This window comes from Pseudomonas sp. PI1, assembly GCF_000812405.1.
In the GTDB taxonomy this organism is placed as follows: domain Bacteria; phylum Pseudomonadota; class Gammaproteobacteria; order Pseudomonadales; family Pseudomonadaceae; genus Pseudomonas; species Pseudomonas citronellolis.
In genome coordinates this window covers 1-57,193 of record NZ_JWMC01000049.1, presented here as the reverse complement: position 1 = coordinate 57,193, position 57,193 = coordinate 1, and the positions used below count along the sequence as shown (strand labels likewise).

Below are 57,193 nucleotides of genomic sequence, written 5' to 3'. Positions count from 1 at the left end.
AGCCTGCGAAAACTCGAGCAACAGGACGCACTGGGCTGCTCTGTCATAGTGGTTTCAAGGGTTCGATTTTCTACACATGAAAGGTTTGCTTCCGGCTGTGGATTCAACCGGTGGCTCGGCTACTGCGTGGTGACCTGGTACCCCAAGAAGACGAGTCAGGGGACCTTGGCAGGATCAATTCAACGACGTTGTGCCGCAGGCAGGGCAGGGGCTGAAATGATGAAACCCCAGCTAGTAGCTGGGGTTCCATCATCGGTGAATCGTTGTGGTAGTCGGGGCTCGTGGTCGTTGGCTTGATTCAACGGCTTTGCATCGAAGGCCGGGATCTATGCCTCGGGGCTAGTCAACCGCCGCAGCCATGTCCGCATTGGCAGCCATCTTTCTTGCGCAGAATTTCGTAGAGATCGTCCTTGAGCTGCAGCTTCTGCTTCTTCAGCGACTCGATGGTGTCGTGGGTTGCGGGAGTGATGCCCGCTTCCATGTTCTTGATCTCCTGGTCGAGCTCGTTGTGGCTATGGAAGAGCTTTGCAAAATGCGGATCCTCGGTCTTGAGGCGAGAAATCTTTTCGCGGAACTCGGGAAACATGAGGGTTCTCCAGGGGAGTGAAAAAGGCACTTTGCGGGATTCGAACCTGGCCAGTGTTGAGGTAGATCACTGAAGACGCCACACGAAAGGGCTTGTCCGCTCCTGGCGGATAACCACCGTCCCCTTACGGCAATCTTCAGCCCACCGCTACCGCCGAAAAGCTCACCCTCATACTGACCGGCGACTGGAACCGCCTGACCCTGGGCGGCGGCGCCAGCTGGAACTCCAGCAACTCGCTGTACTTCAGCCGCTACAACAGCCGAGTGGGGCAGGACGACTACACCGTGGTCAACCTGATGGCGCGCTACCGGCTCACCGTCCAGCTTCTGGTCTTCCTGGTTTGGGAGGTTGGTACACAAGCTGGTGCAGTAATGCGGCTTTTTCTACGCGCCCGGGATTCGCGCGCAGGGCGCGCTCCTACAAGAGGCTCGGTGTGTGGCTGCCCGTAGGAGTGGATCTCATCCGCGAATCGCGCCGGTGAGCCCGGCTATCGCGGACAAGGTCCGCTCGGTCTCAGGACGCACGGCTTCTCGTAGGAGCGAGCTTCAGCAAACACTGGACCTCGTAGGATGGGTTGAGCGAAGCGATACCCATCGCCATGACCGCATGGGTTTCGCAAGCTCAACCCATCCTACGAAGAGCGCCTCGGCGCAGTCGGCATTACGGGATGGGTATGGAGCGACGCGGCATCCTCCGGCGGCGGATAACCGCGAACGGTTATCCGCCCTACGCCCGGCCGCGTTCCTCAGCGGCGGCATACAACCGCTCGGCATCGGCCGCCAGGTACTCCAGCGCGCAGAAGGCGCTGTCCAGCACATCCTCGGCGGGCGAACCCAGGTCCGGCGCGCCGGCCAGCAGGCGCAGCAGATTGACCAGGGCCGATTGGCGGGATTGGGCAGCGTCGTAAAGCTCCGACGGGGCGGTGTTCTTGAGAGGGTGGGGTAGAACAGCGGATGCGATATGCATGGGAAAATCTCCGAGTAGGCTGGTTTTCCGCGCCCTGACGCCAATCAGGGTGGGCGGACCGTGCAGGTTGGCGTACCGGACTCGGACCGGCGCATCCGAAGATGCCCCACACGGCCCTCCCATAACGCGGGTGCAGCCGTGCTAGACGCAGGACAAAGTCCTCCTGCGCCTACCGAGTACGGGACGCCAATCCCGTACCGCCCAGGTTGGGCGGCGAGGCAACGTTAGGGAGTTGCCGCGGGGCTGTCAATCGGACGGAACAGGGCGGCGGCTGGGGCGAGAATTTTGGATAGGCAATCTGCTCCTGGCCAATAGCTACCGGCCACCGACCTGTTCGCTCTGCCGATCTCCTCAGGATCAGGCCCCATTGGCCTCGAAGCTGTCACTGCGCGCCATGCGCCACATGCGCTCGTAGAACTCCCCTTCGATATTGCCGCTGAGCAGTTCGCCCGGCTTGAGGAAGTAGTGCAGGTGGGCGAACAGGCGGATTTCGCTGGAGGACACGCGGCGCACCAGGTGCTTGGCTTCCACTTCCGAGGGGTGGCGCAGGCCGGCGGCGGCGAGCATTTCGGCCAGGGCTTTCAGGGTGTTGCGGTGGAAGTTGTAGACGCGTTCGGCCTTGTCCGGCACCACCAGGGCGCGTTGCCGCAGTGGGTCCTGGGTGGCTACGCCGGTGGGGCATTTGTTGGTGTGGCAGCTCTGGCTCTGGATGCAGCCGATGGCGAACATGAAGCCGCGGGCGGAGTTGGCCCAGTCGGCGCCCATGGCCAGTACGCTGGCGATGTCGAAGGCGCTGACCACCTTGCCGCTGGCGCCGATGCGGATCTTGTCGCGCAGGTTCAGGCCGACCAGGGTGTTGTGCACGAACAGCAGGCCTTCGCGCATCGGCAGGCCCATGTGGTCGACGAATTCCACCGGGGCGGCGCCGGTGCCGCCTTCCTTGCCGTCGACCACGATGAAGTCGGGGAGGATGCCGGTTTCGTGCATGGCCTTGGCGATGCCCATGAATTCCCAGGGGTGGCCGATGCACAGCTTGAAGCCCACCGGTTTGCCGCCGGAGAGTTCGCGCAGGCGGACGATGAAGTCGAGCAGTTCCTTGGGCGTGCTGAATTCGCTGTGGCTGGACGGCGACACGCAGTCCTGACCCATGGGCACGCCGCGGGTGGCGGCGATTTCGGCGGTGAGCTTCTCCTTCGGCAGGATGCCGCCGTGGCCCGGCTTGGCGCCCTGGCTGAGCTTGATTTCGATCATCTTCACCTGCGGGCTGGCGGCCTGGGCGGCGAAGCGTTCGGCGTCGAAGCGGCCGTCGTCGCCGCGGCAGCCGAAGTAGCCGCTGCCCAGTTCCCAGGTCAGGTCGCCGCCGTACTCGCGGTGGTAGGGGCTGATGCTGCCTTCGCCGGTGTCGTGGATGAAGTTGCCCATGCGCGCGCCCTTGTTCAGCGCGCGGATGGCGTTGGCGCTGAGGGCGCCGAAGCTCATGGCGGAGATGTTGAACACCGAGATGGAGTAGGGCTGCTTGCACTCGGGCCCGCCGACCATCACGCGGAAGGTGCTGGGGTCGGCCAGCGGCGCCGGGCGGATGGAGTGGGCGATGAATTCGAAGCCGGACTCGTAGACGTCGATGAGGGTGCCGAAGGGTTTGTCGGCGGTTTCCTGCTTGGCGCGGGCGTACACCAGGCCGCGCTGGGCGCGGGAGAAGGGCAGGGCCTCGCGGTCGCCTTCGAGCAGGTACTGGCGGATTTCCGGGCGGATGCCTTCGACCAGGTAGCGGATGTTGCCGAGGATGGGGTAGTTGCGCCTTACGGCGTGGGGCGCCTGCAGCAGGTCGAACACGCCCAGCAGGCTGAGGGCGAGTGTCACCAGGGTGAAGGGCCAGACCCAGTCGTGCCCGAGGAAGGGCAGGCTGAACAGGGTAAAGAGCACACAAGCGGCGAAGAAGGCGTAACGGCTTAGCAGCGACAGGTTCATGGAATCTCCAGTCGTCGGGCTTGATCACGGGGTGGGCTGCCGGCATGGCGCAGCGGACCGCCATTGAGCATGGCAGGCGTTGCGCCGCTGCGCTCGGGCGGAGGTCAATGGGCTGGGCGTTGCGGGCGGATTCTTATGCTGTGGAAGGCTTGCGAGGCCGAACTTAGCCCGAAGCGGGGAAAAAAGAAAGCAAGCTAACGATATTTTCTGTCGCTGAGAAAGCTTGTGGCGCGAACTGCAATATTGGCGCGCCGGCCGCCGGCCGCCGCCCGCTGGCGGCCGGCGGCGGGGATCAGAGCGTGGCCTTGACCTGCAGGCCGAAGACCAGGGCGTTGTCGATGCTCTGCCCGGAGAAGGCGCCCGGCTCGATCACGTATTGCACGTCCGGGCGCAGCAGCAGCCAGGGGGTGGCCTGGAAGCCGTAGCTCAGTTCGACCAGGCGCTCGGCGTTGTCCAGCTCGGGGTAGGCCTGGCCGTTGGCCAGGGCGTTGTCTTCCTGCACTTCGCGGCTGCGCGGGTTGGGCACGGCGCGGCCGAAGCCCAGGGCGAGGGTGTCGCGCGGGCGGCTGGCGAAGGGCTGGTAGAGCACCACGCCTGCGCTGTACCACTTGCTGAAGGGCGAGGCCGCCGAGCTGGCCACCGAGGCCTGGCCGAAGAGGTGCAGGCTCTGCCCCGGGTGACCCGGCGCGTGCCACACGGCCTGGTCGGCGAGCAGATAGTGGCCGCCGCGCCCGGCGACCTTCTCGTCGCTGCCGATGCGCTGGGCGTCGGAGCTGTCGTAGTACCAGCCCAGCTTGTATTCGCCGGGCAGCTCGTCGAGGCGTTTGTAGACCAGTTCGATGGGCACCACGGTGCCGGTGCTGTGCTTGGGCGTGAGGTGCCAGGCGCGGCTGGAGTTGCCGTTGCTCTCGGGGTCGACGTTGAAGGCCGCCACGCGCAACTGCCAGGCCGGCGAGAAGCTGTATTTCAGGCGCACGCCCAGGTGGGCGTTGGGGTAGTTGCTCCAGCCGCTGCCTCCGGACATGTTCAGCGGGTGGCCGCAGAAGCCGGCGTTCATGAAGTTGCAGAGGATGCCGCTGTCCAGGCCGCCGAGGTCGTTGCCCATGGCCATGTAGCCGAGCTTTACGTCCAGCGCCGGGGTGAACAGGCTGCGCTCGTAGCTCAGTTCGGTGAGGCGGGTGTAGAGGCCGCCGTAGTTTTCCTGCACCGGCAGGCGGTTGCCGACCAGGTCGCCGGAGCCGTCGTTGCCGCGGCGGTCGTTCACGGTCAGTTGCACCAGGCCGCCGTTGTCCAGGCCGTAGAGCTTGCCCAGGTCGAAGCGCACGCCGAGCTTGAGGTTCTGCGAGTAGCGCGCCGAGCGCTTGAGGCCGCCGTCGGCGTTGTACACGGTCTCGCCGCTGTATTCGCCGGTGAAGCGGATGCCCTGGTCGTCCAGCTCGTGGCGCAGGCCGCCCCAGTCGCCGCTGAGGGTCGAGCGTTCGAGCGGGTCGTCGGCCAGGGCCAGGGACGGGGTGAGGCAGGCGGCGCCCAGCAGCAGGCGCAGGGAGGTGGAGGGGAATCGCATGACGGAACACTTACCGGATGAGGGGAGGCGCGGCCCTGGGCCGCGCCGGAAGAAGGCGCCCGCCGGGATGGCGGGCGCGGGGTTCAGGGCAGGGCGTAGGCCAGCACGTAGTCGCCGCGGTCCGGCGACTGGCGGGCGCCGCCGGCGGTGACCACGATGTACTGCTTGCCGGTCCTGGGCGAGACGTAGGTCATCGGGCCGCCCTGGCTGCCCACGGGCAGGCGGGCCTTCCAGATTTCCTTGCCGTTGCCGCTGTCGTAGGCGCGCAGGTAGAAGTCCTGGGTGCCGGCGATGAACACCAGGCCGCCCTGGGTGGACAGGGTGCCGCCGAGGGTCGGCAGGCCGATGGGGATCGGCAGGTGCATGCGGATGCCCAGCGGGCCGGTGTCCTCGACCGTGCCCACCGGCACCTGCCAGGCGACCTTGCGGGTCTTCAGGTCGATGGCGCTGAGGGTGCCGAAGGGCGGCGCCTGGCAGGGGATGCCGGCCACCGAGAGGAAGCGGTTCTTGTTCACCGCGTAGGGCGTGCCCTTGAGCGGCACCGCGCCCATGCCGGTGTTCAGCGCCTCGCCGCCGGAAGCGGCCTGGCCCTTGTTGGCCGAGGGGACCATCTGCACCCACAGGCCCAGGCGCATGTCGTTGACGAAGATGAAGCCGTGCACCGGGTCGGTGGAGATGCTGCCCCAGTTCATGCCGCCCAGGGAGCCGGGGAAGCTCAGCGAGAGGTCGGTGCCCGGCGCGGTGTAGAGGCCATCGTAGCGCATCTTCTTGAAGTCGATGCGGCACAGCAGCTGGTCATAAGGCGTGGCGCCCCACATGTCCGACTCGGTGAGGGTCTGCGCGCCTATCTGCGGCATGCCCACCGACTTCGGCTGCGTCGGCGAGTAGGGCTCGTTGGGGATGTTGGCGGCTTTCACCGGCACTTCGTCGACCTGGGTCAGCGGCTTGCCGGTGGCGCGGTCGAGCACGTAGATCTGCCCGGCCTTGGTGCCGATCACCACGGCCGGCACGCGCTTGCCGTCGGCTACGGGGAAGTCCACCAGGCTCGGCTGCATGGGCAGGTCGAAGTCCCAGAGGTCGTTGTGCACGGTCTGGAACACCCACTTCTCGGCGCCGGTGGTGGCGTCCACGGCGAGGATCGAGGCGCCGTAGGTGTGGTCGAGCTTGGTGCGCTCCACGCCGTAGATGTCGGTGGAGGAACTGCCCATGGGCAGGAACACGGTGTTCATCGCCGCGTCGTAGGACATCGGCGCCCAGCTGTTGGGGGTGCTGCGCACGTAGGTGCTGCCCGGCGCCGGGGCCTGCTTGTCCTGCGGGTTGCCCGGGTCGAAGGCCCAGCGCATCTGCCCGCTGATGACGTCGAAGCCGCGGATCACGCCGCCGGGCATGTCGGTCTGGACGTTGTCCGCCACGCGCCCGCCGACCACTACGGTGGTGCCGGCCATCAGCGGTGCGGAGCTGAGCTGGTAGTAGGAGTCGGGCACGTCGCCCAGGCCGGCCTTGAGGTCCACCTGGCCGTTGTTGCCGAAGCCCTGGCAGAAGGCGCCGGTGTCGGCGTCCACGGCGATCAGGCGGGCGTCGATGGTGTTGGTCAGCACACGGCGCTGGCAGTTGGCGCCGGCCGGCACGCTGACGATGGTGACCGGCGTGCTGTTGGGCTGGGTGGGCTGGGCGACGGTCTTGGTCGCGTCGAAGTAGGCCAGGCCGCGGCAGCGCTGCCAGACCTTGGACTGCGCGTTGATCTGGTTCTTCCACAGCTGCTTGCCGGTGTCGGCGTCCAGCGCGATCAGGTTGTTGTGCGGGGTGCAGATGAACACCTTGTCGCCGACCTGCAGCGGGGTGAGCTGGTCCTCGGCGCCGTTGCCGTCGCTCTCGGCCACGTCACCGGTGTGGTAGGTCCAGGCCACCTCGAGCTTGTCGACGTTACCGCGGTTGATCTGGTCCAGCGCGGCGAAGCGGCTGCCGCCCTCGGTGTTGCCGTAGTGGGCCCAGTCCTTCTGCGCGTGGGCCGGGTCCACCGGCGTCAGCCCCGGGCCGTTGCCGCTGGGGGCGACGCTGGGGTGGGCGACGAATATGTTGCCGGCGGCCACTGCCAGCAGCACGGCGAGCACCGCGGCCACGCCATAGGCGCCGCGCCCGCCGACGCCGCCGGAGGCGCGCACCAGCATGGGGTAGACCAGCGCCACCGCCAGGCCGATGGCGGCGAACATGAACAGCCGCGAGAACAGCGGCCAGAAAGCCAGCCCGGCGTCGGCCAGGGCCCAGAGGGCGGTGCCCGCCAGGAAGGCGGCGAACAGCCAGGCGCCGGCCGGCTTGCGCAGCGCCAGCAGGACGCCGGACAGGGCCATGGCCAGGCCGCCGATGAGGAAGTACCAGGAACCGCCCAGGCTGGCCAGGCGGGCGCCGCCGGCGGCCAGGGCGAGGCCGAGGAGGGCGATGACCACCCCCAGGCCGACCAGAATGAAGGTGCTGGCGCCAGAGGCGCGCTGTGCTTGTCTCATGCCGGGAATCTCGCAGTGTGGGAGTGCGAATTATACCCTTAGCAAGCTAATTAACTAGATGGTTAATGGTGTTTTGTCCGATTTCCGACCAGGCGGTCGTGCTCAGCAGGCGATCACGTTCACCGCCAGGCCGCCCTTCGAGGTCTCCTTGTACTTGTCCATCATGTCGCGGCCGGTGTCGCGCAGGGTGTCGATGGCCTTGTCCAGCGACACCAGGTGCTGGCCGTCGCCGCGCAGGGCCAGTTGGGCGGCGTTGATGGCCTTGAGCGAGGCCATGGCGTTGCGCTCGATGCAGGGCACCTGGACCAGCCCTGCGACCGGGTCGCAGGTCAGCCCGAGGTTGTGTTCCAGGCCGATTTCGGCGGCATTCTCCACCTGTTCCAGGCTGCCGCCCAGCACTTCGGCCAGGCCCGCCGCGGCCATGGCGCAGGCCGAGCCGACCTCGCCCTGGCAGCCCACCTCGGCGCCGGAGATGGAGGCGTTGAGCTTGCACAGGATGCCGACGGCGGCGGCGGTCAGCAGGTAGCGCTCGATGGCGTCCATGGGCGCGTCGGCCTGGTAGTGGGCGTAGTAGTGCAGCACCGCCGGGACTATGCCGGCCGCGCCGTTGGTGGGGGCCGTCACCACGCGGCCGCCGGCGGCGTTTTCCTCGTTCACCGCCAGGGCCCAGAGGTCCACCCAGTCCATGGCGCCCAGGGTGCTGGCGATCAGGTTGCCGCTGCCGGCCTCGTTCAGCCGGCGGTAGAGCATGGGCGCGCGGCGGCGCACCCTGAGGCCGCCGGGCAGGGTGCCCTCGGTCTCCAGGCCGCGGCGCACGCAGGCCTGCATTTCCGCCCAGATGTGTGCAAGGCCGGCGTGGATCTGTTCCTCGCTGCGCAGGCTCAGCTCGTTGGCCCACATCAGGTCGCTGATGCGCCGGAAGCCGTGGGCATGGCACAGCCGCAGCAGTTCCTCGGCGCTGTGGAAGGGGTAGGGCATGGGGTTGTCGGGCAGGGCGCGGTCGGTGTTGAAGTCGGCCTCGTCGACCACGAAGCCGCCGCCCACCGAGTAGCAGGTGCGCTCGGCCAGTACGTTGCCGGCGGCGTCCAGGGCGCGCAGGCGCATGCCGTTGGGGTGCGCCGGCAGGCTGCCGTCGTGGAACACCAGGTCGCGGCCGGGGCTGAAGTCGATGACGTGCTCGCCGTCCAGGGCCAGGCTGTGTTCGGCGAAGATGGCGTCCACCAGCGGCGCCAGGGCGGCGGGGTCGGCGTCCGTCGGGTCGATGCCGAGCAGGCCGATCAGGCAGGCGCGGTCGGTGGCGTGGCCCTTGCCGGTGGCACTGAGCGAGCCGTAGAGGTTGACCTCGACGCGCGCCACGCGGGTCAGTTGGTTGGCTGAGCGCAGGCGCTCGACGAACTCGCGGGTGGCGCGCATCGGGCCGACGGTGTGCGAGCTGGACGGGCCGACGCCGGGCTTGAACATGTCGAAGACGCTGAGGGTCATGGTTGTGGTCCTCCTGTGTTCAAGCATGGACCTGTTTGGGGGGATGGTCGATTGGGGCTGGTTGGTGGTTTTGGTGTGTTGGGTTCAAGAGCGCCCTCTCCCCAACCCTCTCCCTGAAGGGAGAGGGGGCTGTTCGGAGCGGATGGAGAATCCGGAGTTATCCTTCCACCACGCCACTCCCGCGAACGCCGGAAGCCAGAGCCTTGCACAGGGTTTCAGGGAGCTTGGTGATTGCGCTTCACGCCGAACGGTCCCCTCTCCCGCTTGCGGGGGAGGGTTAGGGTGGGGGAGCGGAGTACGGGGCTGGCAGTGGAGTGTCGGCGAAGTCCATTGCCCTCACCCCAGCCCTCTCCCGGAGGGAGAGGGGGCTGTCCGGAGCGGATGGAGAATCCGGAGTTATCCTTCCACCACGCCACTCCCGCGAACGCCGGAAGCCAGAGCCTTGCACAGGGTTCAGGGAGCTTGGTGATTGCGCTTCACGCCGAACGGTCCCCTCTCCCGCTTGCGGGGGAGGGTTAGGGTGGGGGAGCGGAGTACGGGGCTGGCAGTGGAGTGTCGGCGAAGTCCATTGCCCTCACTCCAGCCCTCTCCCGGAGGGAGAGGGGGCCGTTCGGAGTGGATGGAGAATCCGGAGTTATCCTTCCACCACGCCACTCCCGCGAACGCCGGAAGCCAGAGCCTTGCACAGGGTTCAGGGAGCTTGGTGATTGCGCTTCACGCCGAACGGTCCCCTCTCCCGCTTGCGGGGGAGGGTTAGGGTGGGGGAGCGGAGTACGGGGCTGGCAGTGGAGTGTCGGCGAAGTCCGTTGCCCTCTCCCCAGCCCTCTCCCCAGCCCTCTCCCTGAAGGGAGAGGGGGCCGTTCGGCGTGGGTGGATAACGCAGCGTCAGCCGGCAGGTAGTAGGGCGCATAACCGTTCGCGGTTATCCGCCGCCGGCCTATGCACCAAAGCCCGGCGACGCCCTACGAACTCCCCTTACCCCTGCGCCTGCAGAAACAACGAAAACAACTCCGACTGCGACTTGATCCCCAGCTTGCTGTACATGTGCTTGCGGTGCACCTTCACCGTCTCCGCCGAGATTGCCAGCTTGCGGGCTATCTCCTTGCTGGAGCAGCCGCTGAGCATCAGCCGGCCCACTTCCAGCTCGCGTGCGGTCAGCGGGGTTTCCAGGCGTTCCACGGTTTCTTCCAGGCGGCTCTGCCAGCGCGGCGCCGGGGGCGTGGCCTGTTCCAGCAGTTCGCGTTCGAAGGCCATGCGCTGGCGCATCAGGCCGGCCACCCAGGGGCGCAGCAGGTCGAGCAGGGCGGCCTGTTCGGCGCTGAAGCGGCCCTTGCTGCCCAGGGACAGGCACAGGGTGCGCTCGGCGTCGAGCTGCACGTTGAACTGCACCTCGTCGGCCACCACGTTGAGGCGGAAGTAGCGCTGGTAGTAGTCGGTCTGCTCGAAGCATTCCGGGGCCACGTCGGCCAGGCGCAGCAGGCCGCTGCCCGGGGCCTCGCGGCTGGCGATGTAGAAGGGGTCGAGCAGGTACAGGCCCTTGAGGTAGTCCTGGAACAGCGGGTCGGGGCCGCCGTCCTCGCCCGGGCATTCGGCGAACACCTGCGGGCGGCCGTTGCTGAAGAGCAGCGCCACCCAGCTGTCGAATGGCACATACTCGTTCAGCAGGCGCACCAGGGCGAGCCAGAAGTTGGGCTTGTCCAGCGTCTCGATCAGTTGCCCGACCGAGCGGTGCCAGGCGATGTCCTGCAGCGTAAGGTTCATGCCTCTACCCCTGTTGGGTTACCACGTGGGCGTAATTACCCGGGCGCGATGGCGAACTGCATACTCGGTGAATGCCTTGCACCGGCCCGGCGCGCATTCTGACCCTTTTGCGCCGGGCGGTCATGTTTCCCGCCAGGATGGCCGATCCACCCCGCGCGGCGAACGAGCCCGCAACAAGAACGACAGGAGCTGCAATGAAGGTCGAACTCGTCCAACTGGCCGGCCGCGACGGCGACACCGCCTACAACCTCGGGCGTACCCTGGCGGCGATCCACGCCTGCGCCACGGATACCGACCTGGTGGTGTTCCCCGAGACCCAGCTGATGGGCTTCCCCACCGAGGACAACGTCGCCCGCCTGGCCGAGCCGCTGGACGGCCCCAGCGTGCGCGCCGTGCAGCAGGCCGCGCGGGAGCGCGACGTGGCCGTGGTGGTGGGCATCGCCGAGGCCGGCGACGACGGCCGCTTCTACAACACCACGCTGCTGGTCACCCCCGAGGGCATCGCCCTGAAGTACCGCAAGACCCACCTGTGGGCCTCCGACCGCGGCATCTTCACCCCCGGCGACCGCTACGCCACCGCGCTGTTCAAGGGCGTGCGGGTGGGCATCCTGATCTGCTTCGACATCGAGTTCCCGGAAAGCGCCCGCGCCCTCGGCCAGCTGGGCGCCGAGCTGATCCTGGTGACCAACGGCAACATGGACCCCTACGGCCCCACCCACCGCACCGCGATCACCGGCCGGGCCATGGAGAACCAGGCCTACGCGGTGATGGTGAACCGCGTCGGCGAAGGCGACGGCGGCCTGGTGTTCGCCGGCGGCAGTGCGGTGGTCGACCCCTTCGGCCAATTGCTCTGCGAGGCCGGCCGCGAGGAATGCCGGATGCGCGTGGAACTGGACCTGGCGCGCCTGCAGCAGGCGCGCCGCGACTACAGCTACATCGCCGAGCGCCGCTTCGTGCTGCCCGGCGAGACGCGCGAGCACGCCGACGGCCTGCGCGAGCTGCTGATTCCGGGCTGAGCCCCGGAAGGCGCAGGGCCGCGCCAACGATCCAGCCAAGAAGTACCGGCGGGAGCGCCCCTCCCGCCTGCGTCTCCCGGGTGAGGGGAGGCGCCTTTGCACGCGTCGATTTCGACTCTGCCATAACAAACACAACTCGGAGTAAGCACTCAATGGCTCGACTCAAGCGCACCCTCTCGCTGGGTTCGGTGGTGCTGTTCGGCATCGCCTACATGACCCCCATCATCGTCCTCGGCACCTTCGGCATCCTCGCCGACACCACCGGCGGCGTGGTGCCCGCGGCCTACCTCGTGGCCTCGGTGGCGATGCTCTTCACCGCCCTCAGCTACGGGCGCATGGCCGCCGCCTTCCCGGTGGCCGGCTCGGCCTACACCTACGTGCGCAAGTCCATCAGCCCCAAGCTGGGCTTCCTCGCCGGCTGGGGCGTGCTGCTGGACTACCTGTTCCTGCCCATGGCCATCTGGCTGATCGGCGCGGCCTACCTGCACTCGGCCTTCCCGGCGGTGCCCCAGGCGCTGTGGGTGCTGGCCTTCATCGGCGTGACCACCGGCATCAACGTCATCGGCCTGCGCCTGGCGAAGAACGTCAACAGCGTGCTGATGCTGGTGCAGTTCCTGGTGCTGGCGGCCTTCGTGCTGCTGGCGGTGCACTACGTGCTGGGTGACGCCAGCAAGCCGCTGTGGTCGCTGGAACCCTTCTTCAAGGAAGGCGTGCAACTGCCGCTGATCATGAGCGGCGCGGCCATCGCCTGCTATTCGTTCCTGGGCTTCGACGCGGTCAGCACCCTGACCGAGGAAACCCACGAGCCGCGCAAGAACATCCCGCGCGCCATCCTGCTGATCACCCTGATCGGCGGCTTCATCTTCATCGCCGCCAGCTACTTCGTGCAGCTCGCGCACCCGTCCACCGAGTTCCAGAACGCCGACTCGGCCGCCTACGAGATCGCCCGCAACATCGGCGGCGACCTCTTCGTCAGCCTCTTCCTCATCGGCCTGATCGTCGGCCAGTTCACCTCCGGCCTGTCGGCCCAGGCCAGCGCCTCGCGCCTGCTGTTCGCCATGGGCCGCGACGGCGTGCTGCCCAAGGCCTTCTTCGGCACCCTGAGCGAACGCTTCGGCACCCCGGTGGGCAGCATCGTGCTGTGCGGCGTGGTGGCCCTGCTGGCGCTGGAGATGGACGTGACCACCTCCACCTCGTTCATCAACTTCGGCGCCTTCCTGGCCTTCAGCCTGGTCAACCTGTCGGTGATCTTCCACTACTGGATTGCCCGCGGCGAACGCGGCCTGCGCGGCGCGGTGCTGTTCCTGGCCTTCCCGCTGATCGGCCTGGTCGCCGACCTCTGGCTGATGGCCAGCCTTGACCACCTGGCCATCTACCTGGGCCTGGCCTGGCTCACCGCCGGGGTGCTGTACCTGGCCGTGCTCACCGGCGGCTTCCGTCAGCAGCCGCCGGAGATGCACTTCGAGGAGGCCTGACTCAGGCCGGGTGCGGGCCGGCGGGCAACGGCCGGCCGCGCTCGGGTGCGTCGGGCTCCGCCGCGGCGCCCGCGGCCAGTTCGCGGGCGTCGGCGCGTTCGGCGCTGGACAGCTCGCCGGCCCGGAAGCCGGTGATGCGCAGCAGCGCCAGGGTGCAGGTCAGCGAGACCAGGGCGTAGAGCCCCGAGGCGATGGCCACGCCGACGATGCTGCCGGTGCTGTTGAGGATCCACTGCGCCAGCACCGGCGTGCCGCCGCCCACCAGCAGCGAGCACAGCTGGTAGGCCAGCGACAGCCCGGTGTAGCGCACCCGCGCGGGGAAGGCGCGGGCGAGGATGCCGCCCACCGCGCCGTAGAACATCGCATGGGGCACCGTGGCCAGGCACATGCCCACGGCGGCTATCCAGTAGACGTTGGTTTCCACGGCGAAGAACATCGCCGGCATCAGGATGAACTCCGGCAGCACCATCAGGCAGGCCGCCTTGCGCATGTCGATGCGCGAGGCCAGCAGCGCGCCGAACGGCTGGCTGAAGAACTGCACCACCAGGGCGATGACGATGATGCTGAGGAAGGTGCCCTGGCTGTAGCCGAGGGTCTTGGTGGCCCAGGACAGGGCGAAGGTACTCTTGAAGTAGGTGACGTGGATGATCGGCAGCACCCCGGCGCCGAGCAGCACGATCAGCCAGTGCTCGCGCAGCACTTCCACCAGCGGCAGCTTCACGGTCTTCTTCTGTTGCAGCAGGCGCTTCATGTCCTCGGACTCTTCCAGCTTCAGGCGGATGACCATGCCGACGATCACCAGCGCCGCGGAGATCAGGAACGGGATGCGCCAGCCCCAGAGCATGAAGTCCGGCATGGGCAGGGCGCTGAGGGCGAAGAACACCAGGGTCGCCAGCAGGTTGCCGGTGGGCGAGCCCTGCTGGGCGAAGGCCGCGTAGAGGATGCCCTTGCCCTTGGGCGCGCTTTCGCTGGCGATGAGGATGGCGCCGCCCCATTCGCCGCCCACGGCGACGCCCTGGATCACCCGCAGCACCACCAGGGCGACGGGCGCCCACACGCCGATCTGCGCGTAGACCGGCAGCAGGCCGATGCAGGTGGTGGCGATGCCCATCATGATCAGGGTGATCACCAGGGTGTTCTTGCGCCCGATCCGGTCGCCCAGGTGGCCGAAGATGATGCCACCCAGCGGGCGGGCGACGAAGCCGGACCAGAGGGTGACGAAGGACAGCAGCGTGGCCAGGCCCGGGTCCATGTCGGTGGGGAAGAACACCTTGCCGAACACCAGGGCGGCGGCCAGGCCGTAGATGTAGAAGTCGTACCACTCGATGGTGGTGCCGATGAAGGAGGCGATGCCGGCCTTGCGGGCCTTGCGGTGCAGTGCTGCGTCTGCGGAGGAGGGCGTGCTGGGCATGGGCGGGTCCTGTTTATTGTTGTTGTTCTGGTCGCCGACGCGCAGGCCTCGCGCGCGCCCTCCGGGGGAGGGCGCGGGGTGGCGACTGGCGTGCGTCGGTGTTGCCCCGGGTTGGCTCGGAGTCTATGCGGCGCCCCTGCGGATCAATAGTTTTTTTATCTTATGGTGCGATAAGCGATTGCGTATCGACGCCCTCGTCCAGGCAGGCCTTGAGCGTGGCCAGGAAGGCCTGGGCCGCATGGGGCGCGTCCTGCGCGGCGAGGATGGCGTGGATTTCCGAGCGCGCGCCGCTCTGCTCGATCTCCAGGTAGCGCACCTGGTTCTTCCAGGCCAGGCACAGCGTCTGCGGCAGCAGGGCCACGCCCATGCCCAGGCCGACCATGGCCGCGATGGTCTGCCACAGCCGCGCCTCGTGGCGGATGTGCGGGCTGAAGCCGGCGTCCACGCAGCGGGCGATGATCAGGTCGTGGTAGTGCGGCGACAGGCTGCGCGGGAAGAGGATGAAGCCCTCGTCGCGCAGCTCGGCGAGGTCGATGCGCGCCCGCCCGGCCAGGCGGTGGCCGGTCGGTACGCAGCAGAGGAAGGGGTCGGCGACCAGACATTCGGAGGCGATCCCGGCCGGCAGCCTGGCCCAGTGCACGAAGCCGATGTCGATCTGCCCGCGCTGCAGCGCCAGGGCCTGTTCCGAGGTGTTCATCTCCATCAGCAGCACCTCCATGTTCGGCTGCTCCGCCTCGAAGCGCGCCATGGCCCGCGGCAGGCCGCGGTAGAGCATGGAGTTGACGAAGCCCACGCGCAGCTGGCCCACCGCGCCCTCGGCGGAGAGCAGCGTCAGGCGCTTCACCTTCTCGGCCTGCAGCAACAGGCTGCGCGCCTCGTCGAGCAGCACCTGGCCGGCGTTGGTCAGCTTCACCGACTTGTTGTTGCGCACCAGCAGCTGGATGCCCAGTTGCTCCTCCAGCTTCTTGATGTCGAAGCTCAGCGCCGGCTGGGAGATGAACAGGCGCGCGGCGGCGCGGCCGAAATGCAGCTCCTCGGCGACGGCGATGAAGTAGCGCAGTTGCTTGAGGTCCATGGCAGGGCACCCGGGTTTCTACGATTTGTTTTTCTTATCGTGGATGATTTTTATTGTATTGGATACTTATCGTCACGCGCTCCTAGTCTCGGCGCCAGAACAAGACCCGGAGACGCGCCATGACCGCCATGCCTGAAGTCCGCCCCGAAGACGCCCTGAACATTCCCGACAGCCGCGGCATCAACCTGTATGCCTGCGACCCCTCGCTGCAGCGTCTGCTGGAGGTGTACCTGCCGCCGGAGGTGCTGGCGCAGTGGCGCGACACCCTCGAACGCCTCGGCGCCCGCGCCGGCGACGAACTGGACGTGCTGGCTCTGTCGGCGGACAGGAACCCGCCGCAGCTGGCGCCGCGCACCCGCCGCGGCGAGGACCTGCAGAGCATCCGCAAGCACCCGGACTACGTCGCCCTGGAGCGCGTGGCCTATTCGGAGCTCGGCCTGGCCTCCATGAGCCACCGCCCGGACGGCGCGCCGCCGCTGGTGAAGTACGCGCTGACCTACCTGTTCGTGCAGGCCGAGTTCGGCCTGTGCTGCCCGGTCAGCATGACCGATTCGCTGACCCGCACCCTGCGCAGGTTCGGCGCGCCGGAGCTGGTGGAGCGCTACCTGCCGTCCCTGGCCTCGCGGGACTTCGACAGGCTGTTCCAGGGCGCCATGTTCATGACCGAGCAGGCCGCCGGCTCCGATGTTGCCCGCACCCGCACCCTGGCGCGGCAAGAGGACGGGGAGTGGAAGCTGTACGGCGACAAGTGGTTCTGCTCCAACCCCGACGCCGACCTGGCCATGGTCCTGGCCCGCCCCGAAGGCGCGCCCGAGGGCATGAAGGGCGTGACTCTGTTCCTGCTGCCCAAGCACCGCCCGGACGGCTCGCGCAACGCCTACCGCATCCTGCGCCTGAAGGACAAGCTGGGCAGCCGCTCCATGGCCAGCGGCGAAATCTGCCTGGAAGGCGCCAGCGCCTACCTGATCGGCGAGGTCGGCCGCGGCTTCCAGCAGATGGCCGACATGGTCAACATGTCGCGCCTGTCCAACGGCGTGCGCGCCGCCGGCCTGATGCGCCGGGCGCTCAGCGAGGCGCTGTTCATCGCCCGCCACCGCCGTGCCTTCGGCAAGCACCTGATCGACATGCCGCTGATGCAGAAACAGCTGCTGAAGCTGATGCTGCCGGCCGAGCAGGCGCGCTCCATGTTCATGCAGATCGCCACCCTGCTGCCGCGCGCCGATGGCGGCGACGCCGCGGCGCAGAAGTGCGTGCGCATCCTCACCCCGCTGATCAAGTTCCGCGCCTGCCGCGATGCCCGGCGCGTCACCGGCGACGCCATGGAGGTGCGCGGCGGGGTGGGCTACATCGAGGAATGGAGCGACGCGCGCCTGGTCCGCGACGCCCACCTGGGCTCCATCTGGGAAGGCACCAGCAACATAGTCGCGCTGGACATCGCCCGCGCCGTCACCCGCGAACAGGCCCTGGAGCCGCTGCACCAGTACCTGCGCGGCCTGCTGGCCGAGAGCGGTCTGCCGGACGCCAGCCGCACCCGCTTCGAGGCGCTGCTGGAGCGCAGCGTGGTGCTCATGGCCGACGTGGCCGAGGCGCGCCAGGACGAGCAGGTGCGCCAGGCCGGCAGCGCGCTCTACCACATCGCCAGCGCCATCTTCATGGCCTGGGAAGCCGGCCGCCAGGCCAGAGACCGCCGGCGCCTGGCCCTGGCCCACCTGGTGTTGCAGCACAAGCTGCTGCCGCGCGACCCGCTGGGCCTGCAAGCCGGGGCGCCGCTGCTGGCCCGGCTGCTCGACGAGGGCGAGATGAGCCTGGACGAGGCCATGCAACTGCTGCCGGCCTGATTTCCCGCAACCGACAAGAATCGACAAGAGAGAGTTGCCATGAACCACGAGACCGGTGCCCTGCGTGGCCTGAAAGTCATCGACCTGAGCCGCGTGCTGGGCGGCCCCTACTGCTCCCAGGCCCTGGCCGACCACGGCGCGGAAGTGATCAAGCTGGAGCCCCTGGGCGGCGACGAGACGCGCGGCTGGGGCCCGCCCTTCGAGGGCGACACGGCTTCCTATTTCCGCGGCGTGAACCGCAACAAGAAGGGCATCGCCGTCGACCTGTCCAGGCCCGAGGGCATCGAGTTGCTGCTGCAACTGCTGGAAGGCGCCGACGTGCTGATCGAGAACTTCAAGCCCGGCACCCTGGCGCGCTGGGGCATCGGTTACGCCGAGGTGCTCAGCCCGCGCTTCCCGCAGCTGATCCACTGCGCGGTGTCCGGCTTCGGCGCCGACGGCCCGCTGGGCGGGCTGCCCGGCTACGACGCGGCGATCCAGGCCATGGCCGGGCTGATGAGCGTGAACGGCGAGGCCGAGGGCGGGCCGTTGCGCATCGGCCTGCCGATCGTCGACATGGTCACCGGGCTGAACGCCGTGGCCGGCATCCTGCTGGCGCTGCACGAGCGCGAACGCAGCGGGCGCGGGCAGTCGGTGGACATCGCCCTGTACGACTGCGGCATCTCGCTGCTGCACCCGCACCTGCCGAACCACTTCGCCTCCGGGCGCACGCCGCAGCGCACCGGCAACGCCCACCCGAACATCGCCCCCTACGACAGCTACCGCACCGGCGGCGAGCCGATCTTCCTCGCCGTGGGCAACGACCGCCAGTTCGCCAAGCTGTGCGAATACCTGGGCGCTGGCGAGCTGCTGGAAGACCCGCGCTTCGCCGACAACGGCCAGCGCTCGGTCAACCGCGAAGCGCTCAAGCAGGCGCTGGAGGGCCACCTGGCGACGCACGATGGCCGCGAGCTGGCCGAACGGCTGATCCGCCTGGGCGTGCCCTGCGGCGCCATCGCCACGGTGGACCGCGTGGTCGAGCACCCGCACACCGCGCATCGCGGCCTGGTGGTGCAACTGGGCGACTACCGCGGCATCGCCTCGCCGGTGAAGCTCTCGCGCACCCCGGCCAGCTACCGCAGCGCGCCGCCGGCCCTGGGCGGGAACACCCGCGAGGTGCTCGCGGAGCTGGGCCTGGCGCCGGAGACCATCGAGGCCCTGTACCGGCGCGGCATCGTCCGCGGCTGAGTCTTTCCGGCGGTTTTGCCCACGTGGGGGACCTGCGCCAGGCGATGGCGCCGTTCCGCTGCGAGCGGTCTATGCTTTTGGGCCGACCCGTCATCGGCAGAGGCAAGCACCATGAGCGACCGTCGCATCACCTTCTACCACTCCCCGCAAACCCGTTCCTCCGGCACCCTGGCGCTGCTGGAGGAACTGGGCGCCGACTACGACCTGCACCTGCTCAACATGCAGGCCGGCGAGCAGCGCCAGCCGGCCTACCTGGCGATCAACCCGATGGGCAAGGTCCCGGCCATCCGCCACGGCGAGGCGCTGGTGACCGAGCAGGGCGCCGTCTACATCTACCTCGCCGACCTGTACCCGGAAGCCGGACTGGCGCCGGCCATCGGCGACCCGCTGCGCGGGCCCTACCTGCGCTGGCTGGTGTTCTACGGCTCCAGCTTCGAGCCGGCGGTGACCGACCGTTCCCTGGGCCGCGAGCCGGCGCCCCAGGCGCGCAGCCCCTACGGCGATTTCGAGACGGTGATGAAGGTCATCGACGAGCAGTTGCAGAAGGGGCCCTACCTGCTCGGCGAACGCTTCACCGCGGCGGACGTGCTCTGGGGCTCGGCGCTGGCCTGGACCACGCACTTCGGCATAGTGCCGAAGACCCCGGCCATCGAGCGCTACATCGCGAAAGTCACCGCGCGGCCCTCCTTCGCCAAGATCGCCGAACGGGACGCGCAATGGCACGCGGAACACGCCAAGGCGGCGGGCAAGGCGTAGGCGCGGGGGGGGCGGCGTAGGGCGTATAACCGTTCGCGGTTATACGCCGCCTCACCTTTCCCCTCGACCCTGCCTCGGTCGATCCGGGGGAATGCGTGACCAGCGCCAAGCTCGACACCGAGCGGGCCGGTAACCAAGGTCAAACGGCGGATAACGCCATAGGCGTTATGCGCCCTACGGATTGGAATGGCGTAGGTGGGGCAGGGTAGGGATCTCATCCGCGAACCGCGCCGGGACGTCCGGCTATCGCGGACAGAGTCTCCTACGTGGCAGGAGTCGCCCCGTAGGATGGCGTTGAGCGAAGCGATACCCATCACCACGACCGCATGGGTTTCGCAAGCTCAACCCATCCTACGAAGAGCGCCCAGGCGCTGCCCGCGACTTCACCCCTTCGCCGCGCTGACCCCCTCCAGGGTGGCGAAGGAGGTGTCCTTGGCCGTCAGCAGGAAATCGCGCATGAAGGGCGCATCCAGCATGTCCGCGCGGATGGCCGCGTAGAGCGTGCAGTACAGACCCTTCTCGCCCAGGCGCTTGGCCGTCACGTAGCCGCGCGAGCTGTATTCGTGCAGCGCCCAGTTGGGCAGGCTGCACACGCCGCGGCCGGAGGCCACCAGCTGCATCATCATCACCGTCAGCTCCGAGGTGCGCACCTGGGCCGGCTCGACGTCGGCCGGCTCGAGGAAGCGGGTGAAGATGTCCAGGCGGTCGCGCTCGATGGGGTAGGTGATCAGCGTCTGGCTGGCCAGGTCTTCCGGCACTATGTAGGGCTTGCCGGCCAGCGCGTGGTGGTTGTCCACCGCCAGCAGCGCCTCGTAGGTGAACAGCGGCACGTAGGTGATGCCGGCGATGTCCACCGGGTCGGAGGTCACCACCAGGTCGAGGTCGCCGCGGGCCAGGGCCGGCAGCGGCGCGAAGGAGAAGCCCGAGGCCAGGTCCAGCTCCACCTCCGGCCAGGCGTCGCGGAACTGGTCGATGGTCGGCATCAGCCACTGGAAGCAGCTGTGGCATTCGATGGCCATGTGTAGGCGCCCGGCGGTGCCGCCGGCCAGGCGCGCCAGGTCGCGTTCGGCGGTGCGCAGCTGCGGCAGGATGGCATCGGCCAGCTGCAGCAGGCGCAGGCCGGCGCTGGTGAAACGCACCGGCTTGGTCTTGCGGATGAACAGCGACAGGCCCAGGCGGTCCTCCAGTTCCTTGAACTGGTGGGACAGGGCGGACTGGGTCAGGTGCAGGCGTTCGGCGGCTTCCACCAGGCTGTCGGCTTCACGCAGGGCGTGGAGGGTTTTCAGGTGACGAATCTCGAGCATGGCGCCGCTTCCAACATGAGTAAAACTTGATTACATCCGAAACTGGATTGAGTTTGTCTCATGCGCGGCCGGCTGTCGACCCGCCCGTGCCGCCGCCGATCTACCAACTCAGATAGAACATGCCCTTGGCCAGCAGCACTATGCCCAGGACGTGGGCGAAGACGCTGTAGTGGATGATCCGCGAGCGCCGTCCGGTCATCCCGCCGCTGTGCATCAGGTACATGGCGCAGAAGAAGTGGCAGAGCACGCTGGCGGCCAGCAGCAGCTTCAGGCTCAGCAGGGTGGCGAAGGGCGAGTCCAGCGGATGGGCCAGCAGCGGCAGGTAGCGCAGTTTCAGCATGCCCAGGCCGCTGCCGAAGAGCGTCAGGATCACCCAGGGCATCACCCGCCGCAGGCGCTGGCCGAGGGCACGTTCCACGGCGCGCAGGGCTTCTGCCGGCACATGGCGGCGCACCCGTTCGAGAATCAGCACCTCGAAGAACACGGTGCCGACGAAGGCGATGGCGGCCAGCAGATGCAGGACCAGCAGGATCGGATAGCTCATGGGCGCCCCTTGGCGAACGGCTGCTTCCCTGGAACCATGCCGGGCCGGCCGCGCCCGTGCCATGACGCCGGTCAGGCTGGCGGCGACCGCTCGGCGCCTTTCATCAAAGTGTCACGGTTGTGTGGCAGAGCGATGCACGGAAATTCATCAGAATCGGCTTTCACTGGGGTTCTGCATTCCGGATTTTCACATGCGTGCGTTTCTCTTGGCGCTGGCACTGTCGTGCCTGGCGCCCTTCACTGCCTTTGCCGGCGATCGTTGCGACCCACGGGTGCCCACCGACACCCTGGACCTGGGCGACGTGCGCCTGGCCTACCAGAGCATAGGCTCGCCGAAGGACCCGACGCTGCTGCTGATCATGGGCCTGGGCGGCCAGCTCATCCACTGGCCCGACGAAGTGGTGCAGACCCTCTGCCAGCAGGGCTTCCGCGTCATCCGCTACGACAACCGCGACGTCGGCCTGAGCGCCTGGCGCGTGCCCACGCCTGGCGCCAACCTCACCTACGAGGTGATCCGCTACCGCCTGGGCCTGCCGGTCAGCGCGCCCTACAGCCTCACCGACATGGCCTGGGATGCCCTGCGCCTGCTGGACGGGCTGCACGTCGAGCAGGCCCACGTGCTGGGCGCGAGCATGGGCGGGATGATCGCCCAGCACGTCGCCGACCTGGCGCCGCAGCGGGTGCTCAGCCTGACCCTGGTGATGACCAGCTCCGGCGCCGAGGGCCTGCCGGCGCCCAGCGACAGCCTGCTGAAACTGCTGGCCCGGCGCGAGGCCGGCAGCCGCGAACAGGCCATCGAGCAACAGGCCGACCTGCTCGCCGCCCTGGGCAGCCCGGAGGTGAAGGACGACCGCGAGCAACTGCTGCGCCAGGCGGCGCAATCCTACGACCGCGCCTTCAACCCCGAGGGGGTGCAGAGGCAGATGCTGGCGATCCTCGCCGAGCCCAGCCGGGTCGACCTGCTCAACCGTTTGAATGTGCCTACCCTGGTCATTCATGGCACCGCCGATCCGTTGTTGCCAGTGATGCATGGGGTGCATGTGGCGGCGCATATCCACGGGGCGGAGTTGAAGCTGATTCCGGGGATGGCCCATCGTTTCCAGGAGGCGTTCAAGGCACCGTTGCTGGCGGCGGTGTTGCCTTACCTGCGGGCGCATCAGACGGCGGGGCATGTGGCGCAGTTGTAGGGGCGGGGGGCTTTCGTAGGAGCGAGCTTGCTCGCGAACGGCGTTTGCCGGTGGCGTAGGTGCTGGGTTCAAGAGCGCCCTCTCCCCAGCCCTCTCCCTGAAGGGAGAGGGGGCTTGTCCGTGCCGAGAGAAGGAATGGTTTCAGCCGGAAACCCCAGGTGTTGCCGGCTGACTCAGGAATACCAAAGCGCTCCGAACGGTCCCCTCTCCCTTCAGGGAGAGGGTTAGGGAGAGGGAGCAGAGTTGGCCCCAGAAACAGTGGCTAAAGGGATACGCCCATTCGCGAGCAAGCTCGCCCCCACAGACCGCCCCACGAACCTCCTCAAACCGCCTTCGGCAAAGGCGCGAACAGCGCGTCGATATCGGCATCATCCAACTGCCAATCCGTTCCCGCGCCTTCGAGGATGCCGGCCGCCAGCGCGGCCTTCTCCCGCTGCAGCAGCTGGATCTTCTCTTCCACCGTGCCGCGGGCGATCAGTTTGTAGACGAACACCGGCTTGTCCTGGCCGATGCGGTAGGCGCGGTCGCTGGCCTGGTTCTCGGCGGCTGGGTTCCACCAGGGGTCGTAGTGGATCACCGTGTCCGCCGCGGTCAGGTTCAGGCCCACGCCGCCGGCCTTCAGGCTGATCAGGAACAGCGGCACGCGGCCCTGCTGGAAGTCTTCCACCGGCTGGCGGCGGTCGCGGCTGTCGCCGGTCAGCAGGGCGTAGTCGATGCCGCGTTGCTGCAGGGCCTCGCCGACCAGCGCGAGCATCGAGGTGAACTGCGAGAACAGCAGCACGCGGCGGCCTTCGGCGAGCAGTTCCTCGAGCATGTCCAGCAGGTATTCCAGCTTGCCCGAGGTCACTGCCTTGGCGCGGCCGCTGGGTGGCGGGGCGTCCTTTTGCACCAGGCGGATGTCGCAGCACACCTGGCGCAGCTTGAGCAGCGCTTCGAGGATGATGATGCGGCTGCGGGCCAGGCCGCGGCGGGCGATTTCGTCGCGGACCTTGCGGTCCAGGGCCAGGCGCACCGTCTCGTAGAGGTCGCGCTGGGCCTCGCTGAGCTCGATGTGCTGGATGAACTCGCTCTTGGGCGGCAGCTCCGAGGCCACCTGTTCCTTGGTGCGGCGCAGCAGGAAGGGGCGGATGCGCGCGGCCAGGTGGGCCAGGCGTGCCTGGTCGCCGTGGCGCTCGATGGGCGTGCGGTAGTGCTGGGCGAACTGCTTGGCGTCGCCCAGCCAGCCGGGCAGCAGGAAGTGGAACAGCGACCAGAGCTCGCCCAGGTGGTTCTCCAGCGGCGTGCCGGTCAGGCACAGGCGGTGCCGCGCGTTCAGCTGGCGCGCGGCCTGGGCCGCCTTGGTGCCGGCGTTCTTGATGTTCTGCGCCTCGTCGAGGATCAGCAGGTGGTAGGCGTGCTTGCCGAGCTTTTCCGCATCGCGCGGGAGCAGGGCGTAGGTGGTGAGGATGAGGTCGTGCTCCTCGATCTTCGCGAAGTCGCGCCGCCGGCCGGCGCCGTGCAGGGCCAGCACGCGCAGGCCGGGGGTGAAGCGCTCGGCCTCGTCCAGCCAGTTGGGGATCAGGCTGGTGGGCATCACCACCAGGGCCGGCGCGTTGAGGCGCCCGGCCTGCTTCTCCAGCAGCACGTGGGCCAGGGATTGCAGCGTCTTGCCCAGGCCCATGTCGTCGGCGAGGATGCCGCTGGCGCCCACCGCGCGCAGCGTCTGCATCCAGCTCAGGCCCTCGTGCTGGTAGGCGCGCAGCTCGGCGCGCAGGCCCTCGGGCAGCGGCGCCGGCTGGGCGCGGTAGTCGCGCAGGCGCATGGCGATCTCGCGCAACTCGTCGCCGCCCTGCCAGCGCAGCGGCAGTTCTTCCAGCTCGGAGAGCCGCGCGGCGTCCGGCGCGCCCATGCGCAGGCGGCGCACCGGCGCCTGGTCGCCCAGGTAGAACTCCGACAGGGTGCCCAGCAGCGGCTTGAGCTTGCCGAAGGGCAGGGCCACCCGCAGCGGCCGCTCCGAGGCGGTCTGCCAGCTGTGCACCGGGTTGCGCCCGGCGTCCAGGCGCAGCACCAGTTGCTCGTCGTCGGGGTGGCGGGCCAGGGCCTGCGGGTCGAGCAGCGCCGGCATGCGCCGGATCAGCTCGATCAGCGCCGGCAGCAGGCTGATGCGGCGGCCGTCGACCTCGATGCCCAGTTCCAGGTCGAACCACTGGCGGTCGTCGGTCTCCTCGATCTCGGCGTACCAGTTCTCGATGGGCGTCAGGTCGAAGACGAACTCCGGGCGCACGTCCACGTCCCAGCCGCGCTCGCGCAGCTGCGGCAGGCCCTCGCGCATGAATTGCTGCCAGGTGGCGTCGTCGGGCAGCTCGAACATCTCCCCGGCGCTTTCCTCCAGGGCATCGCTGCGCCGCATCGCCGGCTTGAAGCCGAACTGGCGCAGTTGCTGGCGCAGCTGCTGCTCGCGCTCGGGCTGGCGGCTGAGGCGGACGATGCGGTCGTCGCGGAACACCCGCAGCTCGCTGCCGGTGCGCGGGTTGATCGGCCCCGAGACGGGCATGCCGGCGTACAGGAAGGCCAGCGCGGCGCGGTGCCGGGCGATGTTCTGCATGCGCCCGCTGCGCAGGTCGAAGCCGCTGTGCACGTGGCTGCCCAGGGTCAGGCGCGGGCGCGGCGCCAGGTCGGCGGGCGCCGCCGGCGGCTCGGCGGGTGGGGTCATCGGAGGTTCCTTCCGGCAAGCCCGGGGAAATACACAAACGCCCGATGATACCCCTATTTCCCGCGACGCGCTGCCACAGGCGGCTCAGCGGGCGAAGCGCCGCGCCCCCGCCACGCAGGCCACCACCGCCAGGGTCGAGACGGCCATCAGCGGGCTGACCTGCTCGTGCAGCAGCAGGCCGGCCAGGGCCAGGCCGAAGAAGGGTTGCAGCAGCTGCAGCTGGCCCACCGCGGCGATGCCGCCGCGGGCCAGGCCGTGGTACCAGAAGAAGAAGCCGATGAGCATGCTGAACAGCGACACGTAGCCCAGGCTCAACCAGGCCGGCAGGCTGGCCGCGGCGAGGTCGGCCGGCCAGGTCCACAAGGTCAGCGGCAGCATCAGCGGCAACGACAGCACCAGCACCCAGCAGATCACCTGCCAGCTGCCCAGGTGCCGCGACAGCCGCGCGCCCTCGGCGTAGCCCAGGCCGCAGGCGAGGATGGCCGCCAGCATCAGCACATCGCCCAGCAGGCTGCCGGCGCCGCCCTGGCTCAGCGCGTAGCCGGCCACCGCCGCGCTGCCGAGCAGCGAGAAGGCCCAGAACGCCGGGCGCGGCCGCTCGCCGGCGCGCAGCACGGCGAAGCTGGCGGTGGCCAGCGGCAGCAGGCCGACGAAGACGATGGCGTGGGCCGAGCTGACGTGGCGCAGGGCCAGGGCGGTGAGCAGCGGGAAGCCGACCACCACGCCCAGGGCCACCACCAGCAGCGCCGGGATGTCCTGGCGCGCCGGGCGGCGCTGGCGCAGCACGAAGAGGATGGCCGCGGCCAGCAGCCCGGCGATGCTGGCCCGGGCCAGGGTGAGGAAGGTCGGTTCGAAGCTGCCCACCGCCACCCGCGTGGCCGGCAGCGAGCCGCTGAAGATGAGCACGCCGAGGAAACCGCTGAACCAACCGCCTAAAGAAGCATTCATCGAGCATTCGCCGAGAGGAGAGGGGAGTCTCGATGGTGGCGCCGGGGAGGGCGGGCGACCAGTGACAGATCAGTACAATTCGAACAAACTGTCCTGGATTTTCATCGGTACAGTCGAGGTGGCCATGGCCGTGACACGGGTGGACGGGGTGATGCGCCAGGTGCGCGAACGCCTGGCGGCGCGCAGCCTGGTGCCGGGCGAGCGGCTGCCGTCGATCCGCGCGCTGGCGCAGAGCCTGGAGGTGTCCAAGAGCACCGTGGTGGAGGCCTACGAGCGCCTCGCCGCCGAGGGCCTGATCGCCGCCCGGCGCGGTTCCGGCTTCTACGTCTGCGGCCGGCTGCCGCCGCTGTCGCTGGCCGAGATCGGCCCGGCGCTGGACCGCAGCATCGACCCGCTGTGGATTTCCCGCCAGGCGCTGGAAGCCGCGGAGGATTCGCTCAAGCCCGGCTGCGGCTGGCTGCCGCCGTCCTGGCTGCCGGAGGACGAACTGCGCCGCGCCCTGCGCCAACTGGCCCGCGGGCCGCAGTCGAGCCTGCTGGAGTACGGCCGCCCCTACGGCCACGCCGGCCTGCGCGAGCAGCTGGCGCGGCGCCTGGGCGACTACGGCCTGCAGGTCGGCGCGCAGCAGATCGTGCTCACCGACGGCGGCACCCACGCCATCGACCTGGTCTGCCGCTTCCTGCTGGAGCCCGGCGACGAGGTGCTGGTGGACGACCCCGGCTACTTCAACTTCCAGGCCCTGCTGCGCGCCCATCGTGCGGTGGCCATCGGCGTGCCCTACACGCCGCAGGGGCCGGACATCGAGGCCCTGGCCGGCCTCCTGCAGCGCCACCGGCCGCGCCTGTACATCACCAACTCGGCCTTCCACAACCCCACCGGCGCGCAGCTCTCGCCGCTGGTGGCGCACCGCCTGCTGAAACTGGCCGAGGCCCATGACCTGCTGATAGTCGAGGACGACATCTTCGCCGACTTCGAGCACGAGCAGGCGCCGCGGCTGTCCGCCTTCGACGGCCTGCAGCGGGTGATCCAGGTCGGCAGCTTCTCCAAGACGCTGTCCGCCTCGGTGCGCTGCGGCTATATCGCGGCGCGGCCGCAGTGGTGCGAGCAACTGGTGGACCTGAAGCTGGCCACCTCCTTCGGCAACAGTCCGTTCAATGCCGAACTGCTCCACGAGCTGCTGCGCAAGGGCGGCTACCGCCGGCATATAGAAGGCCTGCGCGTGCGCCTGGCCGACGCCATGGGCGACACCCTGGCGCGCCTGCGCGGGCTGGGCCTGCAACCCTGGCTGGAGCCGCGCGGCGGGGTGTTCGTCTGGGCGCGCCTGCCCGGCGCTCTGGATGCCGCCGCGGTGTCCCGCGCGGCGCTGGAGCAGGGCATGGTGCTGGCGCCGGGCAACGTCTTCAGCCTGGGCCAGAACGCGCCGGACTTCCTGCGCTTCAACGTCGCCCAGTGCCAGTCGCCGCGGGTCTTCCAACTGCTCGAACGGGCCATGGAGCAGGCCCGGCGGGGGCGCTGAAAACTTTTCTGATTTTTTCTGCAGGTTTTCCACGGTCGTTCGGCCTCTGTGCAATCCCGCCTGTGCGAACGAGGAAATCCACAGCATGTCCCGCTTCCCCAACACGTCGCCGCGCCCGCTGCTGCGCGCCCTGCGCCCAGGACAACTTCCTGCCGGCCTCGGGCGCGCTCAGCCACAGCGCCTACGCCCGGCCTGGAATGCCCTGATGGTGGGGAAGAGGCGCGGGATTATTCACATCCGTTCTTGCGTATCTCTTTCAAATGCGAACGCATTTCATATAAATTTCCGCTTTTGCCCACCCCTGTTCGGGGTGAACTTCTGTCAGCAGGTGAGCACAGCCATGCACCCGTCCGGATTCCCGCCGTTCCAGCCCGAGGTACGCCCATGAGCAGCAAGGGCCGCTTCGGCGCGCAACTCAGCGCGCGCATCCTGGCCGCATTGTTCGGCGGCTATGCCCTGGCCTACACCAGCACCGCCTTCCTCAGCGTCTACCTGCCGCTGGCCCGCGCCGACCGCGTGGCCTTCGCCAGCCTGGGCTGCTTCATGGTCTGGGTGGTGGCCATCCTCTACGTGTTCGCCGCCCGCAGCACCTGGCGCGCCTGCCTGGTGCCGCTGGCGCTGAGCGCGCTGCTGGCGCTGGCCGCGTTCCTGCCCCACGACTTCGGAGTGCGCCCATGAGCCTGCGCCAGTCGATGTCCGGACTGCATACCTGGAGCGGCCTGCTGGTCAGCTGGCTGCTGTTCGTGGTGATCTTCTCCGGCAGCCTGTCCTGCTTCGAGCCGGAGCTGACGCGCTGGATGCTGCCGCAACTGCACGAGGCGCAGCAGCCGGCGGTGGGCGTGGACCAGGTCCACGCCGCCCTGGTCGAGCGCGCGCCCAAGGCCCATGCCTACTGGATGCTGCCGCCGACCGAGCGCGGGCCCTACTGGACCGCCGGCTGGGTGCCCAGCGATCTCAGCGCCTTCCGCTCCTTCCTGATCGACGCCCAGACCGGCGAGGAACTGCCGAAGACCGTCGGCGGCGGCTTCTTCTTCGAGCTGCACTATGCCCTGCACGCCGGCACCCCGGGCATCTACATCGTCGGTATCGCCGGGATGTTCATGCTGGTGGCGCTGGTCAGCGGGGTGATCGTCCACCGGCGCATCTTCAAGGACTTCTTCACCCTGCGGCCGAAGGCGGCGCGCCAGCGCAGCTGGCTCGACGCGCACAACGTGCTGGGGGTGATCGGCCTGCCGTTCCACGTGCTGCTGGCCTACACTGGGCTGGTGATCTTCATCACCCTGTACATGCAGGCCGGCATCAAGGTCGCCTACAAGGGCGATTTCGAGCGCTTCGAACACGAGGTGCAGCACGCCTTCGACCGCGAGGAGCTGGGCCGCCCGGCCAAGCCGCCGAAGCCGATCTCGCGCATGGTCGAGCGCGCCCGCGAGCAGTGGGGCGACGACAGCCGGGTGGGCTGGATCAACCTCGAACACCCCAACGACGCCTCGTCCATGGTGCAGATCCGCCGGGCCGTGGACCGCGGCATGGTCAACGACCAGCGCACCGTTTCCTTCGACGCCGCCACCGGCGCGCTACTGCACGTGCAGCCGCCCTATGGCAACGGCTACAAGACCTACGCCTGGCTGACCGGGCTGCACATGGCGCAGTTCGGCGGCACCCTGGTGCGCATTCTCTACCTGCTGCTGGGCCTGGTCGGCTGCGGGATGATCTTCGGCGGCCTGCAGGTCTGGGTGGCCAAGCGCGAAGCCCGCGGCAGCGCCGGCCTGGGCCTGGTGCGCACGCTCAACGCCGCGGTCTGCGGCGGCCTGCCGCTGGCCAGCCTGGGGCTGCTGGCGGCCTCGCGCCTGCTGCCGGCGGAACTGGCGCAGCGCGATCGCTGGGAAATCACCAGCTTCGTGGTGGTCTGGCTGCTGGCGCTGCTGCACGCGGCGTGGCGCCAGGGCAGCGGCCGCACCGCCCGCGAGCAGGCGCTGGTCGCCGCCGTGCTGGCCCTGGGCCTGCCGCTGCTGGGGCTGTTCGGCCCCGAGCCGGGCCGCCTGACCAGCAGCCTGGCCCGTGGCGACTGGCTGCTCGCCGGCATCGACCTGGCATTGCTGCTCAGCGGCGCGCTGTGCGCCGCCCTGGCCTGGCGCCTGGGCCGCCCGCCGGGGCCCGAAGCCAGGTCGCGCCGCCGTGAACGGGTGGAAGGGGAGTACGCCTGATGCTGCTGGTCTTCGGTCTCAACCTGCTGGCGATGACCGCCGCCTGCCTGGGCCTCGCCCGCCACCACCGCGAACTGTTCGGCCGCGCGCCCAGCGAGGCCCGCGTGCGCCTGCTGCGCGGCGTGGCGCTGGTGGACGGCGGGCTAGCGCTGGCCTACTGCATCCACCTGCTGGGCATCGAGCTGGGCCTGGTCTACTGGGCCTGTCTGCTGATGCTCGCCACCACCACCCTGGTGGCCCTGCTGGCCTGGCTGCCGCGCCTGGCGCTGCCGGCGGCGGCGGGGGTGCCGTTGGTGGGTGGGGTGTTGGCAGTTTTGGGGTGATTGCTGGGGGGATGGGCTTTTCGTAGGAGCGAGCTTGCTCGCGAATGGGGCCTCCCGGTTACTTGGATGCCTGGGCTTGGCTCCGCTCCCTCTCCCTAACCCTCTCCCTGAAGGGAGAGGGGACCGTTGGGCAGGGTTTGATGTTATGGCGTTAGCCGGCAGCATCGAAAGCTACCGGCTGAAACCTAGCCTTCTCTCGGCACGGACAGCCCCCTCTCCCTTCAGGGAGAGGGCTGGGGAGAGGGGACGGAGTTCATCCAAACACCAATAACGCCAGGATAAGCCCCATTCGCGAGCAAGAACTAGGCGTCCCCCTCGCTCCTACGAAAAGCCCCGTCGCTCAGCTGTTGAACGCCGCGCGGTATTCCCCCGGCGTAGCCCCCAGCGCCGCGCGGAAGCGGTTGGCGAAGTGGCTGGCGCTGGAGAAGCCGCAGGCCAGGGCTATCTCGCTCAGCGCCAGGCTGCCCTGGCGCAGCAGTTCGCAGGCGCGGGCCAGGCGCCTGGCCAGCACGTACTGGTGCGGCGGCATGCCGAAGCTTTCGCGGAACATGCGCGCGAAGTGGTATTCCGAAAGCGCTGCCAGCGCCGCCAGCTCGCCCAGGCTGAGCGGTTCGGCGAGGTTCTGCTCGATGTAGTCGCACAGCCGCCGGCGCAGGGCAGGGGCCAGGCCGCCCTTCAGCCGCAGGCCGTCGCGGCGGCCGACCTGGGTCAGCAGGGCATGGTCGACGATGGCCTGGGCCAGGCTGCTGGTGTGCAGGCGTTCGCCCGGCTCGTTCCAGTCCAGCTGCACCAGCTGGCGGAAGCGCGCGGCCTGCTGCGGGTCGTCGAGGAAGGTGTGTTCGCGCAGCCGCAGCTCGCGCGGTTCGCGGTCGAGCAGCTGCACGCAGCCCAGGGCGAAGCGTTCCGGGCTGAAGTACAGGTGCGCCAGGCGGATGTCGCCGTTGACGATCCACGAGGCTTCCTCGCCGGCCGGCATGATGCACAGCTTGTCCGGCGCGCCCTTGGCGCCGGGGGCGCCGCGGCGGAAGGTGCCGGTGCCGCCGGCCAGGTAGCAGGACAGCGTGTGGTGGTCGGGGCTGAGGTAGTCGCGGGCGTCGTGGCGGTTGCTCCACATGGCCGCGGACAGGCCGTCGCCCAGTTCGGCGCAACGCTCCAGGCGGGCGTTGGGCGAACTGTTCATGGACTGGAAGACCTGCAGCTGTTCGATGGCGGACATGGGGCGACTCCTTCAGGCCTCCACTCTACCCGCGCCCGCGCGCGTTGCCAGCCCGGTTGTCGCAATAAGCGCAAGAATCTGCAAGCGGCGCCCGGGCGCGCGGGCGGACACTGGCTTCCCATGACCGGAGGCCAGCCATGAACCTGTCGCTCTACCTGCTCACGGTGCTCATCTGGGGCACCACCTGGATCGCCATCAAGCTGCAGGTCGGCGAGGTCGCCATCGCGCTGTCCATCGCCTACCGCTTTGCCCTGGCGGCGCTGGTGCTGTTCGCCATTCTCCTGCTCAGCCGCCGCCTGCAGCCGCTGGGCCGGCGTGGCCAGGCGCTGTGCCTGGCCCAGGGCCTGTGCCTGTTCTGCGTGAACTTCCTGTGCTTCTACACCGCCAGCCAGTGGATCCCCAGCGGGCTGATCGCCGTGGTGTTCTCCACCGCCACCCTGTGGAACGCGCTGAATGCGCGCATCTTCTTCGGCCAGCGCATCGCGCCGAACGTCGCCGGCGGCGGCGCCCTGGGGCTGCTCGGCCTGGCCCTGCTGTTCTGGCCGGAGCTGAGCGGCCACGCCGCCAGCCGCGAGACCCTCTACGGCCTGGGCCTGGCCCTGCTGGGCACGCTGTGCTTCTCCGCCGGCAACCTGCTCTCCAGCCTGCAGCAGAAGGCCGGGCTGCGCCCGTTGAGCACCAACGCCTGGGGCATGCTCTACGGCGCGCTGATCCTGCTGGCGATCTGCCTGGTGCAGGGCGTGCCCTTCACCTTCGACGGCAGCCCGCGCTACGTCGGTTCGCTGTTGTACCTGGCGATTCCCGGTTCGGTGATCGGCTTCACCGCCTACCTGACCCTGGTCGGGCGCATGGGGCCGGAGCGCGCGGCCTACTGCACCGTGCTGTTCCCGGTGGTGGCGCTGAACGTCTCGGCGTTCATGGAGGGCTACCAGTGGAGCGCGCCGGCCCTGACCGGGCTGGCGCTGGTGATGGCCGGCAACGTGCTGGTGTTCCGCAAGCCGAAGCCGGTTGCGGCGGGGCAGGCGGCTCTTCGTAGGATGGGTTGAGCGTGCGAAACCCATGCGGTCGCGGCGATGGGTATCGCTTCGCTCAAGACCATCCTACGAAGAGCATCCCGGTGTGGCCTGTAGGGACTTCGTCCGCGATCAGCCCTTCCACACCTGCGGGTTGACCAGGTTCTTCGGCCGCTCGCCGCGCAGCGCCGTCTCGAAGTTCTCCAGGGCGCATTCGGCCATGGCCAGGCGCGTTTCGTGGGTGGCCGAGCCGATGTGCGGCAGGGTCACGGCGTTGGGCAGGGCGAACAGCGGCGATTCGGCCAGGGGCTCCTTCTCGTACACGTCCAGGCCGGCGGCGAGGATGCGTTTTTCCTGCAGCGCTTCTACCAGCGCCGCTTCGTCGATCACCTGGCCGCGGGCGATGTTGACCAGGATCGCGCTGGGCTTCATCAGCTCCAGCTCGCGCTTGCCGATCAGCTTGCGGGTGGCGTCGGACAGTGGCACCACCACGCAGACGAAGTCGGCCTCGCCGAGCAGTTCGTCGAAGCCGCAGTAGCGCGCGCCCAGTTCCTGCTCCAGCTCCGGCTTGCGGTTGTTGCCGTGGTAGAGCACGTCCATGTTGAAGCCGAAGCGGCCGCGGCGGGCGATGGCCGCGCCGATGCGGCCCAGGCCGAGGATGCCGAGCTTCTTGCCGTGCACGTCGACGCCGAACAGCGGCGCGTCCACGGTGCGCTTCCACTGCCCGGCCTTGGTCCAGGCGTCCAGCTCGGCGGTGCGCCGGGCGGCGGCCATGATCAGGGCGAAGCCGAGGTCGGCGGTGGTTTCGGTGAGCACGTCCGGGGTGTTGGTCAGGGCGATGCCGCGCTGGTTCAGGTAGGCCAGGTCGTAGTTGTCGTAGCCCACCGAGACGCTGGAGATGACTTCCAGCTGCCCGGCCTGGGCCAGCTGCTTCTCGCCCAGCGGTCGGCCGACGCCGATCATGCCGTGGGCCTGGGGCAGGGCGGCGGCGAACTGGGCGTCGACGTCACCCAGTTTCGGGTCGAGCACGGTGACGTTGAATTGCGCGCGCAGGCGGTCGAGGTGTTCGGGCGCCAGGCGGCTGAAGACGAAGACGTTCTTTTTCATGGTGGGGAAGGCAACGACTGACAGACGGGAGCGCAACCCTAGCATCCCCGCCACCGCCCTTGGCAAGCCCGGCGGCCCCGGCGGCGAGGATGCGGGGCGGTTATCGCGCGGCCAAAGCCGCGCGGGCTCGGGCTAGGCCAGGTGCGGGCGGGCCATGCCGGCCTCGTCGGCCTGCAGCACGCCGGGCAGGTTCTCGCGCAGGTAGCCGACCCAGGTCTTGATCTTGGCGTCCAGGTACTGCCGCGACGGGTACAGGGCGTAGACGTTGAGCAGTTGCAGCTTGTGGTGCGGCAGCACGCGCACCAGCGAGCCGTCCTCCAGGCCTTCCAGCGCCGAGTAGACCGGCAGCGCGCCTATGCCCATGCCGCAGCGGATGGCCTCGGTCATGGCGTCGCCGACGTTGACCTGGAAGGTCGGCGGGCCGACGGTGATCATTTCCTGGCCGTTGGGGCCGTCGAACAGCCACTTGTCCAGGGCCAGCACCGGGCTGACCAGGCGCAGGCAGTCGTGGTTGACCAGGTCGCTGGGGGTGCGTGGCGCGCCGCGGGCCTCTATGTAGGAGGGCGAGGCGCAGAGGATGCTGTAGGTCTCGCCGATGCGCTGCGACACCAGGCCGGAGTCGGGCAGCTCGGTGGCGACCACGATGGCCACGTCGAAGCCTTCGTCGAGCAGGTCGGGCACGCGGTTGGCCATGGTCAGTTCGAAGCTGACTTCCGGGTGCTGCTGGCGGTAGCCGGCGATGGCGCGGATCACGTAGTGCTGGCCGATGCCGGTCATCGAGTGCACGCGCAGGCGCCCGGCGGGGCGGGCGTGGGCGTCGCCGGCCTCGGCTTCGGCTTCCTCGACGTAGGCGAGGATCTGCTCGCAGCGCAGCAGGTAGCGCTGGCCCGCCTCGGTCAGCGCGATGCGCCGGGTGGTGCGGTTGAGCAGGCGCGCGCGCAGGTGGGTTTCCAGGTTGGCCACGGCGCGCGAGACGTAGGCGGTGGTGGTGCCCAGCTGCTGGGCCGCGGCGGTGAAGCTGCCGGTCTCGGCCACGCAGACGAACGCGCGCATGGTTTGCAGAGTGTCCATTCGGAGCCCTCGGGAACGACAGGGTGGCTTATTGTCACATGAGACATCCGGCCACATTATTTCATTATCGGTAATAAAGATTCACAAATTGGCCGTCTTATCCGTTTCGCCGCGTCTCCCTAGAATTTACTCGCCCGAATGGTTTCTTCGGCATCCTCTACGCTGAAACAGCAAGCTCACCCTCCAGGATCCTCAATCGTGTCGCGTCACCTCGTGAAAGGACTGGCGTTCGTCGGCTCCTTTGTCGTTTTCTCAACAATTGCCGGTTGCATCAGTACCCATGGCATCGCCCCGCAGGAACAGCGCCTGGGCAATGACCAACTGGCCACCGATGCCGCCATCCAGTCCGCCAACCGCGATGCGAAGTGGCCGGCCGAGCAGTGGTGGCGCGCTTTTGGCGACCCGCAGTTGAACACCTGGGTGCAAACCGCCCTGGACAACAGCCCGAGCCTGGCCGAAGCCGAGGCGCGGGTGCGCATGGCGCTGTCCATGGCCGGGGTGGCCGAGTCCGCCGAGTCGCCGCAGGTCGGCGCGGATGCTTCGCTGACCCGTCACAAGTGGCCCACCGACTACTTCTACGGCCCGGGCGACCTGGCCGACACCACCAGCTGGAACAACAACGCTTCCCTGGGCTTCTCCTACAACCTAGACCTCTGGGGCCGCGAGCGCAGCAACACCGAGCGCTACATGAACGTGGCCTACATGACCGCCGCCGAGGCGCGCATGGCCCAGCTGGAGCTGGAGAGCAACCTCGTCCGCGCCTACATCCAGATGTCGCTGCAATACGCCGAGCTGGACATCGCCGAGGCCATGCTGGAACAGCAGCAGCAGATTCTCTCCCTGGCCCAGCGCCGCCTGGCCGGGGGCCTGGGCACCCAGTTCGAGGTCAGCGAGGCCGAGGTGCCGCTGCCGGAGACCAAGCGCAAGATCGACGCCATCGAGGAAGCCATCGCCCTGTCGCGCAACCAGATCGCCGCCCTGGCCGGCAAGGGCCCGGGCGCCGGCGCCGCGCTGGTACGGCCGAAGCTGGCCCTGGCGAAGCAGCCGGGGCTGCCCAGCGCGCTGCCGCTGGAACTGGTCGGCCGCCGTCCGGACGTGGTCGCCATGCGCTGGAAGGTCGCCGCCCAGGCCAAGGGCGTGGACGTGGCCCGCGCCGAGTTCTATCCCAACGTCGACCTGATCGCCAGCCTGGGCTACAGCGCCGTCGGTGGCGGCATGCTGGAGTTCATCACCGCGCGCAAGTTCACCTACAGCGCGGGCCCGGCGATTTCCCTGCCGATCTTCGACGGCGGCCGCCGCCGCGCCCAGCTGGGCCAGGAGTCGGCCGGCTACGACGCCGCCGTGGCGCAGTACAACCAGACCCTGGTGCGGGCGCTCAAGGGCGTTTCCGACCAACTGATCCGCACCCATTCGATGGAGAAGCAGCAGAGCCTCGCCGAGCAGGCGGTGGCCTCCGCGCAGAAGACCTACGACATCGCCACCAAGGCCTACCGCGGCGGCCTGACCGACTACCTCAACGTGCTCAACGCCCAGACCCGCCTGTTCCAGCAGCAGCTGACCCTGCAGCAGGTGCAGGCCGCGCGCCTGGAAACCCACGCCGGCCTGGTGGTGGCCCTGGGCGGCGGCCTGATGGCGGCCAAGGACGCGCCGGGCGAGCACAGGATGGTCCCCGAGACCGTCTCCGTGCGGCCGCTGAGCGAGCGCTGAGATGGCCAGCAGCCAAGCCCTGCCGAGCCGCTCGCCGCTGGAGGAGGTGCGCCGCGCCTTCTTCGAGTGGGCGCGCAGCGACGGCGTGACCTGGGTCTACGTCGCCAAGGTGCTGACCGCCGCCATGCTCACCCTGTGGCTGGCCATGCGCCTGGAGCTGCCGCAGCCGAGCACCGCGACCATCACCGTGTTCATCGTGATGCAGCCGCAGAGCGGCCAGGTGTTCGCCAAGAGCTTCTACCGCATCCTCGGCTCTCTGGTGGGGCTGACGGTGATGGTGGCGCTGATCGCCGTGTTCGCCCAGGAGCGGGTGCTGTTCCTGCTGGTGGTGGCGCTGTGGGTCGGCGCCTGCACCGCCGGCGCCGCGCGCTACCGCGACTTCCGTTCCTACGCCTGCGTGCTGGCCGGCTACACCGCGACGCTGATCGGCCTGCCCGCCACCCAGCACCCGGAAGCCGCCTTCATGTCGGCGGTATGGCGGGTGCTGGAGATCAGCCTGGGCATCCTCTGCTCGACCGTGGTCAGCGCCGTGGTGCTGCCGCAGACCTCCGCCGCGGCCATGCGCAACGCCCTCTACCAGCGCTTCGGCGCCTTCGCCTGGTTCGTCCTCGACAACCTCGGCGGCGGCCAGCGCCAGCGCTTCGAGGCGGCCAACGTCAACTTCGTGTCTCAGGCCGTGGGCCTGGAGACGCTGCGCACCGCGACCATGTTCGAAGACCCGCACATGCGCCTGCGCGGCGGCCGCCTGGCGCGGCTGAACAATGAGTTCATGGTGCTGACCACGCGCTACCACGCCCTGCACCAGTTGCTCGAACGCCTGCGCGGCCAGGACAGCCAGCGCGTGCTGCAGGCCCTGGAGCCGTGCCTGGAACTGCTGCGGGAAATGCTCCAGCCGTGGAAGGGCAAGCCGCTCACCGACAGCGACGCGGCGGTGCTCGCCGAGCAGATCGCGGCGCAGCGCCAGGACATGATGCAGCGCATCCGCGAGGCCCGCGCCGGGCTGCGCGAGAAGGTCGAGGACGTTTCCGAGCGGCTGGACTTCAACACCGCCGGCGAGCTGCTCTACCGGCTGGTCGCCGACCTGCACGACTACACCCTGACGCATGCCTCGCTGGCCGAGCACCGCCACGAGCGGGAGAACTGGAAGTTCGGTTTCTCGCCCAAGGCCAACCTGGTCGGCGCGCTGGTGGCTGGCGGCCGCACCGCGGTGATGGTGCTGCTGTTCGGGGTGTTCTGGATCGAGACCGCCTGGCCCAGCGGCAGCACCTTCGTGCTCAACGCCGCCGCCGTCGCGGCGCTGGTCTCGGCCGCGCCGGACCCCTCGAAGATGGCCGCGCAGATGGCCGTGGGCACCTTCTTCGCCGCCATCCTGGGTTTCGCCGAGACCTACTTCGTGTTCCCCCACCTGGACGGCTTCCCGCTGTTGTGCGTGGCCATCGCCCCGGTGTTCGTGATCGGCGCCTACCTCTCGGTGAAACCGGCCTATGCCGGCTACGGCATGGGCCTGCTGATCTTCTTCTGCTTCGGCGCCATCCCGGCCAACATGACCGTCTACGACGCCGGCCGCACCCTCAACGAGTACATCGCCCTGGTGCTTTCGCAGGGCGCCGCGGCGGTGCTGGTCGGCGTGCTCCTGCCGCCCACCGCGGCCTGGCTCTGGCGGCGCCTGGAGAAGGACCTGCGGATGCGCGTGGTGCAAGCCATCAGCGGCAGGCTCGCCGGCCTGGGCGCGACCTTCGAGAGCGCCACCCGCGACCTGATGAACCAGGCCTACGGCCTCGCCGCGCGCCGCCCGGACGTGCAGCGCAGCCTGCTGCGCTGGATGTTCCTGGTGCTGGAAGTGGGCCACTCGATCATCGAGCTGCGCGAAGAGCAGGAGCGGCTGCCCGACGAGCCCTGCTACGCCGAGGCCATGCCCTGGCGCCAGGCCATCCGCAGCATGGGCCGCGCGCTGATCCGCCTGTTCGTGCAGCCGGGCGAGGCCAACCGCGAGCGCGCCCTGGCCGCCGTGGAACATGCCATCCTCACCACCAAGGCCACCGAGGAGCCGTGCGCGCCGGACTTCGAGAGTTCGCCCCTGCGCCGGGTGGTCAGCTACCTGCACTTCATCCGCACCACGCTGCTCGACCCGCAGTCGCCGCTGCGTGATGCCAGCCAAGGAACCGCCAGCCATGCTGCTTGACGACCTGCCGCGGGAAATCGCCTTCCACGGCGTCTACATGCCGACCCTCACCGTGCTCTTCGTGGTCGCGGCGGTGATCTGCTGGGGCATCGACCGCGTCTTCGCCTCCATCGGCCTGTACCGCTTCACCTGGCACCCGGCGCTGTTCCGCGTGTGCCTGTTCGCCTGCCTGTTCGGCGGCCTGTCCCTGACCGTCTACCGATAACGAGCCAGTTACCCATGACCTTGAAATCCGTCTTCAGCCTGCTGGCGACCCTGATCATCCTGGTGGTCGCCGTGTTCATCGGCCGCACCCTCTGGGTGAACTACATGGACACCCCCTGGACCCGCGACGGCCGCGTGCGTGCCGACATCATCAACGTCGCCCCGGACGTGTCCGGCGTGGTGGTCGAGGTGCCGGTGCGCGACAACCAGCAGGTGAAGAAGGGCGACCTGCTGATGCAGATCGACCCCGACCACTACCGCATCGCCGTGAAGCAGGCCGAGGCCCAGGTCGCCTCGCGCCTGGCCACGCTGAAGATGCGCCAGCTCAACGCCAGGCGCCGCGCCGCGATGGACAACGAAGTGGTGTCCCGCGAGAGCCTGGACGATGCCAGCAACACCGCCGCCGCCGCCGAGGCCGACTACCAGCAGGCCCTGGCCGCGCTGGACGCCGCCAAGCTGAACCTGGAGCGCACCCAGGTGCGCGCCTCGGTGGACGGTTACGTGACCAACCTCAACGTGCACCGCGGCGACTACGCCCGCGCCGGCGAGGCGAAGATGGCGGTGGTCGACGAGAATTCCTACTGGGTCTACGGCTACTTCGAGGAAACCAAGCTGCCGCACATCGCCGTGGGCGACCCGGCCGAGCTGCAGCTGATGAGCGGCCAGCGCCTGAAGGGCCACGTGGAAAGCATCGCCCGCGCCATCTACGACCGCGACAACCCGGAAAGCCGCGAGCTGGTCGCCGACGTCAACCCGACCTTCAACTGGGTGCGCCTGGCCCAGCGCGTGCCGGTGCGCATCCACATCGACGAAGTGCCGGAAGGCGTGCTGCTGGCGGCGGGCATCACCACCACGGTGATCGTCAACCCGGGCAGCCAGGACGCGACGGCGCAGTGAGCGCAATGCGCGTCAGGTAAAAAACGGGGGCTTCGGCCCCCGTTCGTTTTTCCCGGCGCAGGGTGCGAAATGGTGCAGGTGGACAGCGTATAGGAGCGGATCTCATCCGCGAACCGCGCCGGGATGTCCGGCTATCGCGGACAAGGTCCGCTCCTACGGGGAGGAATGCCGTGCTTCCCGGCAACCTGTAGGAGCAACTGTCTTGCGCCGAGGTGCTCTTCGTAGGATGGGTTGAGCTTGCGATACCCATGCTGCCGTGGTGATGGGTATCGCTTCGCTCAACGCCATCCTACGAAAAGCCGTGCTTCCTGGCACCGTAGGAGCGGGCCCTGCCCGCGAAATCGCGCGCAGGGCGCGCTCCTACATGGAATGGCGTGGGTGGGGCGGCGTAGGAGCGGATCTTATCCGCGAACCGCGCCGGGATGTCCGGCTATCGCGGACAAGGTCCGCTCCTATGAGGGAGGAATACCGTGCTTCCCGGCAACCTGTAGGAGCGGGCCCTGCCCGCGAAATCGCGCGCAGGGCGCGCTCCTACAATGGGAATGGCGTGGGTGGGGCAGCGTAGGAGCGGATCTCATCCGCGAGCCGCGCCGGAACCTCCGGCCATCGCGGAGAAGCCCGTAGGATGGGTTGAGCGAAGCGATACCCATCACCATGACCGCATGGGTATCGCAAGCTCAACCCATCCTACGAAAAGCGCCTCAGCGCTTGGCCAGGGTGGCGCTGCGCCCCAGGTTCTGTGCCTTGGCCACGCTGCAACTGGCGCCGGCGAGGAATTGCGAGTTGCTCAGCCATTCCTGCTGCGGGTAATAGGCGAACACGTAGCTGCCTTTCTGCAGGGTGTCGATCAGCTTCTGCGCCACCTGCGGGCGCACCGCCGGGCAGCCCTGGCTGCGGCCCAGGCGGCCGAGGCCGGGGACCACCTTGGGATCGGCGTAGGCCGCCGCGTGCATGACGATGGCGCGCTCTTCGCTGTTGTCGTTGAAGCCCGGCTCCAGGCCCAGCAGGCGCAGCGAGCGGCCGTGCTTGCCGCGGTAGGTCTGGCCGGTCTGGTACAGGCCGATGGACGACTGGTAGCTGTTCGGGCGGTTGGAGAACGAGGTGGCGAGGTCGTCACCGCTGTTCTTGCCGTGGGCCACCCACTCCTCGAACAGCAGCTTGCGCCGCTGCAGGTCGAACACCCACAGGCGCTTGTCGCGCGAGGCTTTGGAGTAGTCGATGACGGTCAGCAGTTCGTCGCGCCCGCCCAGTTGCGCGGCGTTGGCGCACTGGTAGGCGCTGAGCGCCAGGCGCAGGGCCTGCAGGTTGGTGGCCGGGGCCAGGCGGTGGAGTTCCTCGGCGCTGGGCAGCGCCGCTTGGGCGAGGCTGCTGCCGAGCGCGTAGAGCGCGCCCACGGCGAGCAGCGGCCGGAGTTTCCCCCAGACGGTGGATATGGACGGCATGGCGCCGTTCCCCCCTTTGTCACTTCCTAAGGTCTGTTTTCGATTGCGCATGCAAGTGCGCGAAATTAGGGGGGATTCTCGCTCATTTTTTGACCGGTGCCGGTACCGCTTGTCGGTCGTTGGTGGTGATCACCGTGAAGTCCGGGTTGCTGCGCGTCTCGCGGCTGGACGGCAGGTCGGTGATGACCAGGGTGCTGCCGACGTCCATGGCCAGCAGCAGCGAGTGCAGGAAGTGCGCGTCCATGCTGAACTGGCCGAGCTGTTCGGCGGGGGTCAGGCCGGCCTGCGGGTTGCTCACTTGTACCGCGCTCCAGCGCAGGTTGGGGCTGGCGCTGGCCAGCTGTTCCGGGGTGGGCCGCTCCAGCAGCGAGAAGGCCGCCACGCCGGTGCGCGCGCCGGGGTTGTCGAGGGCCACCGGGGCGCTGCCGATCTGGGTGCCGCCGCGGTACACGTAGGCGCGGCGGTCGGCGCGGCTGATCAGCACCGAGATCGGCCCGAGGCTTTCGCCCGGGTCGCTCCAGTAGGGCTCCACCGCCGGGCTGGCCGGGCCGCTGGCCTTGCCTTCGCTCACCTGCGGGGCGAGCAGGCCGGGGTGGTAGACCTCCACCGGCGAGCTCCTGGCGTCGGAGATGATCACCGTGGTGTTGCTGAAGCCGGTGACCTCGTAGAGCTTCTTGGCGAAGGCCATGGGCAGGCGAATGCAGCCGTGGGAGGCGGGGTAGCCGGGTAGGTTGCCGGCGTGCAGGGCGATACCGTCCCAGGTCAGGCGCTGCATGTAGGGCATGGGCGCGCTGTCGTACAGGTCGGAGTGGTATTCCACCTTCTTCTGCAGGATGGTGAACACGCCGGTGGGGGTTTCCTTGCCGCGCTTGCCGGTGCTGACCGTGGCCACGCCGATGGCGATGCCGTTGCGGTACACGTAGGCGCGCTGCTCGGTGAGGCTGACCACCACCGTGACCGGGCCCTGCGGGGAAATCTCCGGGTACCAGAGGAACTGCCCGGGCTTGAGCTTCTTCAGCGCCGCCTGCAGGTCGTTGAGCGGCGAGGCGTGGCTGGAGTTGGCCTCGACGGGGAGGGCGACCAGGCTGAACAGCAGCAGGGCGAAAGACAGGATCTTCATCGTATTCCTTCGATGCGCGGGCGTCCTCGCAGCTTAGTCGGGGCCGAGCCGCCCCTGCAATTCGCGATGCCGGACGGCAGGCCTCAGCCCAGCGCGGCCAGCTCGGCGGCGCTCAGGGCGCGGTACTGGCCCGGCGCCAGCTGCGGGTCCAGGGCCAGGCCGCCCATGCGTTCGCGGTGCAGGCGGGTGACCTTGTTCTGGAAGTGCCCGAACATGCGCTTGACCTGGTGGTAGCGGCCTTCATGGAGAGTCAGGCGCGCCGCCCGCGGGGCGAGGATCTCCAGCTGCGCGGGGAGGGTGGTGAGGTCCTCGTAGCGGAAGTACAGGCCGCGGGCGAAGACTTCGGCGTAGTGCGCCTCGATCGGCTGCTCGGTCTCCACGTAGTAGACCTTGGGCAGTTTGCGCCCGGGCAGGGTCATGCGCCGCGACCACTGGCCGTCGTTGGTGATCAGCAGCAGGCCGGTGGTGTTGAAGTCCAGCCGCCCGCCGATGTGCAGTTCGTGCTTGTCCGGCTCGTCGAGCAGGTCGAGCACGGTGCGGTGCTCCGGGTCGCGGGTGGCGCTGACGCAGCCGGCGGGCTTGTGCAGCATGAAGTAGCGCGCCGGGCGGCCGGCCTGCAGCACCTCGCCATCCAGCTCCACGCGGCTGAACTCGCGCACCTCGTGGCGGCCGTCGCGGACCACTGCGCCGTCCACCGTCAGGCGTCCGGCGGCCAGCAGCAGGCGCGCGTCCTGGCGGCTGAAGCGGGGCAGGTTGGTGAGGAAGCGGTCCAGGCGCATCAGGCGGGTTCGTCGTCGGGCGGCAGGCTCTGCGCGCAGCGCGGGCACAGGCAGGCGCGGTCGAGCAGCTGCGGCGGGACGCGGGCCAGGGCGGCGGGGTCGATGCGCGTCTGGAAGCACCAGCAGAGCGTCCCGTCGGCGTCCGGGTCGGCCTGGCTGCAGCTGTTGCGCTGGCCGCAGAGGGGGCAACGGGTGGGATCGGGGGTGTCGGTCATGGTGCGGGTCGGTGCTTTGCCGGGGGCACAGGGTGCAGCGGGCGGCGCCGGGGTGCAAGGGGAATCGGATGCCTGGGGGCTGTTCATGCCACCGGGGTGTCCGGCGTGGCCGGCAAGCACGAGACCCGTAGGATGGTGTTGAGCGAAGCGATACCCATCAGCGCCACCGCATGGGTATTGCAGGCTCAACCCATCCTACGAAGAGCCCCCTGGCGCGGCTTGCAAGACAGTTGCCCCTACGCCCGCGATTCGGCAGATAACGCCATAGGCGCCTGGAGCCCAAATAAAAAATGCCGTTTCTCCCAGGGGAAGAAACGGCATTCCTTTCAAAGCCCCGCCGTACCGGCCAGGGCTTTCCTCACCGAAAGGCTTAGGCTTGAACGACCGGAATCTTGGCGTTCGCAGCAGCTTCCTTGAACTCGGCGATCTGGTCGAAGCTCAGGTAGCGGTAGATATCGGCAGACATGCTGTCGATGTCCTTCGCGTAGGCCATGTACTCCTCGACGGTCGGCAGCTTGCCGATGATCGAAGCCACGGCGGCCAGCTCCGCCGACGCCAGGAACACGTCGGTGGAATCGCCCAGGCGGTTCGGGAAGTTACGGGTGGAGGTGGAGACCACGGTGGAACCGGTCTGTACGCGCGCCTGGTTGCCCATGCACAGCGAGCAGCCCGGCATTTCCATGCGCGCGCCAGCCTTGCCGTAGATGCCGTAGTAGCCTTCCTCGGTCAGCTGGTGGGCATCCATCTTGGTCGGCGGGGCCAGCCACAGACGGGTCGGAATGCCGCCCTTGACCTTGTCCAGCAGCTTGCCGGCAGCGCGGAAGTGGCCGATGTTGGTCATGCACGAACCGATGAACACCTCGTCGATCTTGCGGCCTTGCACGCTGGACAGCAGGCGGGCGTCGTCCGGGTCGTTCGGGGCGCAGAGCACCGGCTCCTTGACGTCGGCCAGGTCGATCTCGATGACCGCGGCGTATTCGGCGTCCTTGTCGGCTTCCAGCAGTTGCGGGTTGGCCAGCCAGGCTTCCATCGCTTGCGCGCGGCGCTCCAGGGTGCGGGCGTCGCCGTAGCCTTCGCCGATCATCCAGCGCAGCAGGGTGATGTTCGACTTCAGGTATTCGGCGATGGCCTGTTCCGGCAGCTTGATGGTGCAACCGGCGGCGGAGCGTTCGGCCGAGGCGTCGGACAGCTCGAAGGCTTGCTCGACGGTCAGGTCGTTCAGGCCTTCGATCTCGAGGATGCGGCCGGAGAAGATGTTCTTCTTGCCTTTCTTCTCGACGGTCAGCAGGCCCTGCTGGATGGCGTAGTAGGGGATGGCGTGGACCAGGTCACGCAGGGTGATGCCCGGTTGCAGCTTGCCCTTGAAGCGCACCAGGACCGATTCGGGCATGTCCAGCGGCATTACGCCGGTGGCGGCGGCGAAGGCCACCAGGCCGGAACCTGCCGGGAAGCTGATGCCGATCGGGAAGCGGGTGTGCGAGTCGCCGCCGGTGCCGACGGTGTCGGGCAGCAGCATGCGGTTCAGCCAGCTGTGGATGATGCCGTCGCCCGGACGCAGGGACACGCCGCCGCGGGTCATGATGAAGTCCGGCAGGGTGTGGTGGGTCTTGACGTCGATCGGCTTCGGATAGGCCGCGGTGTGGCAGAAGGACTGCATCACCAGGTCGGCGGAGAAGCCCAGGCAGGCCAGGTCCTTCAGCTCGTCGCGGGTCATCGGGCCGGTGGTGTCCTGGGAACCGACGGTGGTCATCTTCGGTTCGCAGTAGGTGCCCGGACGCACGCCTTTGCCTTCCGGCAGGCCGCAGGCGCGACCGACCATCTTCTGCGCCAGGGTGTAGCCCTTGCCGCTGTCGGCGGGGGCTTCGGGCTTCTTGAACAGCTCGGACGGGGCCAGGCCCAGTTCGGCGCGGGCCTTCTCGGTCAGGCCACGGCCGACGATCAGCGGGATACGGCCGCCGGCGCGGACTTCGTCGAGCAGAACCGGGGTCTTCAGCTCGAAGGTGGTGACCAGTTCGCCGCTGTCATGACGCACGACCTTGCCTTCGTAGGGGTACACGTCGATGACGTCGCCCATGGCCAGGTTGGTGCAGTCGAACTCGATCGGCAGGGCGCCGGCGTCTTCCATGGTGTTGTAGAAGATCGGGGCGATCTTGGTGCCGAAGCAGAAGCCGCCTGCGCGCTTGTTCGGCACGTAGGGGATATCGTCGCCGAAGAACCACAGCACCGAGTTGGTGGCGGACTTGCGGGACGAACCGGTGCCGACCACGTCGCCGACGTAGGCGACCGGGAAGCCCTTGGCCTTGACCGCTTCGATCTGCTTCAGCGGGCCGACGGCGCCGGGTTGTACCGGCTCGATGCCGTCGCGGGCCATCTTCAGCATGGCCAGGGCGTGCAGCGGGATGTCCGGGCGCGACCAGGCGTCGGGGGCCGGGGACAGGTCGTCGGTGTTGGTTTCGCCGGGCACCTTGAACACGGTCAGGGTGATCTTCTCGGCGACCGCCGGGCGGGCCTGGAACCACTCGCCGTCGGCCCAGGACTGCAGCACGGCCTTGGCGGCGGCGTTGCCTTTCTTGGCGCGCTCGGAAACGTCGTGGAAGGCGTCGAACATCAGCAGGGTGTGCTTCAGTTGCGCGGCGGCGACTTCGGCCAGCTCGGCGCTGTCCAGCAGTTCGACCAGGGTGGCGATGTTGTAGCCGCCCTGCATGGTGCCCAGCAGCTCGACGGCGCGGGCCTTGCTGATCAGCGGGGAGGTGGCTTCGCCCTTGGCGACGGCGGAGAGGAAGCCGGCCTTGACGTAGGCGGCCTCGTCCACGCCCGGCGGGACGCGGTTGGTGATCAGGTCGAGGAGGAATTCTTCTTCGCCGGCCGGCGGGTTCTTCAGGAGTTCGACCAGACCGGCGGTCTGTTCGGCGTTCAGCGGCTGGGGCACGACACCCTGGGCGGCACGCTCTTCTACGTGTTTGCGGTAGGCTTCAAGCACAGTATTTCCCTCATCAGTGGTCCCGTGGGACGCGTATCCAGGAGACCTCGCCGATCCATTCGTCAGGCATGGTGGACGGTAATCCACGGACCTACGACGGCACCGGCAGCCTCCAGACAGAAGCTGTTTTCAAAGTTTTACGCCGGAGGGCCTGGGACGAGGGGGACTGGGCGCTTGAGGGGGGCGCCCAGACCGCGCGGCTGCCGGAATCTGTGCTTCGTGACGCTTTGAAAACAGCTTCGAACGGGCATTGCGCCTTGTGAAAGGCGGGCCGATTCTACTGGAATTCATTGCCGAAAGTAAGCGGCAATGCTGGGTGGGCAAGGGTGATATTGCCTAGACAAAGGGCTAAGATGCCGCACTGCCTTATGCCTCAAGAAGCTGTTCCGCCCATGTCCTCCCAGCGCATCAAGACCCCCTGTGTCGGCCTCTGTTCCACCGTCTACGGCGACCTCGTGTGCCGTGGCTGCAAGCGCTTCCACCACGAGGTGGTGAACTGGAACCTGTACGGCGAGGAGGAGAAGCGCGCGGTGTGGAAGCGCCTGGAGGTGCTGCTGGTGCAGGTGATGGTGGCCAAGCTGGAGGTGTTCGACGCGCCGCGGCTGCGCGCCCAGCTGGAACAGCGGCAGATCCGCTTCGTCCCCGAGCAGTCGCCGTACTGCTGGGCCTACCAGCTGATCGCCCGCGGCTCGCGGCTGATCCAGAACCTCGATGCCTACGGCGTGGCCCTGCTGCCGGAGTTCCGCGAGCGGCCGCTGCCGGAGCTGCGCGATGCCATCGACCGCGAGTTCTTCCTGCTTTCCGAGGCCCATTACGACCGCTACATCGCCCCGCGCTTCCTCCGCGAGGGCATGGACCTGCGCGTCTGAACCGGCGCCCGCCGCGCGCGGGCGCCGTTCGTCGGCTCAGCGCCGCGCCTGCTTCAGCGTCTCGGCGATGAGGAAGGCCAGCTCCAGCGACTGGTCGGCGTTCAGCCGCGGGTCGCAGTGGGTGTGGTAGCGGTCGCTGAGCCCGGCTTCGGTGATCGGCCGCGCGCCGCCGATGCATTCGGTGACGTTCTGCCCGGTCATCTCGATGTGGATGCCGCCGGCGTGGCTGCCCTCGGCCTTGTGCACCTCGAAGAACTGCCGCACCTCGGCGAGGATGCGCGCGAAGTCGCGGGTCTTGTAGCCGCTGGAGGCCTTTATGGTGTTGCCGTGCATCGGGTCGCAGCTCCACAGCACCTGGCGGCCTTCGCGCTGCACGGTGCGGATCAGCCGCGGCAGGCCGTCGCCGACCTTGTCGGCGCCCATGCGCACGATCAGGTTGAGGCGGCCGGGGTCGTTGTCCGGGTTGAGGATGTCGATCAGCCGCAGCAATTCCTCGTCGCCCATGCTCGGCCCGACCTTGACGCCGATGGGGTTGCCCACCCCGCGCAGCATCTCGACGTGGGCGCCGTCCAGCTGGCGGGTGCGGTCGCCGATCCAGAGCATGTGCGCCGAGCAGTCGTACCAGCCGCCGGTCAGGCTGTCGCGGCGGATGAAGGCTTCCTCGTAGTTCAGCAGCAGCGCCTCGTGGGCGGTGAAGAAGCTCACCTCGCGCAGTTGCGGCGCCGTGTCCAGGCCGCAGGCGCGCATGAAGGCGAGGGTTTCGTCGATGCGCCCGGCGAGCTGGCTGTATTTTTCCGCCAGGGCCGAGTTGGCGATGAAGTCGAGGTTCCACTGGTGCACTTCGTGGAGGTCGGCGAAGCCGCCCTGGGCGAAGGCGCGCAGCAGGTTGAGGGTGGCGGTGGACTGGTGGTAGGCCTGCAGCAGGCGCTGCGGGTCCGGCACGCGGTTGGCCTCGTCGAAGCCGATGCCGTTGACGATGTCGCCGCGGTAGGCCGGCAGGGTCAGGTCGCCCACGGTTTCCTCGCCGCAGGAGCGCGGCTTGGCGAACTGCCCGGCCATGCGCCCGACCTTCACCACCGGGCAGCCGGCGGCGAAGGTCATCACCACCGCCATCTGCAGCAGCACCTTGAAGGTGTCGCGGATCTTCGCCGCGGAGAACTCGGCGAAGCTCTCGGCGCAGTCGCCGCCCTGCAGCAGGAAGGCGCGCCCGGCGGTGACCTCGGCGAACTGCCGGCGCAACTCGCGGGCCTCGCCGGCGAACACCAGCGGCGGGTAGCTAGCGAGCGTCTGCTCGACCTGCTGCAGGCGCGCGGCGTCGGGGTAGACGGGTTGCTGCTGGATGGGGCGGCTTCTCCAGCTGTCGGGGCTCCAGGTCTGGCTCATCGGGGGCTCGCGGGGCAATGGCGGGTAGTCGCCCATGGTAACACCGGGCGCGGCCACCTTCAGCGCGGCGGGGCTGGTATCCTTCGCCTTCCATGAGCCCGCGGCCGTCGCCGTCCTTGCCCTGCGGAGAGCCCGCGTGTACCAGAGCCTGCCTTCCAATACCCTTCCGCATCGCCGGCCGCGCGCTGGCGCCCGTTGCCGTGGCCGGGGGCGCCGGGCATGAGCGAGGACCTGCTGATAGCCGAGGAGCGCGACGCCTACGGGGTGATCCGCGTGGTGGAGCAGGGCGGCTACCGCTACCTGGAGTTCGGCGAGGAGGTGGAGCAGAGCTGCGTGCGCATCGGCGACCCGGCCTGGCTGGAGTACGACTATTCCCGCGCCATGCTGCTGGGCGCGCTGTGCCACCCCGCGCCGCGCCGCGCGCTGTTCCTCGGCTTCGGCGCCGGCAGCCTGACCCAGGCCTGCCTGAAGCACCTGACGCTGGACGAGGCGGAGGCCGTCGAGCTGCGCCCGGCGATCCCGCGCCTGGCCCGCGAGCACCTGGGCCTGGTGGACGAGCCGCGCCTGCGGTTGCGCATCGGCGATGCTGTGGAGGAGCTGGGCAACTGCGCGCCGGCCGACCTGATCTTCCTCGACCTTTACACCGACACCGGGCCGGCGCCGGCGCACCTGGGCTGGGACTTCCTCGGCGCCTGCCGCGACAAGCTGCGCCCCGGCGGCTGGCTGATCATCAACCAGTGGAGCACCGACGACGGCCGCCCGCTGGGCGCGGCCCTGCTGCGCGGGCGCTTCCACCGCCACTACCTGGAATGCCCGGTGCCGGAGGGCAACGTGATCGTCTTCGTGCCCGCCGACGTCGAGCAGAGCCTGGAGCCGCGCGGGCTGAAAAAGCGCGCCAAGGCCCTGCAGGGCGACCTGGGCTACGACCTGGGCGTCTACATCGACGCGCTGCGCCCCGCGCAGTAGCGGCGGGGCGCCCGCTCAGGGGAGCTGGTAGCTGAGCGTCAGGTTCAGCCGCGGGCTGCGCTCGTCGTTGTCGATGGCGCGGTCGGCGAACGGCTTGGCCACTTCCACCCCCAGCACGTACTGCTTGCGGTTGGAGAAGCGCACCCCGACGGCGCCGGAACCGAGCTTGGCGCCGGGCTGGCCGTTGGCGTTGTAGTGGGTGCGCGCGCCGTCCACCACCAGGTAGGGCTGCAGCTGGTTCATCCACCTGTTCTGCCAGAGGAACGAGTAGTTCACCTCGTAGGAGGCGCCCCAGCCCTTGTCGCCGGTGGCCTGGTCGTCCGGGTAGCCGCGGCCGAAGTTGGCGCCGCCGTAGGTGATCTGCTCGGAGTCCGGCAGGCTGTCGTGGGCCCACTGGAAGCTGACGTTGGCCACGCCCTGCATGCGTTCGCCGAACTGGTTCTGCTGGGCGCCGAAGCCGAGCACGCGGGTGAAGTCCTTCTTCGCCGGCGCGGTGCTCTGCGCGTCGAAGGCGTTCAGGCCCTTGTAGACGGCCAGGCTGCCGGCGCGCGCCTGCTTCTCGGCGAACTGCTGGACCAGGGTGTCGACGCCCACCACGCGCAACTTGCTGCGCAGCTTCACGCTGTAGGGCGTGGCCGGCGCCAGCAGGTCGTAGCGGCTGCTGTCGTCGACCGTGTAGGCGCGCAGGTTGACGTCCCAGGTCAGGTCGCGGCGCAGCAGCACGGGGATGCCCAGGCCGGCGCTTACCCTTTCGTTCTCGCGCTTGCGCGCGTACTGCAGCGGGCCGATCACCACGCGGTCTTCCAGGCTGGCGTTGTAGTGGCTGTAGCCGGCCATCAGTTGCAGGCCGTTGTCGCCCAGCAACTGGCTGTAGTTCCAGGCGCGGTAGTGCTCCTTGTCGTCGCCGGGCGGGTAGAGGTAGCTGAACTGCAGCTGTTCGCCATGGCCCAGCAGCGAGGCCAGGGTGGCGTTGAACAGCCCGCGCGGGTTGCCGTGGCGCGAGTCGAAGTCGGCGCCGGTGGTGACCATCTCGTGCCTGCCGAGCATCTCCAGCACGGCGCCGCCATCGGTGGTGGTCGGCGGGTTGAGGACCATGTCCATCTTCAGGCCGGGGATGCGGCTCATGAGCACGCTGAAGCGCTCGAAGCTGGCGCGGGTCAGCGGCCGCTCGGCCTTCAGGCGCTCGATCCAGCGCGCCACGCGGGCCTGGTGCACGCCCAGGTCGCCGGCGCTGCGCACTTCGCGCAGGTGGCCTTCGATCAGCATGATGCGCCCGACGCCGCCGCGGAAATCCTGGTTGGGCACGTAGGCGAAGGAAATGAGGTAGCCGTCGTCCTGGTAGCGCCGGGTGATGGCCTTGGCCGCCGCCACCAGTTCGCCGATCTTGATCTCGCGGCGGGTCAGCGGCTCCAACAGGGGCTTCCAGGTGGCGATGGGGTAGTGGCCGCCGCCGGCGACTTCGATGCGCCGCAGGCGGATGCGCCGTTCGAGCAACTGCTGCGGCTGCGCGGCCGCCGGGGTGCTGACCCGCGGCGCGTGGGGGCGCACGTCGCCGCCGGGCAGGTTGGGCCTGGGCAGGCTCTGTTCGATGTCGGAACCGGGCAGTTGGATGGGGCGGTCGGCCCAGGCGAGGGGGCTGGCTAACAACAGCGTTACTACGGTCAGCTTGCGCATGGCTTCTCCCTGAAGCCGTTAAATGAAAGGGCGAAGGGCCGTTGCCGACCCTTCGCCGTTCGCTTTGGCGGGCTTGCCGTCAGTTTCCGGACTTGCCGCCCAGGCTGCCGGTCACGCCGCCCAGCAGGCCGCCCACGGTGCCCAGGGTGCCGCCGAGCAGGCCGCCGTTGCTGGCCAGGCCGTTGCTGCCGACGCTGCCGGTGACGCCACCCAGGGTGCCGGTAACGCCGGAGAGCAGGCCGCCGACCGGGCTGCTGCCGCCGGTGACGCCGCCCAGGGTGCCGGTGACGCCGGAGAGCAGGCCGCTGACCGGGCTGCTGCCGCCGGTGACGCCGCCCAGGGTGCCGGTAACGCCGGAGAGCAGGCCGCCGACCGGGCTGCTGCTGCCGGTGGCGCCGCCCAGGGTGCCGGTAACGCCGGAGAGCAGGCCGCCGACCGGATTGCTGCTGCCGGTGGCGCCGCCCAGGGCGCCGGTGACGCCCGAGAGCAGCCCGCCGATCGGGTTGCCGGGGCTGCTGCCGGCCGGTGCGTTGACCAGGCCGCCCGTCGCGCTCACGGCCTCGCCGACGTTGGTCACGACGCTGCCCACCGGCGCGAGGACCGGCGTGGCGCTGCCGAGCTGGGTGCCGACCTGGCCCACCAGGCCGCCGACCGTGGTCACCAGGTTGTTCACCGGCGCGCCCAGGCCGGTGGTGGCGCCGACCTGCTGGGTCACGCCCTCGACCTGGCCGACCAGGCCGGCGGTGGTGGCGCTGAGTTGCTTGGTCAGCGGGCTGAGCGGGCCGCTGGTGACGGCGCCGCTGAGGGAATCGCCGAGCATGCTGATCTGTCCGCCGACGCCATCGACCACGCCGCCCAGGGTGGCGGTCACCGGCTTCAGCGGGGTGTTGGCGCCCACTGCGGCGACGGTGCCGCCCAGGTCGCTGACCGCGTTGCCGACGCTGCTCACCGTGCCGGTGGCGCCGGCGACCGTGGTGCCCAGGGCATTGGGATTGCTGCCGAGCTGGCCGATGCCGTTGGTGATACCGCTGCCCAGGCTGTTCACGCCCTGGCCGACGTCCTGGATGACGTTGCCGGCGCCTTCGCTCACGCCACTGCCGACCACCGGCAGGTCAATGCCCTTGACCACGCCGCCGACGCCGTTGACGGTGTTGCCCAGGGCGCTGACCGCTTCGCCGGTATTGCTGAGGATGGTGCTGGTGGTGCTGGGAGTGGTACCGCCGGTTCCGCCGCCATTGTTGCCGCCGTCGCCGCCACCGTTGTTGCCGCCGGTCCCGCCGTCGCCACCGCTGCCGTTGCCGCCAGTACCGCCGGAACCGCTGCCATCGCCACCGCTACCCGAGCCGCCGTCGCCGGCGCCCTGGCCGGAATCGCTCCCGGAACTGGCGACACTGCTGTGATGGCCGCCCTTGCTGCTGCACCCTTGCAGCGACATGGCAACGACCAGAAGAGACAATGCGAATACACGAATGGGACCAGACATCTTGTTGGGCTCCTCCCTGACGGGCTCTGGTGTTTCAGGGGAAGCCTCGATCCGCCAGCGGGAAGAGCGCCTCTCCTGATTTCCGGCACAGTCTTCGTGCTTTGTCGGGAGGGCGAAATTGCCTCTTGTAGATAGTCGTTTGGTCGTTTTCGCCCTGGCGATTCACCGGTGCTTTCAAGGCGATTGGCGGCCTTCGCGGGGCGATTTAATACTTTCGATATAGCGCTTTGCCGGGGTGCGGCGAAGGCGCGCGGGCGTCGTCGCGAAGGGCGGGGCGCCGGGGCTAGTTGCCGGAGAAGTTGCCTTCGCGTCTTTCCAGCAGCGACTGCAGGCCTTCGCGGGCATCCTCGCTGGCCAGCAGGGCCTTGAGTTGCTGCGGCAATTCGCGGATGGCCTGCGCCGTTCCCTGTTCCTGGGCGCGCCGCGCCGAGGCCAGGGTGGCGCGCACGGCCAGCGGGGCGCGGCGGGCAATGCGCGCGGCCAGCTTCAGGGCTTCGGGCAGCAGCTCTTCGGGCGGGTGGATTTCCTGCACCAGGCCCAGGCGCCAGGCTTCGTGGGCATCGAACTCGTCGCCGCTGAGCAGCCAGCGCATGGCGTTGCCCCAGCCGGCCACCTGCGGCAGGCGCAGGGTGGCGCCGCCCAGGGGCAGCAGGCCGCGGCGTACCTCCATCTGGGCGAAGCGGGCGGTGCTGGCGCACAGGCAGATGTCCGCCGCCAGCATCAGCTCGATGCCGATGGTGTAGCAGTAGCCCTGCACGGCGACCACCAGCGGCTTGCTCAGCCGCGGCCCGCCGAGGGTGCCCCAGGGGTCGACCGCGCCGGCCGGCAGTTGCCAGCCGTCGTGCAGGCGCTGGCTGACGTCGGCCAGGTCGAGGCCGGCGCTGAAGTGCTCGCCGTGGGCGACGATCAGCGCGCAGCGCAGGTCGTCGTCGCGTTCGTAGTCGCCCAGGGCCAGCATCAGTTCGTCGAGCATGCGCTGGTCGAAGGCGTTGCGCTTCTGCGGCCGGTTCAGGCCCAGCAGCAGGAGGTGGCCGCGGCGCGTGACGGTGACGCGGGGTTCGCTGGTAGGGTTCACGGCGCGTGCTCCTGGCAGGTGGCCCTGCTCGGTATAGACGGCGGGTGGCCGATTGTGCAAGTCTTGACCGTTCGGCCAGCGACAGCGGAAAAGCCGCACATCGACGGCATTTTTCCGGTATGATACGCGCCGGCCTGTCACGGCCCTGTTCGGGACCGCATCTTTCGGAGCCTGCACGCTCTGGCTGTGCATCCGCATCCGCGGACTTCCTTGACGTATTCTTCCAACAGTTCAGTTCGCAAATCCCCGCTTCCAGCTGCCTGGGTGACTTCAGTGTCGTACAGGGCATGCGCAGCTCGGCCATTGGGTCTTTGCGGATGTATTTAGAGGCAAAACCCATGACCCAGGAAACCGGCGGCTTCGCCGCGCTCGGCATTCATTCCAATATCCTCGCTGCCATCGCCGCGGTCGGCTACGAAGAGCCATCGCCCATCCAGGCCCAGTCGATCCCGGTGATCCTCGAAGGCCACGACATGATCGGCCAGGCCCAGACCGGCACCGGCAAGACCGCCGCCTTCGCCCTGCCGCTGCTGTCGAAGATCGAACCGACCCGCCGCGAGCCCCAGATGCTGATCCTGGTGCCGACCCGCGAACTGGCCCTGCAGGTGGCCACCGCCTGCGAAACCTACTCCAAGCAGATGCCCGGCGTCGGCGTGGTCGCCGTCTACGGCGGCGCGCCCATGGGCCCGCAACTCAAGGCCCTGCGTCAGGGCGCCCAGGTGCTGGTGGCCACCCCCGGCCGCCTGTGCGACCACCTGCGCCGCGACGAGAACCTGCTGGGCACCGTCGAGCGCCTGGTCCTCGACGAGGCCGACGAGATGCTCAAGCTCGGCTTCATGGACGACCTGGAAGTGATCTTCGAGGCCATGCCGGCCAGCCGCCAGACCGTGCTGTTCTCCGCGACCCTGCCGGCCTCGATCCGCAGTATCGCCGAACGCCACCTGAAAGAACCCAAGCACGTCCGCATCGCCGCCAAGACCCAGACCGTGGCGCGCATCGAGCAGGTCCACCTGATGGTCCATGCCGACCAGAAGGCCGCCTCCATCCTGCGCCTGCTGGAAGTCGAGCAGTTCGACGCGCTGATCGGCTTCGTGCGCACCAAGCAGGCCACCCTGGACATCGCCGAGCTGCTCGAGCGCCAGGGCTACCGCGCCGCCGCGCTGAACGGCGATATCCCGCAGGCCCAGCGCGAGCGCGTCATCGAGTCGCTCAAGGACGGCTCGCTGGACATCGTCATCGCCACCGACGTGGCCGCCCGCGGCCTGGACGTGGCGCGCATCACCCACGTGCTGAACATCGACATGCCGTACGACCCCGAGTCCTACGTGCACCGCATCGGCCGTACCGGCCGCGCCGGCCGCGAAGGCCGCGCGCTGCTGCTGGTGACCCCGCGCGAGCGCCGCATGTTGCAGGTGATCGAGCGCGTCACCGGGCAGAAGGTCGGCGAAGTGCGCCTGCCCGACGCCGACACCGTGCTGGAAGCACGCCTGGCGCGCCTGGCCGCCGGCCTGCAGCCGCTGCTGGAAACCGCCGTCGCCACCCGTGGCGCCGTGCGCGATGAGCTGTGCCGCCGCCTGGGCACCGATGCAGAAACCCTGTCCGCGGTGCTGCTGGCCAAGCTCACCGAAGGCAAGGCCCTGGACCTGGAATCGGTGCGCCGCGAACAACCGCTGACCCCGGCCGCCCCGCGCGAGCGCAGCGACCGCTACGAGCGTGGCGAGCGCGGTGAGCGCAGTGACCGTGGCGAACGCTCCGGCGAGCGCCGCCCGATGGTCGCCCCGGCCGAAGGCAAGGCCCGCTGCCGCACCGCCCTGGGCGCGCGCGACGGCGTGGCGGCGAAGAACCTGCTGGGCGCCATCCTCAACGAGGGCGGCCTGTCCCGCGAGGCCATCGGCCGCATCCAGATCCGCGAGACCTTCAGCCTGATCGAGCTGCCCGAAGACGGCCTGGAGCGCCTGCTCGGCAAGCTCAAGGACACCCGCGTCGCCGGCAAGGCCCTGCGCCTGCGCCGCTACCGCGAGGATTGATCCGCGCGCCACGCGCTGCGATCGAATGGAAACGCCGCATCCGGGTGACCGGGTGCGGCGTTTTTGTTTGGAGCAATTGCCTTGCCGGCCGCGCGAGGTGCTTTTCGTAGGATGGGTTGAGCTTGCGAAACCCATGCTGCCATTGGTGATGGGTATCGCTTCGCTCAACCCATCCTACGAAGGCTGTAGGAGGCATGGCGTTCCCGCCCGTGCCATTCCCCTGTAGGAGCGCGCCCTGCGCGCGAATCGCGGGCAGGGCCCGCTCCTACAGTTTGCTGGGAGGCATGGCGTTCCCGCCCGTAGGACCTTGTCCGCGATGGCCGGCGGCTGCGGCGCGATTCGCGGATGAGATCCGCCTACGCCGCTTCACCCGCGCCATTCCCCTGTAGGAGCGCGCCCTGCGCGCGAAATCGCGGGCAGGGCCCGCTCCTACAGTTTGCTGGGAGGCATGGCGTTCTCGCCCGTAGGAGATTCTATGTCAATAACGGCTTATCCCCGGAGTTGGTAGGTCGTCTGTGTCTGCATCAGGGCAAAGGCGATTCTGGCGAGTTTACGGGCCAGGACGGTCAAGGCCTCGGTTGTCTTCAGCCCGCGTGCCAAATAGCCCTGATAGAGCTCTCTCCAGCGTTTGGTGCGAGTTGCAGCCATGGCGGCGTTGTGCAGTAGCCGGCGGATTTCCGGATCGCCTTGCTTGGTCAGCTTCCGCCGGCCGCTGTAACGGCCAGACTCCTTGAGTCGCACATCCAGCCCCAGAAACGCGATGAAGGCATCGCTGTTGCGGAAATGCCCTCGCTGAAACGCCAGGATCAGCGCTGCGGCCGTCAGTGGCCCGATACCCTCGATGGCCTGGCAACGCTTGCTCTGCTCCTTCAGCCCGGCCTCCTCCAGCGCGATCTGGATCTGCGTCTCCAGGCGTTGCTCCAGGACAGCCATGCGCTTGAGGACCGGCTTCAATGCCTTTGCCAGCATAGGGTCCTGGGAGAAGCTCTGACGCAGCGACGTGACATTACGGACGAGCACGGCTCGACGGTGCAGCAACGCCTGCAAGCGGCAGTACACCTTGCTCGGCGGCTGCCAGGGCTCCAACTGCGCCTGTTCATGGGACAGGTAGCGGGCCAGGAGTTGGGCGTCGCTACGGTCGTCCTTGTTTCGCCCACCGATCCCCTTGCGATAGTTGCTCAGGCGGAAGCCGTTGATGATGTAGATCCGGTGCTTCCGGGCATGCGCCAGGCTGGCAACCATCACGTGGTAGATGCCCGTTGCCTCGATTGCGATGGCGCAGTTGGATGGCAGCGTCTTGAGCCAGGCTTTGATCGCACTGGCCTCGTTGGGCAGTTCGAAGACCTCACCGGTGCGGGCATCGCACAGGCTCAGTGTTTCCTTGGCAACATCGATTCCAATAACCGTGACCTGGCTTGTCATGGTGTTCTCCGACGGTGA

General features: G+C 68.7%; 43 protein-coding genes and 1 pseudogene. 18 read left to right on the top strand and 26 right to left on the bottom strand.

Annotated elements, in window-relative coordinates:
- Positions 1–343: 343 nt before the first annotated feature.
- The 7 genes from RN02_RS17035 to RN02_RS17005 all read right to left on the bottom strand — a co-directional run bounded on the left by RN02_RS17035 (position 344) and on the right by RN02_RS17005 (position 10,828).
- On the bottom strand, positions 344–586 hold the full coding sequence (locus tag RN02_RS17035) for a YdcH family protein (RefSeq protein ID WP_009619027.1): 243 nt from the start codon (positions 584–586) through the stop codon (positions 344–346).
- A 726-nt stretch (positions 587–1,312) separates the two neighbouring features.
- Entirely contained in the window at positions 1,313–1,552 is a 240-nt protein-coding gene (locus tag RN02_RS17030) for a hypothetical protein (RefSeq protein ID WP_043315438.1), read from the bottom strand.
- 357 nt (positions 1,553–1,909) lie between these two features.
- Positions 1,910–3,520, bottom strand: coding sequence for an FMN-binding glutamate synthase family protein (locus tag RN02_RS17025; protein WP_009619031.1), 1,611 nt, complete (start codon positions 3,518–3,520; stop codon positions 1,910–1,912).
- Positions 3,521–3,812: 292 nt separating this feature from the next.
- Complete coding sequence (locus tag RN02_RS17020) at positions 3,813–5,084, bottom strand: carbohydrate porin (RefSeq protein ID WP_043315437.1); 1,272 nt, start codon at positions 5,082–5,084, stop codon at positions 3,813–3,815.
- A gap of 83 nt (positions 5,085–5,167) precedes the next feature.
- A complete protein-coding gene (locus RN02_RS17015; protein WP_043315435.1) occupies positions 5,168–7,585 on the bottom strand; it encodes a glucose/quinate/shikimate family membrane-bound PQQ-dependent dehydrogenase in 2,418 nt (805 codons plus the stop codon).
- A 102-nt stretch (positions 7,586–7,687) separates the two neighbouring features.
- Positions 7,688–9,067, bottom strand: a complete 1,380-nt coding sequence (locus RN02_RS17010) for an L-serine ammonia-lyase (RefSeq protein WP_043315433.1) — start codon at positions 9,065–9,067, stop codon at positions 7,688–7,690.
- Positions 9,068–10,042: 975 nt separating this feature from the next.
- On the bottom strand, positions 10,043–10,828 hold the full coding sequence (locus RN02_RS17005) for a helix-turn-helix transcriptional regulator (protein ID WP_009619040.1): 786 nt from the start codon (positions 10,826–10,828) through the stop codon (positions 10,043–10,045).
- 194 nt (positions 10,829–11,022) lie between these two features.
- Between RN02_RS17005 and RN02_RS17000 the strand changes: the two genes are divergently transcribed.
- On the top strand, positions 11,023–11,844 hold the full coding sequence (locus tag RN02_RS17000) for a carbon-nitrogen hydrolase family protein (RefSeq protein ID WP_043315430.1): 822 nt from the start codon (positions 11,023–11,025) through the stop codon (positions 11,842–11,844).
- Between the two features lie 152 nt (positions 11,845–11,996).
- Complete coding sequence (locus RN02_RS16995) at positions 11,997–13,319, top strand: APC family permease (RefSeq protein ID WP_043267009.1); 1,323 nt, start codon at positions 11,997–11,999, stop codon at positions 13,317–13,319.
- A 1-nt stretch (position 13,320) separates the two neighbouring features.
- Here the strand turns inward: RN02_RS16995 and RN02_RS16990 are convergent, their stop codons facing one another.
- Both RN02_RS16990 and RN02_RS16985 read right to left on the bottom strand, forming a co-directional pair.
- Complete coding sequence (locus RN02_RS16990; protein ID WP_043315427.1) at positions 13,321–14,730, bottom strand: MFS transporter; 1,410 nt, start codon at positions 14,728–14,730, stop codon at positions 13,321–13,323.
- Positions 14,731–14,890: 160 nt separating this feature from the next.
- On the bottom strand, positions 14,891–15,805 hold the full coding sequence (locus tag RN02_RS16985) for a LysR substrate-binding domain-containing protein (RefSeq protein ID WP_043315425.1): 915 nt from the start codon (positions 15,803–15,805) through the stop codon (positions 14,891–14,893).
- Between the two features lie 119 nt (positions 15,806–15,924).
- Here RN02_RS16985 and RN02_RS16980 point away from each other — a divergent pair, with 119 nt between their 5' ends.
- The 3 genes from RN02_RS16980 to RN02_RS16970 all read left to right on the top strand — a co-directional run bounded on the left by RN02_RS16980 (position 15,925) and on the right by RN02_RS16970 (position 19,626).
- Positions 15,925–17,643 carry an acyl-CoA dehydrogenase family protein gene (locus RN02_RS16980; protein ID WP_043315424.1) on the top strand — a complete coding sequence of 573 codons (1,719 nt, stop codon included), beginning with the start codon at positions 15,925–15,927 and terminating at the stop codon, positions 17,641–17,643.
- Between the two features lie 39 nt (positions 17,644–17,682).
- Positions 17,683–18,870, top strand: coding sequence for a CaiB/BaiF CoA transferase family protein (locus tag RN02_RS16975; protein ID WP_043315423.1), 1,188 nt, complete (start codon positions 17,683–17,685; stop codon positions 18,868–18,870).
- Between the two features lie 111 nt (positions 18,871–18,981).
- Entirely contained in the window at positions 18,982–19,626 is a 645-nt protein-coding gene (locus tag RN02_RS16970) for a glutathione S-transferase family protein (protein WP_043315421.1), read from the top strand.
- 383 nt (positions 19,627–20,009) lie between these two features.
- Here the strand turns inward: RN02_RS16970 and metR are convergent, their stop codons facing one another.
- Both metR and RN02_RS16960 read right to left on the bottom strand, forming a co-directional pair.
- Complete coding sequence (metR, locus tag RN02_RS16965) at positions 20,010–20,930, bottom strand: transcriptional regulator MetR (protein ID WP_043266998.1); 921 nt, start codon at positions 20,928–20,930, stop codon at positions 20,010–20,012.
- 100 nt (positions 20,931–21,030) lie between these two features.
- A complete protein-coding gene (locus RN02_RS16960) occupies positions 21,031–21,474 on the bottom strand; it encodes a CopD family copper resistance protein (protein ID WP_043266996.1) in 444 nt (147 codons plus the stop codon).
- 190 nt (positions 21,475–21,664) lie between these two features.
- Here RN02_RS16960 and RN02_RS16955 point away from each other — a divergent pair, with 190 nt between their 5' ends.
- Entirely contained in the window at positions 21,665–22,660 is a 996-nt protein-coding gene (locus RN02_RS16955; RefSeq protein WP_043315420.1) for an alpha/beta fold hydrolase, read from the top strand.
- Positions 22,661–22,982: 322 nt separating this feature from the next.
- Here RN02_RS16955 and RN02_RS16950 read toward each other — a convergent pair whose 3' ends face one another.
- Together RN02_RS16950 and RN02_RS16945 are read right to left on the bottom strand one after the other, a co-directional pair.
- On the bottom strand, positions 22,983–25,010 hold the full coding sequence (locus RN02_RS16950) for a DEAD/DEAH box helicase (RefSeq protein WP_152623775.1): 2,028 nt from the start codon (positions 25,008–25,010) through the stop codon (positions 22,983–22,985).
- A gap of 426 nt (positions 25,011–25,436) precedes the next feature.
- A complete protein-coding gene (locus RN02_RS16945; RefSeq protein WP_043266990.1) occupies positions 25,437–26,300 on the bottom strand; it encodes a DMT family transporter in 864 nt (287 codons plus the stop codon).
- A gap of 124 nt (positions 26,301–26,424) precedes the next feature.
- Here RN02_RS16945 and RN02_RS16940 point away from each other — a divergent pair, with 124 nt between their 5' ends.
- The 4 genes from RN02_RS16940 to RN02_RS16925 all read left to right on the top strand — a co-directional run bounded on the left by RN02_RS16940 (position 26,425) and on the right by RN02_RS16925 (position 30,343).
- Positions 26,425–27,816 (top strand): aminotransferase-like domain-containing protein, encoded by a 1,392-nt coding sequence (locus RN02_RS16940; protein ID WP_043315418.1) that lies wholly within the window; start codon positions 26,425–26,427, stop codon positions 27,814–27,816.
- 384 nt (positions 27,817–28,200) lie between these two features.
- Positions 28,201–28,494, top strand: a complete 294-nt coding sequence (locus tag RN02_RS16935) for a DUF3649 domain-containing protein (protein ID WP_009619068.1) — start codon at positions 28,201–28,203, stop codon at positions 28,492–28,494.
- Positions 28,491–30,020 (top strand): PepSY-associated TM helix domain-containing protein, encoded by a 1,530-nt coding sequence (locus RN02_RS16930; protein ID WP_043315417.1) that lies wholly within the window; start codon positions 28,491–28,493, stop codon positions 30,018–30,020. Before RN02_RS16935 ends, RN02_RS16930 begins: the two co-directional genes overlap by 4 nt.
- A complete protein-coding gene (locus RN02_RS16925; protein WP_009619072.1) occupies positions 30,020–30,343 on the top strand; it encodes a DUF3325 domain-containing protein in 324 nt (107 codons plus the stop codon). The genes RN02_RS16930 and RN02_RS16925 overlap by 1 nt, the downstream gene beginning before the upstream one ends.
- A 340-nt stretch (positions 30,344–30,683) precedes the next feature.
- Here the strand turns inward: RN02_RS16925 and RN02_RS16920 are convergent, their stop codons facing one another.
- The gene (locus RN02_RS16920; RefSeq protein ID WP_043315416.1) at positions 30,684–31,559 is read right to left on the bottom strand and encodes a helix-turn-helix domain-containing protein; all 876 of its coding nucleotides are present in this window, start codon (positions 31,557–31,559) and stop codon (positions 30,684–30,686) included.
- Between the two features lie 137 nt (positions 31,560–31,696).
- Between RN02_RS16920 and RN02_RS16915 the strand changes: the two genes are divergently transcribed.
- On the top strand, positions 31,697–32,605 hold the full coding sequence (locus RN02_RS16915; RefSeq protein WP_043315414.1) for a DMT family transporter: 909 nt from the start codon (positions 31,697–31,699) through the stop codon (positions 32,603–32,605).
- Positions 32,606–32,704: 99 nt separating this feature from the next.
- Here the strand turns inward: RN02_RS16915 and RN02_RS16910 are convergent, their stop codons facing one another.
- Both RN02_RS16910 and RN02_RS16905 read right to left on the bottom strand, forming a co-directional pair.
- Positions 32,705–33,679 (bottom strand): 2-hydroxyacid dehydrogenase, encoded by a 975-nt coding sequence (locus tag RN02_RS16910; protein WP_043266978.1) that lies wholly within the window; start codon positions 33,677–33,679, stop codon positions 32,705–32,707.
- 132 nt (positions 33,680–33,811) lie between these two features.
- Positions 33,812–34,750 carry a LysR family transcriptional regulator gene (locus RN02_RS16905; protein WP_009619078.1) on the bottom strand — a complete coding sequence of 313 codons (939 nt, stop codon included), beginning with the start codon at positions 34,748–34,750 and terminating at the stop codon, positions 33,812–33,814.
- Between the two features lie 198 nt (positions 34,751–34,948).
- Here RN02_RS16905 and RN02_RS16900 point away from each other — a divergent pair, with 198 nt between their 5' ends.
- The 4 genes from RN02_RS16900 to RN02_RS16885 are packed head-to-tail and all read left to right on the top strand — an operon-like array spanning position 34,949 to position 39,740.
- Positions 34,949–36,457 (top strand): efflux transporter outer membrane subunit, encoded by a 1,509-nt coding sequence (locus RN02_RS16900; protein WP_009619080.1) that lies wholly within the window; start codon positions 34,949–34,951, stop codon positions 36,455–36,457.
- Position 36,458: 1 nt separating this feature from the next.
- The gene (locus RN02_RS16895) at positions 36,459–38,639 is read left to right on the top strand and encodes an FUSC family protein (protein ID WP_043315413.1); all 2,181 of its coding nucleotides are present in this window, start codon (positions 36,459–36,461) and stop codon (positions 38,637–38,639) included.
- 4 nt (positions 38,640–38,643) lie between these two features.
- Positions 38,644–38,844: a DUF1656 domain-containing protein gene (locus RN02_RS16890; RefSeq protein ID WP_024128300.1), complete on the top strand. Its 201-nt coding sequence runs from the start codon at positions 38,644–38,646 to the stop codon at positions 38,842–38,844.
- 14 nt (positions 38,845–38,858) lie between these two features.
- Positions 38,859–39,740 (top strand): efflux RND transporter periplasmic adaptor subunit, encoded by an 882-nt coding sequence (locus RN02_RS16885; RefSeq protein ID WP_009619086.1) that lies wholly within the window; start codon positions 38,859–38,861, stop codon positions 39,738–39,740.
- Between the two features lie 701 nt (positions 39,741–40,441).
- Here the strand turns inward: RN02_RS16885 and RN02_RS16880 are convergent.
- The 5 genes from RN02_RS16880 to acnB form a co-directional block, all read right to left on the bottom strand.
- Positions 40,442–41,182 (bottom strand): murein L,D-transpeptidase catalytic domain family protein, encoded by a 741-nt coding sequence (locus RN02_RS16880; RefSeq protein ID WP_043315412.1) that lies wholly within the window; start codon positions 41,180–41,182, stop codon positions 40,442–40,444.
- Positions 41,183–41,264: 82 nt separating this feature from the next.
- Positions 41,265–42,302 (bottom strand): L,D-transpeptidase, encoded by a 1,038-nt coding sequence (locus RN02_RS16875; protein ID WP_009619088.1) that lies wholly within the window; start codon positions 42,300–42,302, stop codon positions 41,265–41,267.
- Between the two features lie 83 nt (positions 42,303–42,385).
- Entirely contained in the window at positions 42,386–43,081 is a 696-nt protein-coding gene (locus tag RN02_RS16870; protein WP_043266974.1) for a pseudouridine synthase, read from the bottom strand.
- Complete coding sequence (locus tag RN02_RS16865) at positions 43,081–43,296, bottom strand: cysteine-rich CWC family protein (RefSeq protein ID WP_009619090.1); 216 nt, start codon at positions 43,294–43,296, stop codon at positions 43,081–43,083. Before RN02_RS16865 ends, RN02_RS16870 begins: the two co-directional genes overlap by 1 nt.
- Before the next feature lie 370 nt (positions 43,297–43,666).
- Complete coding sequence (acnB, locus tag RN02_RS16860; RefSeq protein WP_009619091.1) at positions 43,667–46,276, bottom strand: bifunctional aconitate hydratase 2/2-methylisocitrate dehydratase; 2,610 nt, start codon at positions 46,274–46,276, stop codon at positions 43,667–43,669.
- 392 nt (positions 46,277–46,668) lie between these two features.
- Between acnB and RN02_RS16855 the strand changes: the two genes are divergently transcribed.
- Positions 46,669–47,145 (top strand): DUF1289 domain-containing protein, encoded by a 477-nt coding sequence (locus tag RN02_RS16855; protein ID WP_009619092.1) that lies wholly within the window; start codon positions 46,669–46,671, stop codon positions 47,143–47,145.
- Between the two features lie 36 nt (positions 47,146–47,181).
- On the opposite strand, the gene RN02_RS16850 is transcribed toward RN02_RS16855, so the two are convergent.
- Positions 47,182–48,528, bottom strand: a complete 1,347-nt coding sequence (locus RN02_RS16850; protein WP_043266971.1) for a class II 3-deoxy-7-phosphoheptulonate synthase — start codon at positions 48,526–48,528, stop codon at positions 47,182–47,184.
- Positions 48,529–48,747: 219 nt separating this feature from the next.
- On the opposite strand from RN02_RS16850, the gene RN02_RS16845 reads away from it, so the two are divergent.
- On the top strand, positions 48,748–49,494 hold the full coding sequence (locus tag RN02_RS16845) for a spermidine synthase (protein WP_043315411.1): 747 nt from the start codon (positions 48,748–48,750) through the stop codon (positions 49,492–49,494).
- 15 nt (positions 49,495–49,509) lie between these two features.
- Here the strand turns inward: RN02_RS16845 and RN02_RS16840 are convergent, their stop codons facing one another.
- The 3 genes from RN02_RS16840 to RN02_RS16830 form a co-directional block, all read right to left on the bottom strand.
- Entirely contained in the window at positions 49,510–51,168 is a 1,659-nt protein-coding gene (locus RN02_RS16840; protein ID WP_043315410.1) for a ShlB/FhaC/HecB family hemolysin secretion/activation protein, read from the bottom strand.
- A 79-nt stretch (positions 51,169–51,247) separates the two neighbouring features.
- The gene (locus RN02_RS16835) at positions 51,248–52,603 is read right to left on the bottom strand and encodes a collagen-like triple helix repeat-containing protein (RefSeq protein WP_236695195.1); all 1,356 of its coding nucleotides are present in this window, start codon (positions 52,601–52,603) and stop codon (positions 51,248–51,250) included.
- A 331-nt stretch (positions 52,604–52,934) separates the two neighbouring features.
- Entirely contained in the window at positions 52,935–53,726 is a 792-nt protein-coding gene (locus RN02_RS16830) for a crotonase/enoyl-CoA hydratase family protein (RefSeq protein WP_009619097.1), read from the bottom strand.
- A gap of 303 nt (positions 53,727–54,029) precedes the next feature.
- Between RN02_RS16830 and RN02_RS16825 the strand changes: the two are divergent.
- Positions 54,030–55,753: pseudogene (locus RN02_RS16825) on the top strand (DEAD/DEAH box helicase).
- A 489-nt stretch (positions 55,754–56,242) separates the two neighbouring features.
- On the opposite strand, the gene RN02_RS16820 reads toward RN02_RS16825, so the two are convergent.
- Complete coding sequence (locus tag RN02_RS16820) at positions 56,243–57,175, bottom strand: IS110 family transposase (RefSeq protein ID WP_043315447.1); 933 nt, start codon at positions 57,173–57,175, stop codon at positions 56,243–56,245.
- Between the last annotated feature and the right edge of the window lie 18 nt (positions 57,176–57,193).

Coding starts and splice junctions, on each gene's coding strand:
- RN02_RS17035 (WP_009619027.1), bottom strand. CDS start 586: ATGTTTCCCGAGTTCCGCGAAAAGATTTCTCGCCTCAAGACCGAGGAT.
- RN02_RS17030 (WP_043315438.1), bottom strand. CDS start 1,552: ATGCATATCGCATCCGCTGTTCTACCCCACCCTCTCAAGAACACCGCC.
- RN02_RS17025 (WP_009619031.1), bottom strand. CDS start 3,520: ATGAACCTGTCGCTGCTAAGCCGTTACGCCTTCTTCGCCGCTTGTGTG.
- RN02_RS17020 (WP_043315437.1), bottom strand. CDS start 5,084: ATGCGATTCCCCTCCACCTCCCTGCGCCTGCTGCTGGGCGCCGCCTGC.
- RN02_RS17015 (WP_043315435.1), bottom strand. CDS start 7,585: ATGAGACAAGCACAGCGCGCCTCTGGCGCCAGCACCTTCATTCTGGTC.
- RN02_RS17010 (WP_043315433.1), bottom strand. CDS start 9,067: ATGACCCTCAGCGTCTTCGACATGTTCAAGCCCGGCGTCGGCCCGTCC.
- RN02_RS17005 (WP_009619040.1), bottom strand. CDS start 10,828: ATGAACCTTACGCTGCAGGACATCGCCTGGCACCGCTCGGTCGGGCAA.
- RN02_RS17000 (WP_043315430.1), top strand. CDS start 11,023: ATGAAGGTCGAACTCGTCCAACTGGCCGGCCGCGACGGCGACACCGCC.
- RN02_RS16995 (WP_043267009.1), top strand. CDS start 11,997: ATGGCTCGACTCAAGCGCACCCTCTCGCTGGGTTCGGTGGTGCTGTTC.
- RN02_RS16990 (WP_043315427.1), bottom strand. CDS start 14,730: ATGCCCAGCACGCCCTCCTCCGCAGACGCAGCACTGCACCGCAAGGCC.
- RN02_RS16985 (WP_043315425.1), bottom strand. CDS start 15,805: ATGGACCTCAAGCAACTGCGCTACTTCATCGCCGTCGCCGAGGAGCTG.
- RN02_RS16980 (WP_043315424.1), top strand. CDS start 15,925: ATGACCGCCATGCCTGAAGTCCGCCCCGAAGACGCCCTGAACATTCCC.
- RN02_RS16975 (WP_043315423.1), top strand. CDS start 17,683: ATGAACCACGAGACCGGTGCCCTGCGTGGCCTGAAAGTCATCGACCTG.
- RN02_RS16970 (WP_043315421.1), top strand. CDS start 18,982: ATGAGCGACCGTCGCATCACCTTCTACCACTCCCCGCAAACCCGTTCC.
- metR (WP_043266998.1), bottom strand. CDS start 20,930: ATGCTCGAGATTCGTCACCTGAAAACCCTCCACGCCCTGCGTGAAGCC.
- RN02_RS16960 (WP_043266996.1), bottom strand. CDS start 21,474: ATGAGCTATCCGATCCTGCTGGTCCTGCATCTGCTGGCCGCCATCGCC.
- RN02_RS16955 (WP_043315420.1), top strand. CDS start 21,665: ATGCGTGCGTTTCTCTTGGCGCTGGCACTGTCGTGCCTGGCGCCCTTC.
- RN02_RS16950 (WP_152623775.1), bottom strand. CDS start 25,010: ATGTTCGAGCTGCCCGACGACGCCACCTGGCAGCAATTCATGCGCGAG.
- RN02_RS16945 (WP_043266990.1), bottom strand. CDS start 26,300: ATGAATGCTTCTTTAGGCGGTTGGTTCAGCGGTTTCCTCGGCGTGCTC.
- RN02_RS16940 (WP_043315418.1), top strand. CDS start 26,425: ATGGCCGTGACACGGGTGGACGGGGTGATGCGCCAGGTGCGCGAACGC.
- RN02_RS16935 (WP_009619068.1), top strand. CDS start 28,201: ATGAGCAGCAAGGGCCGCTTCGGCGCGCAACTCAGCGCGCGCATCCTG.
- RN02_RS16930 (WP_043315417.1), top strand. CDS start 28,491: ATGAGCCTGCGCCAGTCGATGTCCGGACTGCATACCTGGAGCGGCCTG.
- RN02_RS16925 (WP_009619072.1), top strand. CDS start 30,020: ATGCTGCTGGTCTTCGGTCTCAACCTGCTGGCGATGACCGCCGCCTGC.
- RN02_RS16920 (WP_043315416.1), bottom strand. CDS start 31,559: ATGTCCGCCATCGAACAGCTGCAGGTCTTCCAGTCCATGAACAGTTCG.
- RN02_RS16915 (WP_043315414.1), top strand. CDS start 31,697: ATGAACCTGTCGCTCTACCTGCTCACGGTGCTCATCTGGGGCACCACC.
- RN02_RS16910 (WP_043266978.1), bottom strand. CDS start 33,679: ATGAAAAAGAACGTCTTCGTCTTCAGCCGCCTGGCGCCCGAACACCTC.
- RN02_RS16905 (WP_009619078.1), bottom strand. CDS start 34,750: ATGGACACTCTGCAAACCATGCGCGCGTTCGTCTGCGTGGCCGAGACC.
- RN02_RS16895 (WP_043315413.1), top strand. CDS start 36,459: ATGGCCAGCAGCCAAGCCCTGCCGAGCCGCTCGCCGCTGGAGGAGGTG.
- RN02_RS16885 (WP_009619086.1), top strand. CDS start 38,859: ATGACCTTGAAATCCGTCTTCAGCCTGCTGGCGACCCTGATCATCCTG.
- RN02_RS16880 (WP_043315412.1), bottom strand. CDS start 41,182: ATGCCGTCCATATCCACCGTCTGGGGGAAACTCCGGCCGCTGCTCGCC.
- RN02_RS16875 (WP_009619088.1), bottom strand. CDS start 42,302: ATGAAGATCCTGTCTTTCGCCCTGCTGCTGTTCAGCCTGGTCGCCCTC.
- RN02_RS16870 (WP_043266974.1), bottom strand. CDS start 43,081: ATGCGCCTGGACCGCTTCCTCACCAACCTGCCCCGCTTCAGCCGCCAG.
- RN02_RS16865 (WP_009619090.1), bottom strand. CDS start 43,296: ATGACCGACACCCCCGATCCCACCCGTTGCCCCCTCTGCGGCCAGCGC.
- RN02_RS16855 (WP_009619092.1), top strand. CDS start 46,669: ATGTCCTCCCAGCGCATCAAGACCCCCTGTGTCGGCCTCTGTTCCACC.
- RN02_RS16850 (WP_043266971.1), bottom strand. CDS start 48,528: ATGAGCCAGACCTGGAGCCCCGACAGCTGGAGAAGCCGCCCCATCCAG.
- RN02_RS16845 (WP_043315411.1), top strand. CDS start 48,748: ATGAGCGAGGACCTGCTGATAGCCGAGGAGCGCGACGCCTACGGGGTG.
- RN02_RS16840 (WP_043315410.1), bottom strand. CDS start 51,168: ATGCGCAAGCTGACCGTAGTAACGCTGTTGTTAGCCAGCCCCCTCGCC.
- RN02_RS16835 (WP_236695195.1), bottom strand. CDS start 52,603: ATGTCGCTGCAAGGGTGCAGCAGCAAGGGCGGCCATCACAGCAGTGTC.
- RN02_RS16820 (WP_043315447.1), bottom strand. CDS start 57,175: ATGACAAGCCAGGTCACGGTTATTGGAATCGATGTTGCCAAGGAAACA.